The organism is Microbacterium sp. ZXX196 (assembly GCF_009709595.1).
GTDB classification, from domain to species: Bacteria; Actinomycetota; Actinomycetes; order Actinomycetales; family Microbacteriaceae; genus Microbacterium; species Microbacterium excoecariae.
Map to the genome: position 1 here is coordinate 57,672 of NZ_WMEE01000008.1, position 43,663 is coordinate 101,334.

Below are 43,663 nucleotides of genomic sequence, written 5' to 3' on the forward strand. Positions count from 1 at the left end.
CGTGGACATCATCGCGGCGGATCCCGCCAAGATCTCCGGCGTGAAGATGAGCCTGCTGGACGCCGACGCCGAGGTGGCCGTGCGCGAGCGCCTCCCCGAGGGCGTGCGGATGTACACGGGCGACGACTTCAACTACGTCGGCCTCATCGGCGGCGCCGACGTGCCGCAGGCGACGCAGCCGGAGCGCTCCGCCGGCACCGACCGCACCCACTCGGACGCGCTCCTCGGCGCGTTCGCGGCAATCACGCCGGTCGCGTCGGCGGCCATCCAGGCGCTCGACGCGGGCGACGCCGATCGGTACTACGCGCTCCTTTCGCCCACCGAGGCGCTCAGCCGCCAGGTCTTCGCGGCGCCGACGTTCTACTACAAGACGGGCGTGGCCTTCCTCGCCTGGCTGAACGGCCACCAGGCGGCGTTCCAGATGGTCGGCGGCTTGCACTCCGCGCGGAGCCTGCCCCACCTCAGCGAGATCGTGCGGCTCGCCAACGCGGCGCACGCGCTGGAGGATCCGCACCTCGCGGTAGAGCGCTGGCACGACATGCTCGCCCTGAACGGAGTCACGCGATGACCGCCCCGCACCCCCGCCTGTCGATCAACCAGGCGACGATCAAGAAGACGACGGTCGCCGAGGCCATCGCCGTCACGCGCGAGGCCGGCATCGAGGCGATCGGGCTCTGGCGCGAGCAGGTGCAGGAGGCGGGCCTCGACGAGTCGGTGCGCATGATCGCCGACTCGGGCCTGCGCTATTCGACGCACTGCCGCGGCGGCTGGTTCACGGCCGAGGAGGGACCCGCGCGCGTGGCCGCCCTCGACGACAACCGCCGAGCGATCGACGAGACCGCGGCCCTGGCCGCCGCGGGCGCGCCCGGATCGAAGGCGGCGCTCGTCATCGTCGTGGGCGGGCTACCGGAGGGATCCCGCGACCTCGTCGGCGCGCGCGAACGCGTGCGCGACGCGGTCGCCCGGCTCGCGCCGCACGCCGAGGCGTCGGGCGTGCAGCTCGCGCTCGAGCCCCTGCACCCCATGTACGCCTCGGACCGGTCCGTCCTCTCCACGCTCGATCAGGCCCTCGACATCGCGGGCGACTTCGCCCCCGGGGTTGTCGGCGTCACGGTCGACACGTTCCACCTCTGGTGGGATCCGCAGGTCCTCGACAAGGTCGCGCGCGCGGGCCGCGAGGGGCGCATCGCGTCGTACCAGGTGTGCGACTGGAAGACGCCGCTTGAGGCCGACAACCTCCTCTCGCGCCACTACCCCGGCGACGGCGTGATCGACTTCGGGCCCATGACCCGCGCCGTGGAGGCGACCGGCTACACGGGCGACATCGAGGTGGAGCTGCTGAACCAGGCGATCTGGGACACGGATCCGGCCACGGCCGTCGCCCGCACGATCGCGGGCTTCGAGCGGGCCGTTGCACCCTTCCTCGCGGGCGCCCCGGTATCCTCCAGGGCATGACCTCACCGCCCGCCTCCCGCGCGCCGCAGCGCGCGGCGACGCTCCACGACGTCGCCCGGGAGGCGGGCGTTTCCCTGGCCACCGCGTCGCGCGTGCTCAATGGATCCACCCGCCGCGTCGCGGACTCATACCGCGAGAAGGTCGAGGCGGCCGCCGCCGCGCTCGGGTACTCCGCGAACCTCTCCGCCCAGGCCACGGCCCGCGGCACCTCGGCGACGCTCGCGCTCCTCGTCGCGAACATCGCCGACTCGTACTTCTCCCAGATCGCGGCCGGCGTCGCCGAGGCCGCCGACGGCGAGAACCTCGTTGTGACGATCGGGATCACCGACCGCTCCCCCGAGCGCGAGGCGCAGCTCGTGCGCTCCCTGCGCGGCCAGCGGCCCCGCGGCATCGTGCTCGCCGCCTCCCGCGCCCATCAGGCGCAAAACCCGCAGCTCACGCAGGCGCTCCAGGCGCTCGAGGAATCCGGGGGCACGATCGTGACCCTCGGATCCGCCGCCGAGGGCGTCACGAGCCGCGTGGTCGGGATCGACAACCGCGGCGGGACCCGCGAGCTGGGATCCACCCTCGCCGCCCTCGGCTACCGTTCCGCCCTCGTCATCGCCGCCATGGACGGGCTCGTCACGAGCGACGACCGCGTCGGGGGCTTCGTCGAGGGCTTCACGGCGGGCGGCGGATCCGCCCCCGAGGTGCTCCGCGGATCCCTCACCCGCGACGCCGGCTACGCGATCATGGCGGGCGCCCTCAAGCGCGGCGTGCCGGAGGGGACCGTCGTGTTCGGCGTCTCCGACGTCGTGGCCTTCGGCGCCATGTCGGCCGTGCGCGACGCGGGCCGCGCCGTCGGCTCCGACATCGCGATCGCGGGCTTCGGCGACATCGACACGGGCCGCGACATCGTGCCGTCGCTGACGACCGCGCATGCCCCGCTCGAGGAGCTCGGGCGCCTTGCGGTCGAGGCGGCGACCGCGGAGACCTGGGTGAACCCGGATCCGCTGCCCGTCGAGGTGCTCGTGCGCGACAGCACGCCCCCGCGCGCCGCCTGACGCGCCGCTCGACGCGGGCGGGCGGCCTACGCCGCGTGGGCGCCGCGGCCGGGGATCTCGCGCGGGGCGGGGGCGGGCGTCGCGGGCTCCTCGGATCCGTGGACCTCGCGGTGCAGGCGCTCCATCTTCGCGTCCAGCTCGCTCGCGGTGAGCGCCGCCGCGCGCAGATCGTCGAGGAGGCCGGCGGGCACCTGCTTGTCGTACTTGTAATAGATCTTGTGCTCGAGGCTCGCCCAGAAGTCCATGGCGATCGTGCGGAACTGCACCTCGACCGGCACGTGCACCGTGCCGCGCGGCAGGAACACGGGCACCTCCACGACCGCGTGCAGGCTCTTGTAGCCGTTTTCCTTGGGGTGGGCGATGTAGTCCTTCACGGTCATGACCCGCACGTCGTCCTGGCCGCACAGCAGCTCGAACAGCCGGTACGCGTCGCTCACGAAGCTGCAGGTGACGCGCACGCCCGCGACGTCGAGGATCTCGGCGCGAATCGCGTCCAGCGTGGGCTCGACGCCCTTGCGCTGGACCTTCTCGATCATGGAGTCGACGCTCTTGACCCGGCTGGACAGGTGCTCGATGGGGTTGTGGGAGTGCTGATGCTCGAAGTCGTCGCGCAGGATCTCGAGCTTCGTCTCGATCTCCCGCATCCCGAACCGGTACTCGTTGAGGAAGCGCTGCATGTCGTCGCGCAGCTCGCGCGCGCGGGCGAGGACGCTCTCGTCCACCTGAACCTGGGCCATGACCGCAGGCTACGGGCCCCGGCTGACACTGCGTATGCGCCGGCTATGGATCCGCCGTGGCCCGCCGGTTCGCTACGCTCGGCCCATGACGCGCGACGTCCCGACCGAGATCCGCGGAATCCCCCTCATCGATGGGCGCACGTCGCCGCGCGCGGGCCGCTCGGATCCGCTCGTCGCGACCTCGGCCGGGCGCGTGCGCGGGTTCTGGCGCGGCGACTGCGCGACCTTCCTCGGCATCCCGTACGCGGCGGCGCCGGTGGGCCAGGCCGCATACGAGGCGCCCGTCCCGCACGCGGGGTGGAACGGGATCCGCGACGCCACGCGGCAGGGCGCGACGCCTCAGCGAGGCGACAACGGCGTCACGCTCATCCCGGAGCCGAGCGTGCCGGGGCGGGAGACGCTCAACGTCAACGTCTTCACGCCGGATCCGTCGCGCCGCGCCGGGCTGCCCGTCATCGTCTACATTCACGGCGGGGCGTATTCGTCCGGCTCCATCGCGAGCCCCTGGTACGACGGCGCCTCCTTCGCCCGCGACGGGGTCGTGACGGTCACCCTGTCGTACCGGATCGCGCACGCCGGGTTCGCGGGCGTGCGCGGCGCCCCGCACAACCGCGGCGTGCGCGACTGGCTGCTCGCGCTCGCCTGGGTCCAGGAAAACGCCCGGGCGTTCGGCGGCGACCCGGATCGCGTCACCCTCGCGGGGCAGTCGGCCGGCGGCGGCGCCGTGCTCACCCTCCTCGGCATGCCCGCCGCCCGCAGGCTCTTCCATGCCGCGTGGAGCATGTCGCCGACGCTCGCGCACCTGACCGCGGAGGACGCGCTGCGCCTCGGCGACCGGATCGCCGCCGAGGCCGGGTGCGCGAACGCCCCCGCGGCGCTCGCGGCGCTCCCCCGCGGCGTCCTCTCCGAGGCGCAGAAGCCGCATATCCGCGGCGGGTCCAGTCCCGCCGCGCTCCGCCGCACGCTCTCACGAGGCCTCCACGTCGGGCCCGTCGTCGACGGCGACCTGATCCCGCGCCCCACGCTCGAGGCGCTCGCCGGCGGCGAGGGCGCGTCCGTGCCGCTCGTGGTCGGCTCGACCGACGACGAGTTCTCGATGGTCCTCGACCGGCACCGGCGCGCGCTCCGCCTCCTGCCCGCCGCCCCGCTCCTCGCGCTCGTCGGGCTGCACGGCGCCCGGCGCCGCGCGTATCGGCGCGCGAACGGCGACGTGCGTGGCACCGCGAACGTCCTCGGGCGCTACGCCACCGACGCGCTCTTCCGGCGCCATGTCGCCGCCGTCGCTGCCGCCCGCGGGCCCGAGCGCACGTGGACCTACCGGTTCTCCTGGCCCTCGCCGGCCACGGGCTGGGCCACGCACTGCCTCGACCTGCCGTTCTTCTTCGACGTGCCCCACGCCCACGGCGTCGCGCGCATCGCGGGCGAGAATCCGCCCGCCTCCCTGGCCGACGCCGTGCACGGATCCGCCACCCGCTTCGCGCGGACCGGCGCGCCGGGGTGGGACGCCGCTCTGACGCGGGTGTTCGATGTCGAGACGCGCGACGTGGCGGACGGCTACGCGTCCGTCGCGCCGCTCGCCGCGCCGACCCCTACGACAGCGCCGGGATGACCTGGCGCTCGAAGAGCTCCACGCCCGACGTGTCGTACGCCAGCTCGGGGAAGTACCCGATCGCGTAGTGCACGCCCGCGTCCCGCAACGCCGCGAGGCGCTCTGTGACCTGCTCGACCGTACCGACGCCGGGCGCGCCCTGGGCGAAGTTCTGCACGTAATCGGCGTGCTCCACGCCGAGGTGCGGCGCCAGGCGATCCGCCACCGCCGCCACGCGATCGGCGACCTCCCGCTCCGTCTCCCCGATCACGACGTTGAGGTTCGTCGAGCGGGTGATCTCCGCGTGGTCGCGCCCGATCGCCTCGCAGTGGCCGCGGAGCACCTCGTCCTTGTGCCGGAACGTCTCGAGCTCGCCGGATCCGAAGTTCGTGTACTGCGCGTACTGCGCCGCGATCTTCAGCGTCACCTTCTCTCCCCCTCCCGAGATCCACAGCGGGATCCCGCCCTCCTGCACGGGCATCGGCCGCACGATCGCGCCGTCGACCTGGTAGTACCGGCCGTCGAGGCTCGCGGATCCCGTCGTCCACGCCTGCCGCATGATGTCGACGCCCTCCCTGAGCGCCCGCAGCCGGTCGCCGATCGCGGGGAAGCCGTACCCGTACGCGCGCCACTCGTGCTCGTACCAGCCGCCGCCGATGCCCATCTCGACCCGGCCCGCCGACACGTGATCCACCGTCGCCGCCACCTTCGCGAGGTAGGCCGGGTTGCGGTAGCCCATGCACGTGCACATCTGCCCCAGCCGGACCCGCGACGTCGACGCCGCGAACGCCGACATCAGGCTCCACGCCTCGTGCGTCGCCTCGTCGCTCGCCACCGGCGTCGTGTGAAAGTGGTCGTACACCCAGATCGACTCCCACGGGCCCTCGTCAGCCCGCTGAGCGAGGGCGCGCATCGTCTGCCACTGGTCGGACGGATCGATGCCGACGAGATCGAATCGCCAGCCTTGCGGGATGAATGTTCCGAAGCGCATGAGCGTCAGGTTAGTGGGTGGCGGGGTCGTGCGGGGGGCTGTGCGGGATGCTTGGCGCCGCTCCGCGATTGGTTTCCGCCGGCGCATCCCGCGCGCTCGTTCCTCGCGCGCCCGCCAGACCCGAGCGACCGCTCGAACGGCGGCCTACCGGATGACGACCGCGTGCGGCATGCGCGCCTGCATCACCTCGATGGCGCGAGGGCTGCCGTCGACGAGGACTGCCTGGCGGCCGAGGCGCGAGGCCACCGCGCCCGTGGTGCCGGATCCGGCGAAGAAGTCGAGCACGCGGTCGCCGGGGCGGGTGGACGCCTTGATCATGCGCGCGAGGATCCCCTCGGGCTTCTGCGTCGGGTAGCCGGTGCGCTCAGGTCCGCTCGTCGGCACGATCGTGTGCCACCAGACGTCCGTCGGGAGCTTGCCGCGCGCCGCCTTGTCGACGTCGACAAGCCCCGGCGCCATGTACGGCTCGCGGTCGATCGCGTCGGAGTCGAAGTGGTACCGGTCCGGATCCTTGACATAGACGAGGATCGTGTCGTGCTTCGTGGGCCAGCGCGACTTGCTCTTCGCCCCGTAGTCGTAGGCCCAGATGATCTCGTTGAGGAAGTGATCGCGCCCGAAGACCGCGTCGAGCATCACCTTCGCGTAGTGCGCCTCGCGGTAGTCGAGGTGCAGGTAGAGCGTGCCGTCGTCGGCCAGGAGGCGCCACGCCTCGCTCAGACGCGGCTCGAGGAACGCCCAGTAGTCGTCGAAACGGTCGTCGAAGGTCGTCAGGGTCTGGCGGATTCGCTCGTACTTGCGGCCGTGGAACCCGTTCCAGACCGGGTTCTCGGTCGCGTGCAGGAAATCCTCGCCGAATAGCGCGCCGTCCGGGTCGTCGGCGACGTTGCCGATGTGGACGGCATCGGGCGCGTGCGTGACGCGCTGCGTCGTGTGCTGCCGCTTGCGGCCCGTGTTGAAGGGGGGATCCAGGTAGATCATCGTGAAGGCGGCGTCCGGAAGCTTCTGGATGACCTCGAGGTTGTCGCCGTGGTGGATCGCGACGGGCGCGCCGAGGGACAGACCCCGTTGCGGGGCGGGGTCGACGGCGGTCACGGGACCCGGTGCAGCCAGGCGTCGGTGTCGAACTTCGTCCGCACGAGCTCCTCAGCCTCGGCGTATTCCTCGGGGGTAATGGATCCGCGCGTCGCGCCCGTCAGCCGCGCGAACACGTCCATGAAGGCGTCGATGATCGCCCGGCGCTCCATGCCGGTCTGGGAGCGCAGGGGGTCCACGCGCTTGGCGGCCGAGGTCGTGCCCTTGTCGCTGAGCTTCTCGCGGCCGATGCGGAGCACCTCGGTCATGACCTCGCCGTCGATGTCGTAGCTGAGGGTCGCGTGGTGCAGGATCCCGCCGTTCGCGAGGCGCTTCTGCGCGGCGCCGCCGATCTTGCCCTCGGGGCTCGCGATGTCGTTGAGGCCCTGGTACGTCGCGCGGATCCCCACCGACTCGAGCGCCTGCAGCACCCAGTCGTCGAGGTACGCGTACGAGTCGGCGAAGGTGAGGCCCGCGACGAGCGAGGCGGGCACGTAGAGCGAGTACGTGATGATCTGCTCGGCGCCCATGAGCATGGCGCCGCCACCCGAGATGCGGCGCACGACCTCGAAGCCGTGCTTCTCGGCGCCGGCCGGATCCACCTCGTTGCGGTACGACTGGAAGGATCCGATGACGACCGCCGAGCGGTCCCACTCCCAGATGCGCAGCGTCGGGGTGCGGCGCCCCGCGCCGACGCGGGAGGTGAGCACCTCGTCGAGGGCGAGGTTCATGAGCGGCGAGACGGCCGGGTCGTCGACGATCTCCCACGCGAAGTCGGACCACGTCGATGCGGTCACGAGCGCGCGGCGGGTGGCCGTCCCGACGGCCTCGGGGGTGAAGCCGATCAGCTGCGCGCCCTCCGGTAGCGCGCGCCGGATCGCCGAGGCGATCGCCGGAACCTCGGCGGTGTCGGGCATGCCGAGGACGGCGGCGTTGATGTCGCCGAGCGCGTCGTCCGGCTCGAGGAAGAAGTCCCCCGCGAGCGCGAACTCGCTGATCCGGCCGTCCGTCACCTCGAGATCGACGACGACGAGCTTGCCGCCGGGGACCTTATATTCGCCGTGCATGCCTTAAGCGTACGCGGCCGCCGCTCTCAGGAACGGGGGAAGCGGGCGTCAAGCCACCCGAGGATGTCGGCGCGCACGCGCTCCTGGACGAACCCGTTGAGGATCTCGTGCCGCCCCTCGTAGACGTGGGTCGTCACGTCGGTGAACCCCGAGCGCCGGCGATACGCCTCCGCGAGCCGGTGCACGGACCGCGGCCCGCCCACGGCGTCGTCGCGGCCGACGAGCAGCAGCGTCGGAGTGTCGGGGAGGCCTCGCCGGGGGCGCCCGACGAGGCGCAAGGTGTTCAGTGGACCGAAGGCCCTCGCGAGGGGCGTCTGGGTCATGAGCGGATCCGCGAGCGCCTCGTCCTGCACGGCCGGATCCTCCGAGATCCACTCGTTGCCCTTCGCGCCGGGCCCGGCCCAGCGCGCGTTGAGCGGCGCGGCGTTGAGGGATCCGGGCCAGCGGAGGGCGGATCCGACGAGCACGATCCCGTCGTATGCGCCGGGGTGGTCGTTCACGAGGATCTGCGCGAGGAACGACCCCCACGAGTGCCCGAGGATGACGAACGGGACGCCGGGGTTCTCGTCGCGCGCGATCTGCGACATGCGCCAGGCGGCGTCTTCGGCGGCGCGGTGGCCGCCGGCGCCGAGGTGCGCGAGGCGCTCGGCCCGGCCGTGCTGCTCCATGCCCGTGCGGCCGTGCCCGCGGTGGTCGTCGGCGTACGCCGCCCACCCCGCCGCGGCGAGCGCGTCGAGGAGCGCGCCGTAGCGCCCCGCGTGCTCGCCGACGCCGTGGAGCACGTGGACGACGCCGCGGGGCGGGCCGTCCGGGCGCCGCACGTCGTAGTGAATCCGGGTTCCGAGTCGGTCGACGAAGGAGGCCATGCGCCGATCATCCCACCCGCCGGGACGCGCGGGATCCGCCCCGCCGCGCGGGCGACCGGATCCTTAGCAGAACTAATGGCCTAAACTAACTATTCGTATGACAAACGACGACCCCCTCTCCCGCGAGGCCTCCGACCTGCGCGCCGCGACGCTGCGCCTGGCGCGGCGGATCCGCCAGCAGCGCTCCGTGTCCACGATGAGCGACGGGCAGTTCGCCGTGCTCGTGGCGCTGCACCTGCACGGCCCGCACACCCTCACGGCGCTCGCCGAGCGCGACGGCATCACGGCGCCCTCCATGAACCGCACCGTCAACGGCCTCGAGGAGCTCGGCTACGTCGCCCGCTCCGCGGACGCGGGCGACCGCCGCAAGGTGCAGATCGCCATCACGGAGGCCGGGACCGGCGTGGTCGAGGACACCGTGCGCCGCCGCGACACGTGGCTCGCGCGGATCCTCGTCGACCTCCCGCAAGGCGAGCGCGACACCCTGCACCGGGCGGCCGAGATCATCCTGCGCGAGGTGCACCGATGACGACGATGTTCCGCTCCCTCGGGGTGTTCAACTACCGCGTGTGGTTCCTCGGCGCCCTCATCTCGAACGTCGGCGCGTGGATGCAGTCGACGGCGCAGGACTGGGTCGTCCTGACCGAGCTCACCGACCACGACGCGACGGCGGTCGGCATCACGATGGCGTGCCAGTTCGGCCCGCCGCTCGTGCTCGTCGGCGTCACGGGGTGGGTGGCCGACCGATTCGATCGCCGCACGCTCCTGTTCCTCACGCAGGGTTCCCTGGGGATCCTGTCGGTCGCGATCGGCGTCCTGCTCCTCACGGACGTCCTCACGCTGCCGCTCATGCTCGTCCTCGCGACCCTGTTCGGCGTCGCGAACGCGTTCGACGCGCCCGCCCGGCAAGCGTTCGTCAGCGACATCGTCGGCCGCGCGCACACCTCGAACGCCGTGGCCCTGAACTCGGCCTCGTTCAACATGGCCCGCCTCATCGGCCCGGCGGTCGGGAGTGTGCTGCTGATCGTCGTCGGCAGCGGCTGGGTGTTTATCGTCAACGCGGCGACCTTCGCGGCGATGCTCGCGGCCCTCGCCGCCATGCGGACGGGCGAGCTCGAACCGCGGGTCCGGCCGCGGCGCGGATCCGGGCGCCTCGCCGACGGCGCGCGCTACGTGTGGGGACGCCCCGACCTCGTCGTGACCTTCACGATGGCATTCCTCATGGGCGCGTTTGGCATGAACTTCCCCATCTTCGCCTCCACGATGGCGGTCGAGTTCGGCCGCGACGCGGACGGCTACGGGCTCCTCAGCTCGGCGCTGGCGATCGGATCCCTCGCGGGTGCCCTGCTCGCGGCACGGCGGGACCGCGCGCGCCTGCGGGTCGTGATGCTCGCCTCGGGCGGCTTCGGCGTGGTCTCGATCGTCTCGGCCGCGATGCCCGCCTACCTCGGCTACGCCCTCGTGTGCGTGGCGATCGGGTTCTGCACCGTGACGATGCTCACGACCGCGAACGGGTTCGTCCAGACCACGACGGATCCGGCCCTGCGCGGCCGCGTGCTCGCCCTGTACCTCGCGGTCATCATGGGCTCCACCCCGATCGGCGCGCCGCTCGTCGGCGCGATCGCCGACGCCTGGGGGCCGCGCTCGGCGATCGTCGTGGGCGGGGCCGCGGGGCTTGTCGCCGCCGCGATCGGCGCGGTCTGGCTGATCTGGTCGGGACGCCTGCACCGGGCCGAGCGGGCCCGCTTCCGCCTGACGATCGACGAGACGCGCCCCATCACCGTCGCGATGCCGACGATCGATCCGGGCCCCGCGGATCCGGCCCCCGGCGCGCGCGCCTGACGGGCGGATCCGCTCAGGCCGAGAGGCCCCCGAGCGTCCGCGGGCGCACGATGAACCACAGCGCCGCAGCGCCGACGAGCGCGCAGGCGATCATGATCGACGCCATGGAGACCGGGGTGATGCCGCTGGCCGCCGAGACGAGGCCGACGAGCGGCGAGATGATCCCCGCGACGCCATTGTTCGCCGCGCCGAGGACCGACGCCGCCGTCCCGGCCGCGTCCGGGTGCCGGTCGAGCGCGAGCACCTGCGCGCAGGGGAACGTGAACCCGCACGAGGTCATGAACAGGAACAGCGGCACGATCACGCCCCAGGGGCCCGGCACGAGCGCGGAGGTGATCGGGATCGCGGCCGACGTGACCACGAGGGCCCCCGTCGAGAAAGCGAGCACCCACTGCGGGCCGAACCGGGCCGCCAGCCGGGCCGCGATCTGGTTGCCGAGGATGAGCCCCGCCGAGTTGGCCGCGAACACGAGCCCGTACTGCATGGTCGTCAGCCCGAACGTCTCCTGGAACAGGAACGACGAGGACGACAGGTAGGAGAACAGGCCCGAGAAGGTCATGGCGCCGATGACCAGCACGCCCACGTAGACGCGGTCGGAGAAGACGACGCGGTAGCGGTGGCGGATCGAGACGGTGTCGGCCGTCGCCCGGTCGCTCGCGGGCCGCGTCTCGGGCAGGGCGAACAGGGCGCACAGGAGGATCGCGAGCCCGTAGCCAAACAGCACGACGAAGATGCCGCGCCACGGCATGACCTCAAGCAGGGCGGATCCGATCAGCGGCGCGATCACGGGCGCCACGCCCGTGACGAGGGCGAGCCGAGAAAGCATGATGACGAGCCGGCGCCCGCCGAACAGGTCGCGCACCATCGCCATCGCGACGACGCCGCCGCCGGCCGCGCCGATGCCCATGAGGACGCGCGCGGCGCCGAGCAGCTCGAGCGACGGCGCGAGCGCCGCGCCGAGGCTCGCGACGAGGTGCAGGCTCGTCGCGATGAGGAGCGGCGTGCGCCGGCCCACCTTGTCGCTCAGGGGACCGACGATGAGCTGGCCGAGCGCGAAGCCGACCATCGTGCCCGTGAGGGTGAGCTGCACCGCGGCGCTCGTCGTCTGGAAGTCGTCCTCGAGGAGCGGGAACGCCGGCAGGTAGAGGTCGACCGTGAAGGGTCCGAGCGCCGTGAGCGCGCCGAGGAGCAGGACGTACGCGAAACGCCGCGCGCTCGAGAGCTGATCGCCCTTGTGGACGTGCGCCGTCTCGCCGCCCGCCGAGCGGACCCTGTCCGGCACGAGCATCGACCCCGTCGGGATCGGGATCATACCCGTCGCGGTCGGGATGATGCCGGTCGGCGGGTGCACGCTGGAGTCGCGGGCGTCGTTCGTCACGCGGAATCGCTTTCGCTCGGGGGTGTGCGGGGGATTTCTCGCGACGTTAGAGCATCGCGCGCGCGGCCCGCCAGCGACCCGCGCGGGGTGGGGAAACGACGAACCACCGGCGGGCATTCCCCCGTCCGGCGGTTCGTCGCTTTTGGACCTACGCCCGCGGGGCGTATCGCGTCGGGGGGAAGGCCTCGGCCACGACGGCGCGCAGAGCCTCGAGGTCGCCCGAGACGAACCCGGCCGTGCGGCCCTGGATGAGCAGGTTGCCGATCGCCGTCGCCTCCACGGGGCCCGCCTCGACCGGCACGCCGGCGCGATCCGCCGTGAGCTGGCAAAGGAGGGTGTTGAGGGATCCGCCCCCGACGATGTGGATCGTCTCGACGGGGATCCCCGACAGCTCCGAGGCGGTGCGCACGGCGCCCGCAAACGCCTCCGCGAGGCTCTCCACGATGGACCGGGCGAACTCCGCGCGCGTGGCCGGCACCGGCTGGTCGTGCTCGCGCAGCCAGGTCGCGATGCGGCCGGGCATGTCGCCCGGGGGCATGAAGACCGGGTCGTTGGCGTCGAAGATCCCGACGGGGGTGCGCACCTCGGCGGCCTGGGCGAGGAGGGCGGGCAGGTTGACCTTCTCGGCGCCCGGCTCGCGCTCCCACTCGCGAATCGTCTCGCTTAGCAGCCACAGGCCCATCACGTTGTGGAGGAAGCGCGTGCGGCCGTCGACGCCGCCCTCGTTCGTGAAGTTCGCCTCCCGCGCCGCGTCGGTGAGGACGGGCGTCTCGGTCTCGACGCCCACGAGGCCCCACGTGCCACACGAGATGTACGCCGCGCGATCCGCCCGCATGGGCACCGCGAGCACCGCGGAGGCGGTGTCGTGGGATCCGACCGCGACGACCGGGGCGGATCCGCCGAGCTCCCGCGCGACGTGCGGCAGGAGGTCGCCGACGCGCTCGCCCGGATCCACGAGGCGCGGGAGGATCCGTTCCGGGACCCCGAGCCGGGTCGCGAGGTCGGTGTCCCAGTTCTTCGTCCGGACGTCGAGCAGCCCGGTCGTCGACGCGTTGGTGCGCTCGGCGACGCGCTCGCCCGTGAGCATCCAGCCGAACAGGTCGGGCACGAGGAGCATCGCGTCGGCGAGGTCGAGCATGCCCTCCTCGCGCTCGCACGCGAGCTGGTACAGCGTGTTGAACGGGAGGAACTGGAGGCCGTTGCGGCGGTAGAGCTCGGCGAAGGGCACATCGGCGTGCACGGCCTCGACGCCGCGCGCGGTGCGCTCGTCGCGGTAGTGGAAGGGCGTGCCGAGCATGCGGTCGCCGCGCATGAGCGCGTAGTCCACGGCCCATGAGTCGACGCCGATCGAGGCGATGCCGGGCTCGTCGCGGAAGGCCGCGGCCAGCCCGTCGAGCGCCCCGCGGTACAGGGCGATGAGGTCCCAGTGCAGGCCGCTCGGCGTCGTGACGGGCGCGTTTGGGAAGCGCCCGACCGTGGTCATGTCGAGCGAGCCGTCGGCGAAGCGCCCGACGATCACGCGCCCGCTCGTGGCGCCGAGGTCAACGGCGGCGACGGCGTTCATCGCGCGACCTCCGGCTTCACCACAACGCAGTCAATCTGGAGGCGGGCGGCTCGATACGCGGCGTGTCGCGCGGATCCTGGAAAAATTGACTGCATTGTGTTGCCGCCTCCTGCGCCGGCGCCGGGCTCCGCGGGGCGGATCCGGGATACGTCACTCATGGGGTTCTCGTGGAGCACAATGCAGTCAATTTCCGTCCCGGGCGGCGACGTTCCGGGGAACGCGGCGCACCGGGCGAAAAATTGACTGCGTTGTGTCGGGCGGGGTCAGCGGACGAAGGCCTGCGCGACGCCCGAGTCGACGGGGATGTGGAGCCCGGTCGTGCGGGTGAGCTCGGGGCCCGTCAGCACGTACACGGCGTCGGCGACGTTCTCCGGGACGACCTCGCGCTTGAGGATCGTGCGGTTGGCGTAGAACTGGCCGAGGTCCTCCTCGTTCACGCCGTAGGTCGCCGCGCGCTGCGCGCCCCAGCCGCCCGCGAAGATCCCGGATCCGCGCACCACGCCGTCGGGGTTGATGCCGTTGACGCGCACGCCGTGCTCGCCGAGCTCGACCGCGAGGAGGCGCACCTGGTGCGCCTGGTCGGCCTTCGTCGCCGAGTACGCGATGTTGTTGGGGCCCGCGAACACCGAGTTCTTGGACGAGATGTAGATGATGTCGCCGCCCATGCCCTGCTGGATCAGCGGCGTCGCGGCCGCCTTCGACACGAGGAACGAGCCCTTCGCCATCACGTCGTGCTGGAGGTCCCAGTCCTTCTCGGTCGTCTCGAGCAGCGGCTTCGACAGCGACAGGCCCGCGTTGTTGACGACGAGGTCGATGCCGCCGAACGCGAGGAGCGCGGCGTCGATCGAGGCCTTCACGGCCTGCTCGTCGGCGACGTTCGCGGCGACGCCCACGGCGACGTCGGGGCCGCCGATCTCGGCGGCGGCCGCCTGCGCCTTGGCGAGGTCGAGGTCGGCGATCACGACGCACGCGCCCTCGGAGGCGAGGCGCTTCGCGATGGCCTTGCCGATGCCGCTGGCGGCACCCGTGACGAACGCGATGCGGCCCTGGTGCGTCTTCGGCGCGGGCATCCGCTGGAGCTTGGCCTCCTCGAGGGCCCAGTACTCGATGCGGAACTTCTCCGACTCGGCAATCGGCGCATAGGTCGACAGCGCCTCGGCGCCGCGCATGACGTTGATCGCGTTGACGTAGAACTCGCCGGCGACGCGGGCGGTCTGCTTGTTCTTGCCGTAGCTGAACATGCCGACGCCCGGCACGAGGACGATGAGCGGATCCGCTCCGCGCATCGCGGGGCTGTCCTCGTCCGCGTGGCGGTCGTAGTACGCCGCGTAGTCGGCGCGGTACGCCTCGTGCAGCTCCTTCAGGCGGGCGATCGAGTCCTCGACGGACGCGTCGGCCGGCAGGTCGAGGATGAGCGGCTTGACCTTGGTGCGGAGGAAGTGGTCCGGGCAGCTCGTGCCGAGCTCGGCGAGCGCGGGGGCCTTCTCGGAGGCGAGGAAGTCCGTGACGACCTCGGCGTCGGTGAAGTGGCCGACCATGGGCGCGTCGGTCGAGGCGAGGCCGCGGATCGTCGCGGCGAGCGCGGCCGCCTTGGCGCGGCGCTCGGCCTCGGGGAGGGCCTCGTAGCCGGCGCGAACGGATCCGAACGGCTCCGCCTTGCCGTGCTCGGCGATGTACGCCGCGGCGGTGGAAATGATCCAGAGCGAGTTCTGCTCGCTCTCCTCGCTCGTGTCGCCCCAGGCCGTGATGCCGTGCCCGCCGAGGATCGTGCCGATCGCCTGCGGGTTGGCCTTCTTGATCTCGGCGATGTCGAGGCCGAGCTGGAAGCCGGGGCGGCGCCACGGCACCCACACGACCTTGTCGCCGAAGATCTTCTGCGTCAGCTCCTCGCCGTCGACGGCGGTCGCGATCGCGATGCCGCTGTCGGGGTGGAGGTGGTCCACGTGCGCCGCGTCGACGAGCCCGTGCATGGCCGTGTCGATCGACGGCGCCGCGCCGCCCTTGCCGTGCAGGCAGTAGTCGAAGGCGGCGACCATCTCGTCTTCGCGGTCGATGCCGGGATAGACGTTCACGAGCGCGCGCATGCGGTCGAGGCGGAGGGTGGCGAGGCCCTTCTCCGTGAGCGTGCCGAGGTCGCCGCCGGATCCCTTGACCCACAGCAGCTCGACGGGCTCGCCCGTCACGGGGTCGATCTCGGTGCCCTTCGCCGACGTGTTGCCGCCGGCGTAGTTCGTGTTCTGGGGGTCGGAACCGAGGCGGTTCGACCGGGTGATCAGGTCTTCGACGGTGGGGTTCGTCATGAGTGTCTCTCTCGTAGCTTCGCGGGCGAAGAACAGGGGGTCAAAGTGTGGTCAGGCGCCGGACGAACGTGTCGATCGTCGGTGCGAATCCGGGCTCGTCGGGGCGGTTGAGGTGGCCGTGGCGGGTACCCGGCTCGACGCGGTAGGAGATGTCGGCGCCGGCCGCCTCGCTCGCGACGGGGTAGCGCACCCCCGCCCGGTCCTCGTCGCCCCACCGGGAACCGGCCACGACGGGGGCGAGCCGGTAGTCGACCGAGACGGTGGGGACGTCGCGCGCCGCGAACGCGCGCGCGACGGCGTCCCCCTCGGGCATGTCCACGGATCCGGCGGCGAACCCGCCGCCGTGCGCCCAGACGAGCGCGGATCCGGTCGGGTGCTCCGCCGGGTACACGCGCACACCGAGCGGGCCGTGCGGCCCCTCGATCGTCGTGTCCCGGGGATCCATCACGCGCCCCAGCCGGCCTGGGTGCCGCCGACGCGGTCGGCCTCGATCTTCTCCTGGTAGCCCGACGCGAGGTACGCCGCCATCGGATCCTCGGGAAGGCCGCGCCCGGCGCGCCACTCGGCGAGCGCAGGGCGCACGTCGGTGTAGAACGCGTCCATGAAGACCTGGTGCGCGGCGAGGGGGTCGCCGGCGACCTGCGCCGCGCGCAGCGCGTCGGTGTCGACGAGGAGCGCGCGGGCCGTCATCTCCTGAACGTTCAGGACGGAGCGCATCTGGCCGAGGATCTTGTTCTCGACGTTATGGCACTGGTCGAGCATGAACTGCACGTCGGGGTTGTTCAGCCCCCCGCCGCGCACGACCTCGAAGACGATGCGGAACAGCTGGAACGGATCCGCGGATCCGACGATGAGGTCGTCGTCCGCGTAGAAGCGGCTGTTGAAGTCAAACGAGCCGAGCTTGCCGAGGCGCAGCAGCTGCATGACGATGAACTCGATGTTCGTGCCGGGCGCGTGGTGGCCCGTGTCGAGGCACACCAGCGCCTTGTCGCCGAGGGCCGAGACCTGGGCGTAGGACGTGCCCCAGTCCGGAACGTCGGTGTGGTAGAACGCCGGCTCGAAGAACTTGTACTCGAGCACGAGGCGCTGGTCGTCGCCGAGGCGCGCGTAGATCTTCTCGAGCGAGTCGTGGAGGCGGTCCTGGCGGCCACGCATGTCGGCCTGGCCCGGGTAGTTCGACCCCTCGGCGAGCCAGATCTTCAGGTCGCGCGAGCCGGTCTTGTCCATCACGTCGATGCACGCGAGGTGGTGGTCGATCGCCTTGGTGCGGATCCGCGCGTCCTCGTGCGTGAGGGCGCCGAACTTGTAGTCGTCGTCCTGGAACGTGTTCGAGTTGATCGTGCCGAGCGCGACGCCCTCGTCCTCCGCGTGCTTGCGGAGGTCGTCGAAGTCGCTCATGTCCCACGGGATGTGGAGCGCGACGGTCGGCGCGAGGCCCGTGAGCTTGTGGACCTGGGCGGCGTCGGAGATCTTCTCGAACGGATCCCGCGGGGTGCCGGCGGTCTGGAACACCTTGAAGCGCGTGCCGGAGTTGCCGAACGCCCACGAGGGGAGCTCGATGGCCTGCTTCTCGAGCTGGTCGAGGATGTCCTGGGAGAGGGTCGTCATGTCGGCCCCGCCTTTCTCTGTGTGCGTGTGTCGGATGCGCGGGCGGCCATCGTCGGACGCCCCGCGTGGGTCGTTAGTCGCGGGCGCGCGCGGCGCGGAGCTGGGATTCGAGGTGGAACACCTCGGGGAAGGTCTGGGCGTTCTGGTCGGCGCGGCCCTCCTGCGCGATGAAGAAGGGGGCCATCTCTGCCTCCCAGCGCGCGGCGACCTCGCTCGCGGCGAGGTAGGCCTGGGACGCGGCGTCGTCGTCCGTCTCGTAGAAGCCGACGAGCTCGCCGCCGCCAGCGTGGAAGATCGAGTAGTTGCGGCGGCCCGACGCGGCGATCTCCTCGAGCATCTCGGGCCAGACGGGGTCGTGCCGGCGCATGTATTCGTCGAGCATGTCGGGCTTCACGCGCAGTCGGAACGCCACGCGCACGGGCGCGGCATCGGGTTCGCTCGCCATCGAGGCACCTCCGGGTTTATGAATCGTTTCATTATGGTCCGGATTTGCGGCGGCCGCAAGCCCGGCTCGCGGCACTCGCGTCGCCCCCGCCCGACCCGACCCACACAACGCAGTCAATTCGCGGGGTCGACACGAAGAACATGCGGATCCCGGGGCGCGAGGCCGAAAATTGACTGCGTCGTGTTCGGGGGCACGGGCGGGTGGGCCGCGGCGGGCAGGCGGCGGGCGGCTAGGATCCTGGAGATAGTCCAGGAGGTCGGATGGCGGTCAGCATTCGCGACGTCGCGAACCAGGCGGGCGTCTCGGTGGGCACCGTGTCGAACGTGCTCAACCGCCCCGAGTCGGTCGCGGCGCACACGGTCGACCGCGTGCGCGCGGCGATCGACGCGCTCGGCTACGTGCGCAACGACGCGGCGCGGCAGCTGCGCGCCGGCCGCTCCGACACCGTCGGCCTCGTCGTGCTCGACGCCGGCAACCCGTTCTTCAGCGACCTCGCGCGCGGCGCGGAGGACGCCGCCGCCGAGCGCGGGCTCTCCGTCCTCCTCGGCAACAGCGACGAGCGGCCCGACCGCGAGGACGCGTACCTCGGCCTGTTCGAGGAGCAGCGCGTCCGGGGCGTCCTCCTCTCGCCGAGCTCCGAGCGGCTCGAGACGGCCGAGCGCCTGCGCGCGCACGGGATCCCCGTCGTGCTCGTCGACCGCTCCGCCCCCGGATCCCCCTTCTCCTCCGTCGCCGTCGACGACGAGCACGGCGGCTACATCGCCGCCCGGCACCTTCTCGATCAGGGCCGCCGCCGCATCGCGTTCGTCGGTGGGCAGCGCTCGCTTCGGCAGGTCGCCGACCGCCTCGCGGGCGCCGAGCGCGCCGCGGCGGAGACCCCGGGGGGCCGGGTCGAGCACGTGCCGACCGAGCAGCTCACGGTGCTCGCGGGCCGCGAGGCCGGCGCGGCGCTTGGGGCGCGCGCGCCCCGCCCCGACGCCGTCTTCGCCGTGAACGACCTCGTCGCCCTCGGCGTCATGCAGGCGCTCGTGATGCTCGGATCCGTGCGGATCCCCGAGGACGTCGCCCTCATCGGGTACGACGACATCGCCTTCGCGCAGTCCGCCGTCGTGCCGCTGACCTCGATCCGGCAGCCCGCGCACCTCATCGGGTCCACCGCCCTCGCGCTGCTCGACGCCCTCGCGGCGGATCCGACCCACGCGACCGAGACGATCGAGTTCGACCCGGAGCTCGTCGTGCGCGCGTCGACGGGGGCGCGACCCGAATCGGGCACTGACCCGTCGTAGTCCCCCGCGCGGGACGCCGACGCGGCGCGCGCGGCTCAGCCGCGGCCGAACGGATCCGTCCGCGTGACGGCGAAGCGGCCCTCGGGGTCCAGGCGGTCGAGGATCGCGTAGGCGATCTCGCGCAGCTGCGCGCGTTGGTCGGCATCCAGCGCGTCGAGCACCGCGTCTCGCACGTTCTCGACGTGCGCGGGCGTCGCGGAGATCGCCTTGCGCCGCCCGTCGGGCGTGAGCACGACGTCGATCGCCCTGGCATCGTCCGCGGCGCGCTCGCGCCGCGCGTAGCCGCGCTTCTCGAGGCGCGTGACGACGTGCGAGAGCCGGGGCAGCGTCGCGTTCGTCGCCGACGCCAGCTCGCTCATGCGCACGGTGTGCCCGGGCGCCCGCGTGAGGACCGCCATGACGAGGTAGTCAAAGTGGGTGAGCGCGTCGTCCCGGGCGAGCTGCTGGTCTATCCGGGCCGGCAGCAGCTCCATGACCGCCGCGAGCGGCGCCCACGTCGCCTGCTCCTCGTCCGTGAACGACCTCGACCTCGACATGCCCTCACCCTACGGGAATAGTTGTCGCATCAACCGTGTTCCGGTAGATAGTTGTTCCCACAACCTCTCGAAAGGACCCCTCATGACCGTCACCATCTTCGGAACCGGATCCATGTCCCAGGCGATCGCGGGCGTGCTCTCGCGCGGGGGCGCGGAGATCCAGACGATCGCCCACGACGACCCGCGACAGGACGTCGCCGGCGACATCGTGGTGCTCGCCGTCCCATACCCGGCGCTCGCCGCCATCGCCGCGGAGTACCGCGCCGACCTGGCGGGCAAGACGGTCGTCGACATCACCAACCCGCTCGACTTCGCGACCTTCGACGCGCTCGTCGTCCCCGCCGACAGCTCGGCAGCGGCCGAGCTCCAGGCGCTCCTGCCCGATTCCCGCGTTCTCAAGGCGTTCAACACCACGTTCGCCGCGACGCTCGCGTCCGGCACCGTCGGCGGCGAGCCGACCACCGTGCTCGTCGCCGGGGACGACGCGGCCGCCAAGGAGGCGCTCGTCACCGCCATCGCGGCGGGGGGCGTGCGGGCGGTCGACGCCGGCGCGCTGTCGCGGGCGCGCGAGCTCGAGGCGATCGGCTTCCTGCAGCTCACCCTCGCGGCCGGGGAGAAGGTGGGCTGGGATGGCGGATTCGCGCTCGTCGGCTGAGCCCGCCGCGGCCGACCTGCTCGCCGCGGATACGACCATGGGCCCGGTCACGCTGCGCGTGGCCGACCTCGACGCCATGATCGGCTACTACACGCGGGCCGTGCCCCTCGAGCTGTTGCGGCACGAGGGCGCCGCCGCGGTGCTGGGGCGCGGATCCGTGCCGACCGTGATCCTCGAGCACGCGCCCGAGCTGCGGCACGCGTCCCCGCGCGAGGCCGGCCTGTTTCACACGGCGATCCTGTTCGACTCGGACGCCGCCCTGGCCGCCGCGGTGGCCTCGGTGGCGCGCGCGGCGCCGGGGACCTTCACGGGCAGCGCCGACCACCTCGTGAGCAAGGCGTTCTACTTCACGGACCCCGAGGGCAACGGCGTCGAGCTGTACCGGGACCGCGCGCGCACGGCGTGGAGCTGGGCGCACGGGCGCGTCGTCATGGGCACGGAGGGCCTCGACCCGAACGCCTTCCTGCGCGACCACCTCACGCCCGAGACGCTCGCGGATCCGCGGGTCGGGGACGCCCGCGTCGGGCACGTGCACCTCAGCGTCGGCAGCGTGGACGAAGCGCGCGAGTTCTACGTGCGCCGGCTCGGCTTCGCCACGACGGCCGAGGTGCCCGGCGCGCTCTTCGTCAGCGCCGGCGGATACCACCACCACATGGCCATGAACGTCTGGTCGAGCCGCGGCGCGGGCCGGCGCCAGCAGACGCTGGGGCTCGGATCCGTCGACATCGCCCTGCCGAGCTCGGACGACCTGGGCGCGGCCGTCGAGCGCATGCGGTACGCGGGCGTCGACCCGCGCGACGACGGCCGGACGGTGACGTTCTCGGATCCGTGGGGCAACGACGTGCGCCTCGCGATCGCCTGACCCGCATACGACGAAGCCCGCCACCCCTCGGGGCGGCGGGCTTCGTCGCGTGCGGGGACGCGCTCACACGCGCGCGGTCTCCTTCTCGGAGCCGTAGCGCTCCTCCTCGATCTCCTCGAGGGTCTTGCCCTGGGTCTTCGGCGCCCAGATCGTGCCGACGAGGAGGGACACGGAGAGGATCGCGATGAGGATCGCGCCGAGGCCGTGCAGGCCCATCGTCGTCAGCCACACGGGGAAGCCGTAGCTGAGGATGCCGACCATGATGCGGGCCGTGAAGAACAGGAAGCCCTGCGCGGACGCGCGGTATCCGGTCGAGAACAGCTCCGCGGTCCAGAGACCATAGAACGCCTGCGCGCCGATGCCCGAGGCGAGGCCCCAGAGGATCGCGAACGCGAACATCGTCCCCGTGGAGGCGGGCACGTACACGAGCACGACCCAGCCGGCGATGCCCATGACGGCGCCGATGAAGTACAGCAGACGGCGCGACATCCGGTCGGCGAGCGCCATGAACCCGAAGTACGTCCCGATGACCGTGCACAGCCACAGGAAGGACTGCAGGAAGAACTGCTGCTGCGAGTCCGTGAACCCGGCGGCGTCGTACACGCGCGGCATGAAGATGCCCGCCTGGCCGGCGACGGTGTTCCAGAACCCGTACACACCGACGAGGAAGATCAGCGCCGTGATGTTCTTCTTGCGGCTGAACAGGCCGCGGAAGCCGGATCCGCCGAGCACCTTCGCGCTCGGGTTCTGCGTGCGCACGTTGTTCGTCTCGGTCCAGCGCTTGGACTCCGAGAGCCCCTGGCGGACCCACCACGTGATGAACGCGACGACGAAGAGGTGCACGAAGATGATGCGCGAGCCGAACAGGCCGAGCGGCTCGAGCAGCGCCGCGAGGAAGAAGCCGATCGCCGGGCCCACCGACCAGGCCAGCTGCGCCGTGCCGACGTGGGCGGCGCGCTTCTCGCTCGGCGCCTCCTCGGCGATGTAGGTCCACGAGGCCGGAACGCCCGCGCCCACCGCAATACCCGTGATGACGAACGCCGCCATCAGCATGCCGCTGTTCACGGCGAACGCGGCGATCAAGACACCCACCATGTAGACCATGAGGTCGTAGGTGTAGATGAACTTGCGCCCGAGGCGGTCGCACAGCGGGCCGCCGATGATGGCGCCGATCGCGGCGCCGAAGGCGTTGGCGCTGAGCGCGGCGAGGAGACCGGCGAACCCGTCGGAGAATCCAAATTCGGCCTGCCAGAATCCGAGGCTCGTCGCGATCGCGATGATCGACCCGGCCTCGATGTAATTCGACATCGCGACGGCGATGGTCGCCTTCCATCCCGTCGTGTTCTTCGCACCAATGCGTGCCATGCGTCCGTCTCTTCCTTGAAAACTGCGTGCGGCGCCGGCGGCTTTGCCTCCGATCTCGCCTCACCACGTGTGAAACGATTCAGGCGCCAGCGGACGACTGTACGACAGTTTTCTGGGATTCGCCAAACGGATGCCCGGCGCCCCTCCCGGTCGGGAGGAGGGGCGCCGCGCTCAGGGTGCTACGCCACGACCTCGAACGTCGCCCCGGGCTCGAGCGCGATCGGGGCGTCCGCGCCGGGGAGGCGGATCTCCGCGTCGACGCCCGTCGGCACCGCGAGGCGATAGCGGATCCGCTCGCCCTCGCGGGCCCAGGATCCGCGGATCTCGCCGTACGGCGAGTCGAATCCGACCTCCGCGCTGTCGAGGCCGCCGCCGGGACGGGGCTGCCACACCACGCGGCGATACCCGGGCGCCGCCGGCGCGAGCCCGCCGATGGCGCGATGCATCCAGTCCGCGACGGACCCGAGCGCGTAGTGGTTGAAGCTCGTCATCTCGCCGGGGTTGATCGTGCCGTCCGCGAGCATGGAGTCCCAGCGCTCCCAGATCGTCGTCCCGCCCTGGCGCACGGTGTAAAGCCACGACGGGCACTCGGTCGCCAGGAGCAGCAGATACGCCTCGTCCAGGTGCCCCGTGTCCGTCAGGGCGTCCGTGATGACCGGCGTGCCGGCGAAGCCCGAGGCGATGCGGCCCCCGGCCTCGCGCACAAGCGCGGCGAGGCGGTCTCCCGCGCTGACGCGCTCGGCCGCCGACAGCAAGTCGAAGCGGATCGCGAGGGCGTAGGCCGTCTGGGCGTCGCTCGTGAGGAGCCCCGCCGGGGTGACATACGCGGCGCGGAATGCGTCGCGCGCCTCGCCCGCGATGCGCGCGTACCGCTCGGCGTCCGCCGTGCGACCGACGAGGCGGGCCATCTCCGCCATCCGCCGCGTCGTGAACGCAAAGTACGCTTGCGCGACGAGATAGCGGTCGGTGCGCGCGTCGGCCGGGTCCTCCGGCGGCGCGGCCGGATCCAGCCAGTCGCCCAGCTGGTGACCCGAGCGCCACAGGCGCTCCTCGCCAGCTTCGCGGATCATCCGCTCCACCCACGCGCGGCCGCTGTCGTACTGCGCGGCGACCACGCCCTCGTCACCGAAGCGCTCGTGCAGCGCGAGCGGCGTCAGCACGGCGACGTCGCCCCAGACGGCGCCCGTCCGGATCGGGTTCCAGGTCGGACCGCCCGGGATGGACGGCACGAACCACGGCACCGTGCCGTCGTCGAGCTGCTCGAGAGCGACGTCCTGCAGCCAGCTCTCGAGGAAGCCGGCGCAGTCGTACAGGAAAGAGGCGGTGGGGGCGAAGACCTGGATGTCCCCCGTCCATCCCAGGCGCTCGTCGCGCTGCGGGCAGTCGGTCGGGATGCTCACGAAGTTCCCGCGCATGCCCCACACGACGTTCTCGTGGAGCCGGTTCAGCTCCTCGTTCGACGAGCGGAAGGTCCCGGTCCGGCGCATGTCGGAGTGCAGCACGCGTGCGACCACGTCACCGGGGCGGATCTCGTCGACCCCGTGGATCGTCGCGTAGCGGAACCCGTGGAACGTAAATCGCGGCTCCCAGGACCGCGGGCCGCGGCCGTCAAGCGTCAGCACGTCGCGTGCGGCGGCGAGGCGCAAAGGGCGGATCCCGAGGGCGCCCTGCTCGAGGACCTCCGCGTGGCGCAGCACGACCTCGTGCCCCGCGGCGCCGTCCACGCGCACGCGCAGCCGTCCCACGAGGTTCTGCCCGAAGTCGAGCAGGAACCCGCCGTCGCCCGTCGCGTCGATGGCCACCGGCGCGAGCTCCTCGGTCGCGCGCACGGGCGGCAGGGTCGGCGCGACGAGCGTTGCCGGGTCGCGGCGATGCACCGCGACGGGGGACCACCCGTCGGCAGATCCGCCCGGCGACGACCAGCCCGCGCGCTCGGCGCGAGCGTCGTAGACCTCGCCGTCGTAGAGGCCGGACACCATGACGGGGCTCGGCGCCGCCTCCCAGTCCTCGTCGGTCGCGACCGTCACGACGGATCCGTTAGCCAGGGTCACCTCGAGCTGCGCGATAAGCGACTGGTCGGTGCCGTACAGGTCGCGGTGGCCGCCGTTGAAGCCGAGGCGCCCGCGGTACCAGCCGTCGCCGAGCCACGCGCCGATGCGGTTCTCGCCCGCGCGCAGGTGCTCCGTGACGTCGAAGGTCCAGTACACGAGGCGGTCGCGGTACGACGTCCACCCCGGCAGGAGCTCGTGATCGCCCACGCGGCCCCCGTTGATCTCGACCTCCGCGAGCCCGTGCGCCGTGACGTACAGACGCGCGGAGACGGGCGCTGAGGTCAGCGCGAACGCGCGCCGAACGAGGGCCGGGCGACGCTCGGTGTCCGGTGCCTCGTCCCATCCGGCGCCCACGGGGCGCGCCGCCCAGTCGCGCTCGGACAGCAGGCCGGCCTCGACCGGCGCCCACGCTCCCCACTGCGACCAGGCGCCGTCGTCGGCGCGCACGCGCAGGCGCACCTCGGCGCGCTCGCGCGAGGCCAGCGGGGCGAACGGCCAGGACACGAGCACCTGATCGGCGCCGGTTCCCTGCGCCTCCTCGGTCCCGGAGGCCCGGCGCGCCTCGGCCTGCCACGCGGCCTGCCGCCAGCCCGCGGGCGCCTGGGTGCGCCAGCTGAGGCGCGGCGCCGCGGAGCCAATCCCCAGCGCGTGATCCACCTGTTCGAACCGCGGGGCGGAGACGCCGACGGGCTCGCGCTCCTCGCGCGCGCTCATCCCTTGACCGCCCCGGCCGTGAGCCCCTTCTGGATGCTCTGGTTGAGCACGAGGTAGATGATGAGGAGCGCGAACACGTTGATGCTGACGGCGGCGAAGAGCGGGCCGTACTGCGTCGTGCCGAAGTTGCCGTTGAAGTTCAGCAGCGCGACCTGCAGCGTGCGCAGGGTGCCCGAGTTCGCGAAGGTCAACGCGATGAGCAAGTCGTTCCAGAAGAAGAAGAACTGCACCAGGCCGACGGTGAACAGGCCGTTCTTCATCATCGGCAACGCGATGGAGAAGAACTGCCGATAGATCGTCGCGCCGTCGAGCGTCGCCGCCTCGAAGACCTCGCGCGGAATCGCGCGGAAGTAGGTCGCCATGAGGAAGACGGTCAGGGGCATTCCCGTCGCGGTATACGTCAGGAACAGCGGCCACAGCGAGCCCGTGATGCCGATCTGGAAGTACGCGCTAAACAGGGGCAGGAGGATCATCTGGGCGGGCACCATGATCCCCGCGAGGAAGATCATGAGGACCGCGCCGCGGCCCTTCCACACGAGCACCTCGAGGGCGAACGCCGCCGCCGTGCCGAACAACAGCATGCAGAACAGGGCGGGCAGCACCGTGATCGCGCTGTTGAACAGGGCCGTGCCGAGGTCGGCCGTCTGCCACGCCGTCGTGTAGTTCTCGAAGCTCCACTGCTGCGGCAGCGCCCACGTCGGCTCCTCGAGGAACTCGCGCTGTGTCTTAAACGAGCCGAGAAACAGCCACACCAGCGGGTACCCGACGATGACGAGGAGCGCGGCGATCGCGATCCACAGCGGAAGCCGGCGCAGCTGCACGCGCGCGCGCCGCCGGCGGGGCATGCGGATCCGATCGGCTCGCGGTCCGCGCGTGGAGACCACGCGGGTGGAATCGGTCGTACTCATCGTGCGCTGTCCTTCGTCAGATCGCGGCGGGAGCTGCGGAAGATGAACACGGTCACGATGAGGCTGATGATCGTCAGCAGCATCGCGAGCGTGGATCCGTAGCCGTACTCGCCGTAGGTGAACGCGTGGTCGAAGACGGAGATCGTGAGGGGGCTCGTGGAGGTGCCCGGCCCGCCCGAGGTCAGCGCCATGATGCTGTCGAACACCTTCAACGTGCCATTGATGGAGAAGATGATGGAGGAGACGAGCACCGGGAGCGACAGCGGCAAGACGATATGCCGCACGAGCTTCCAGCCGCTCGCCCCGTCGATGCGGGCCGACTCGAGCACATCCTCGGGGATGTCAACGAGCCCCGCGTACAGAAGCACGCCGTAGAAGCCCATCGAGCGCCAGATGTCCATGATGGCGATCACGACGAACGCGCTCCCGCCGTCGCCGAACCAGTCGACGGGGACGCCACCGAGGCCCGAGAGCAACGAGTTCACGACGCCCTCCGTCGGCGCGATCGAGAACAGCTGCTGGAACAGCAGCGCGACCGCGACCGTCGGCATGACGATCGGGAAGAACACGAGCGTGCGCACGAGCCCGGAGGCGCGCTTGAGGCCGAACACGTAGAGCAGCGAGAGCAGGTAGCCGACGACGACCTGGCCGACCGTGACGACCACGGCGTACTTCAGCGTGAACCACAGCGCCTGGTGCGCCTCCGCGTCGCCGAACAGGCGGACGAAGTTGTCCAGCCCGACGAACGAGAAGCCGCTGATCGCGTTGCCCTCGAACAGCGTGTACCCGAGCGACCACACGACCGGGAGCAGCATGACGACGGAGTAGATGATGAGCGCGGGCGCGAGCAGCGTGAACGCGGCGCGCTTGTCTCCGAGAACGTTCTTCATAGGGGTGTCTCCTGAAGGTGGGCGGCGGCGCGCGGATCCGCGCCGCCGCCCGCGGCGAATCAGAGGTCGGCCTGGACCATCTCCATGAACTCCTCGGGCGTGATGCTGCCCGTCAGGAGCGGGGCCGCGTTGCGCTGGCTCGTGGTGGTCGCCTCGGCCGAGAAGAGCGCCTCGAACCACAGCACGGTGGTCTCCGTGTTCGCGACCTGCTCCTGCACCATGGCGGTCAGCTCGGGAACGTCGGCGACCTCCTCGTTGAGCGCGAAGCCCGACACGCGGTTCTCCTGCTCGAGCGCCGTGGCGCCGTAGTTCTCGACGATGCACTCGAGCCACGGCGTCGTGTCGTCGTTCACGAGATTCGCGTTCATCGTCAGCGGCAGGCCGACGTTCGCGGCGAGCTGCGAGCGGTCGCCCGCGCCGCCCTCCACGCCGGGGAACGGCATGAAGCCGACGTTCTCCACGCCGATCTGGTTCATCTCGGGGTCGTTGAGCCCGGAGAGGAACCAGCTGCCCATGTAGAACATGGCGGCGGACCCATTGAGGAACTGGTTCTCGCTCGTGGCCATGTCGATGGATCCGACGCCCTGGCCGAACCAGCCCTCGGCACCCAGGTCGGCGATCGCCTGCGCGGCCGCGACGTACTCCGGATCCGTCAGCGCGGCCTCGCCGTCGGCGACCTTCTGCAGCGCGTCGGGTCCGAGGTCGCGGAAGAGGTAGCTCGAGATGAGGCGCGTGATGGGCCAGCCCTGCTCGCCGCTCGCGGAGAAGGGCTGCACGCCCGCGGCCGACAGCGTCTCGGCCGCGGCAACGAGGTCGTCGAACGTCTGCGGCTCGTCGATACCGTTCTCGGCGAAGATCGCCGTGTTGTACCAGATGCCCTCGACGTTGTACTCGAAGGGCAGCGCGCGGAAGCCGCCGTAGAGGTTCTCGATCGTCGAGACGGCCGCGGGCTCGATCTGGTCCGCGATGCCGAGGTCGCCGAGGACCTCCTCGAAGTCGGCGACGTTGCCCGCGTCCGCGAGCTCGGCCGTCAGCGACGGGGCGTTTCCGGCGGAGAAGAGCACGGGCAGGGCGCCCTGGCCCGCGAGGAGCTGGAGCTGCTGGTCGAGGTTCGTCTGCGGCGTCGTGTCGACCTCGACGGGCATGGCCTCGGCCTCGGCCGAGCACGCGCCCGCCGCCAGCGTGTCGAGAACGGCGGGGACCTCGGTGTTCTCGACGTTGACGAGCACGGAGAGCGCGTCGGCGCTCGACTGCCCGCCGCCCCCGCCGCACGCGGTGAGCGCGAGCGCCGAGGCGCCCGCGACCGTGATCATTGCGCCCCGGGTGAGCATCTTTCGGGTGACCTTCATGAATCCTCCTCGATTCGCGGCAATCCACGTCCGCGTGGGTTTGAAGCGCTTCAAAGAGTAGGCTTGAAACGCTTCAAGCGCAAGGCCGCGACGATGCGGCGCAGAATGTGAGGATCATGAAGCGCATTCCCGGCACCCGCACCCGCCCGTCCATGAAGGACGTCGCGTCCTCCGCGGGCGTCTCGCTCGGCACCGTGTCGAACGTCCTGAACAACCCCGAGGTCGTCGCGGCGGGCACGCGCGAGCGCGTCGAGCGGGCCATCGCGTCGCTCGGTTTCGTCCGCAACGACGCGGCGCGGCGACTCGCGGCGGGGCGCTCCGACACCGTGGGGTTCGTCGTCGTCGACCTGGGCAACTCGTTCTTCCTCGACATCACGCGCGGCATCGAGTCGGGCCTCGACGAGCAGGGCAAGCGGCTCATCCTCGCCAACAGCGACGTCGATCACGCCAAGCAGAGCGCACATCTGGCGCTGTTCGAGGAGTCGCAGCTGGCCGGGATGATCCTCGCCCCCCTCGACGGACCGCTCGACGACGCGGCGGCGGTGCGCGAGCGCGGCACGCCCCTCGTCCTCGTCAACTGGCCGGGGGACGACAGCTCGTGCGGCGTCGTGAGCGACGACGAGCACGGCGGCTACATCGCCGCGCGCCACCTCATCGAGCGCGGCCGAACCCGCCTGATGTTCTCGGGCGGGCCGTTCTCGCTCCGCGCGATCGCGGACCGCCTGCGGGGCGCGCGCCGCGCCGCGGACGAGGCCGGACTCGAGCTCGAGGTCGTCGAGACCGAGCGCATCACGGTGCGCGGCGGGACCGCGCTCGGCGACGAGATCGCGGCGCGACCCCCGCGGCGCCGCCCCGACGGGCTCGTCGCGGCGTCCGACGCCCTCGCCGCGGGCGCCATCCACTCGCTCCTCGTCGCCGGGATCCGCGTGCCCGAGGACATCGCGGTGATCGGGCACGACAACAACCACTTCGCACACGACACCGCCGTGCCGATCACGTCGGTCGCCCAGCCGGGTCTCGACATGGGCCTGTCGGCCGCGGCGCTCCTCATCGAAGAGATCCTCGCCCCCGAGGAGCACGAGCACCGCACCGTCACGATGCAGCCCACGCTCGTGGTCCGCGCGAGCTCGGGGCGTAGCAGCTAGGACGTGTCTCCCAAAGCGCTGTTGGCGGTGTTGAGAGACTGTAGGGCGTGGCGGGGTTTCATCATGTCGAGGTGTGGATCGCGGATCTTGCGGAGGCTCGAGCTGAATGGGGCTGGCTGCTTCGCGAGCTCGGCTTCGAGCGCGAGGGCGAGTGGGCCGAGGGGGGAGTCGTGGGCCGCTGGCGGCGCTTATCTGACGCTCACAACCTCCCCGAACCTGTCCGCGGTGACGCACGATCGGAGGGCGCCAGGCGTGAACCATCTCGCATTCAGGGCGGGCACGCCCTCCCGTGTCGACGCGATCATGGCTCGGGCGGAGCATCACGGCTGGCAGCCGTTGTATCAGGAACGGTATCCACACGCAGGAGGCCTGGATCACTACGCCGGCTGGCTGGAGAACTCCGCCGGATTCAAAGCAGAGGTCGTCGCCGATGAGTCGTGATGATCGTCACGTGGTGGCCTTGAGCCAGAGCGTGATCGCGCGGAGGACGACACCGCCCCGATAGGTGAGCGCGAGCTTGTCGTATCGGGTGGCGAGTCCGCGCCACTGCTTAGTGTCGTTGAACCCGCGCTCGACGACGTTGCGTCCCTCGTCGTCGTGGTCGTAGCCGACGGGGCGGCCACCACGGGCACCACGACGTCTGCGATGACCCTGCTGATCGGCGGGCTCGGGGATGACCGCGACGATGCCTCGGGAGCGCAGGTGATGCCGTATCGCGCGAGATGAGTACGCTTTGTCGCCGCGCACCCGGTCGGGACGAGAGCGAGGCCGACCCGGACCCCGCCGCCCGACACGGAAATGGTTCATCAGGACGGGAAACATCGGGGAGTCGCCCGCTTGTCCAGGACCGACCATGATCACCAGCGGCAGCCCACGCCCGTCGACGAGCTGATGGATCTTCGTGCTCAACCCGCCCCGCGACCGACCTATGGCGTGATCAGCCGGCTCCTCGCGCAGATTCCTGGAATTCGACAGAGCCCCCTGTGTCCCGCGGAAGGTTCGTCGCATGCTGATGCGCGCGGTCGATCGTGGAGTCCACGCGCACCGCCCAATCCACACCGCCGATCGCGTCGGCGTCAGCGAGCAACTCCGCGTGGATCCGGTCCCACGTCTCGTCGCCGGAGTAGCGGCGGTGCCGCTTCCACAGTGTCTGCCAGGGACCGAACGAGCGCGGCACGTCACGCCACGGCGTTCCCACCCGATACCGCCAGATGATCCCCTCGACCACCCGACGATCGTCTCGGAACGGGCGTCCCCGCCGGCCCACCGACGAGGGCAGCAACGGACGGATCCGCTCCCACTGGGCATCCGACAGCACCGCATCCCGACTCACTCAAGAATCATCCCGCGAGGCGACCTCGCGAATTAGGAGACACGCCCTAGGGGTTGAGCGCACGGCGCACGCTGGTGGCACCAATCCCGAGCACGCGGGCGATACTCTCCCAGCTCTGGCGCTCAGCCCGCATCCGTTCAGCTGTCGCGATCCGCTCGGGAGTCATGACACTTGGCCGGCCACCGACGCGGCCTTGGCTACGGGCGTACTCAAGCCCGCGTGTCGTGTTCTCGCGGATCGTGTCAACGCGAAGCTGCGCGAACACGGCGACGATGCCGAAAAGGGCGCGACCCATCGGCGTCGTGGTGTCGATCATCGGCTCCGTCAGACTCACGATGTTCACCTGTCGCGCGTCGAGGTCCTGCAACGTCTCGATCAGGATGCGCTCGCTGCCCGCGAGCCGATCGAGGCGGCGCACTTTCAAGGTGTCCCCCGGCCGGCGGTAGTCGAGGCAGGCACGCCACTGCGGGCGGTCCGCGACCCGGCTGGACTCGCCGTGGTCGACGAACACTCGTTCGCAGCCTGCCGCGCGTAGCTCAGCCTCCTGCGCGTCGGGGTTCTGTTCGCGCTTGGAGACTCGGGCGTAGCCGACTTCATGTGCCATGCCGAAAACGGTACTGCCGACGTTCCGGCGCGATTCGGTTTCGGCAGGGGGTTTCGGCGGATCACCCCTCGGCGTGTCGTGTGCTCGGCCGTCGACGTCGACATGGCCGCCGAAAACGATCGTTTACGGCAGGGGGCAGTCAGCCTGTTTGACGGCGTTGCGCGGTCTCAGAGCCCGAATGCTCCTCCGCTGATCAGGATGAATACACCGAGCCCGATGAGGACGAAAGGGAACAGGACGTGTTCCCAACGTTCCAAGATCTCGGCGACCGGACGTCGCGTGGCGATGAACTTGGCCACGATGACGAGCACAGCAACGAGCGCGAGGAACACGACGCAGTATGCGACCACCGCCGCGGGTCCGACGTTGAGGAAAACGGGGACGTAGACGCCGATGTTGTCACCGCCGTTAGCGAAGGTGACCCCAGCTACGGCCCAGACAGCAACCTTCTTGCCTTCGATCTTCGCCTCATCGTCATCATCGTCGTGCCGGCGGCGCCATGCTTGCCAAGCTGCCCATAGTCCTAACGCCAGCGGGATGAGGCCGAAGTATGGAATGACCTCGGGCGGAAGGAAGGCTCCGGCGCCGAGGGAAACGAGTACGGCAGCGCCGAGAATGCCGACGAATCCCAGGTACTGACCCGCCAGGATTCGAGTTGTCGTGCCGCGTTGCCCCGCGCCGCGGGCGAAGAATAGGGACAACACGATGATGTCGTCGATGTTCGTGGCTAGGAACAGACCGATCGCTTGGAGGACAGAGAGAATCATGTGTTCGCTTTCCGGAGATAGAGCAACAAGCCAAGTCCCACGCCGACGCCGAGGATGACGTCGGCAAGGTTGCCGATGAAGAGGTTGCCGTAGGCCAGGAAGTCGGTGACGTGACCGCGACCGAATCCGGGCGGAGCGAGCAAGCGGTCCAGCAGGTTGCCAACCGCGCCTCCCCACAGGAGTCCGATCGCGATCGCCCACCCAGCCGTTCGGGCGCGCGTCGCGGCGATGAGCAGCGCGATGGATGCGGCAGCGGCCAAGACGGTCAGGAGCCAGGTCGCGTCGGCGCCGAGAGACATCACGGTGCCAGGGTTGAACGCGAGCTGCAGCCCGAGCCAGTCTCCGAGGATGGGGACTCGGTCGGCCTCGCTGAGCCGTGCAAGGGCGAGTGCCTTCGTGCCTTGGTCGACCCAGACGGCGACCGCTGCGACACCTACTGCGAGTAGGAACCGCAGCAATCGGCTTCGCGCGGACGCTCGGTCGGGCGAACTCGTCGCGTCCCCACGAGTGGCTCTGCCGAGAGTGATTCCGTCATCGGGCCGGGTCATGCCTTTCTCCGTCGCGCCGCTCGGAGCCCGTTGAGGATAACGACAACCTCTGCGACCTCGTGAACAAGGACGACGGCTGCCAGACCTAGGTATCCGGTAATCGCCAAGGGCAACAGCACCGCGATGATCGCGATGGACAGCACAACGTTCTGATTGATGATGTTGCGGCCACGGCGTGCGTGTTCCAGTGCCTGCGGGATAAGGCGCAGGTCATGTCCAGTGAACGCAACATCGGCCGACTCGATCGCGGCATCCGCGCCCTTCGCTCCCATCGCGATTCCCAAGTCCGCGGAAGCCAGCGCGGGGGCGTCGTTGATGCCGTCCCCGATCATGGCCGTGGGTTGCGACTTCGACAGTGCTGCGACAGCGGCAGCTTTATCCTCGGGGCGTAGCTCGGCGCGCACATCGCTGATCCCGGCCTGTGCGGCCAGAGCTGCGGCGGTGCGAGCGTTGTCGCCGGTGAGCATTGTCACCGCGATTCCACGTCGGGTGAGGGTTGCGATGACATCGGAAACTTCAGGGCGCAGCTCATCACGCACTCCTACCGCGCCAACAGGCTGGTCGTTGCGGTGCACGATAACCACAGTCATCCCCTCGGATTCCATTGCCTGCACCTCGCCGTCCAGCGAACCGGCGTCCAGCCAGCGCGGGCTACCCACCGCGATACGGGCACCGTCGAGCGTGCCAGAGATGCCGTGTCCGGCAGTCTCACTGACGGCCTCCGCGGTTCGGGCCTCGGAAACGGCGGTGGTGATCGCAGCAGCCAGGGGGTGCGTACTGTGACCCTCCAAGCTCGCCGCCCACGCGAGCACATCGTCCTCGGTCGTCCCCGCGACGGTGACGACGCGGGCCACGGTGGGCTCATTGCGGGTCAGGGTGCCGGTCTTGTCGACAGCGAGATGGCGGATCCCACCAAACCTCTCGAACGCGGCCCCGGACTTCACCACCACACCAAACTTCGATGCTGCACCGATCGCGGCTACGACGGTGAGCGGAACAGCGATCGCCAGGGCGCACGGGGACGCGGCGACCAGCACGACCAAGGCGCGGGTGATCCACAGCTCGGGATCGCCAGTCAGGAGCGAACCGAGCACACCGACCAGAACCGCGAGGATCATCACTCCGGGAACGAGAGGACGGGCGATCCGGTCAGCCAGTCGCGCCCGGTCGCCCTTCTCAGCTTGCGCCTGCTCGACCAGCTCGACGATCGTCGTCAGCGAGTTGTCGGTGCCAGCAGCGGTCGCCTCGATTTCGAGAACGCCTGTGGTGTTGATCGACCCGGCAGAGACTTCGTTGCCGGGATCGACGTCGACCGGGATCGACTCGCCCGTGATCGCTGAGGTATCCAGGCTGCTCCGCCCAGTCCGCACAATGCCGTCTGTGGCTACCCGTTCACCCGGGCGCACCACGAGCACGTCTCCCACGCGCAGATCCTTCGCCTCCACTTCGGACGTCGCGTCGCCTCTCTTGACGAGTGCGGTTTCGGGTACGAGCTTCAACAACGCCCGCAAGCCCGCGCGTGCACGGTCCATGGCCCTGTCCTCCAGCGCTTCCGCGATGGAGTACAGGAACGCCAACGCGGCGGCTTCCTCGACGTAGCCGAGGATGACTGCACCGGTAGCGCTGATCGTCATCAACAGTCCGATCCCGAGCTTTCGCTTCGCGAACAGCTTGCGCAGCGCACCCGGAACGAAAGTCGACGCACCCAACAACAGAGCCACCCAGAACAGCACCAGGCCCGCGGCCTCTGCGCCGGTCCACTCGCACACCAGGCCGGCGCCGAACACCACGCCGGAGAAAATCGGGATCAGAACGCCCGGGCTCCGGTACCACGGCCGGTCATCGTCATCATCGTCGTCGAGGTCGACATGCTCGACGTGCGAACCCGTGACCGAGCTCACGCCCGCAACTCCCCCGCCACGCATCCTTCGACCCCACAGTCCGGGTCCATGCACGGCACACTCTCATCGACCGCGAGCGTCACGTCAACCAGCGCCGTCAAGGCGCGGGCAAGGTGTGGGTCTGCGACCTCGTAGCGAGTCTGCCGCCCCTCGGGCTCAGCCACCACGATCCCGCACCCGCGCAAACACGTCAGGTGATTCGAGACGTTGGAACGAGACAGCCCCAGCTCCCGAGACAACACCGCCGGGTAGCTCGGTCCGTCAAGAAGGGTCAGCAGGATGCGCGAACGAGTAGGGTCAGCCATCGCCCGCCCGAGCCGGTTCATCACGTCAAGTCGATCTGAAATAGTCAGCATACGATGACTATACATTGTGCGATGTACAGTTTACCGCCGTCTTCATGCATCCTCAAACGGCTTCCACCGGTTCGAGACGCTCACCTGGGCGGGCATCACTTCCGGCATCGTCGACGCCTGGCCGGCGGCGCCAAAGACGACCCGGGCATCAAGGCTGCCTTTCGGGAATAGACCGGCACCCGTTGAGTTGGATACCCCTAGGGGGTATCTTGTGAGCATGAACGGTTACACCGACAACAAGGCGGATCTGCGTAAGCGATTGAGTCGGGTTGAGGGTCAGATGCGGGGTATCTCTCGGATGGTCGATGAGGACAAGTACTGCATCGACATCCTGACGCAGGTCGCTGCGGCCACGAAGGCGCTTGAAACTGTGGCGTTGTCGCTTCTCAGCGACCATCTGAGTCATTGCGTCGCCCAGGCAAGCGCTGAGGGTGGCGAGGTTGCCGCGGAGAAGGTCCGCGAAGCAAACGATGCCATCGCTCGCCTGGTCCGTTCATAACCACTCGTCGAACTACTTGGGAGGAACTCACCATGACTGACCGCATCGAACTCGGACTGAAGGACGCGAACGCTGGTTGCGCGTGCTGCGCCGCTCCATCGAACACCGAAGCATCCACTCCTGTCACGACCCCGGTCTCGGAGGATGTCCTGGTCACCGGGATGACGTGCTCACACTGTGTGTCGAGCGTCAGTGAGGAACTGAGCGCCCTGGACGGTGTCGCGTCCGTCACCGTCGACCTGAACACTGGCGGCCCGTCCCGAGTGACGATCCACAGCGCATCCCCTGTCGATCCCGCTGCCGTGAGGGCTGCGGTCGAAGAGGCCGGCTACAGCCTCGCGACCGGTCACGCCTGACCCACTATCCGTCCGCACCCGGGTCATCCCCGGGCGCATCCGAGCAAGGGTTACCGATGAGCCAGCACGACGAACACACCCATCACACTGGACACGAGAATCACGGCGGTGCGCCGACAGCGCAGCATGACCACGCGGCGATGAGCCACGATCACGGCGCTCCTCAAGAACACGCCGGTCACAGCGGTCACGAGGGCCACGCCCGCCACGCCGGCCACGGCGATCACGTGGGCCAGTTCCGGCGATTGTTCTGGATCATGCTGATCCTCGCGGTCCCTGTTGTCGGGTTCTCGATGATGTTCTCGATGCTGCTCGGGTACCCGCTGCCGGAGGCCGCGTGGATCGGGTGGGTATCCCCGGTTCTCGGGACGGTCATGTACGTGTGGGGTGGTGCCCCGTTCCTCACCGGCGCGGTGAGTGAGCTGCGTGCCCGTAAGCCCGGCATGATGCTGCTGATCGCCCTGGCGATCACTGTGGCGTTCCTCGCATCCTGGGGCGCGAGCCTCGGGCTGCTGCATCACGAGCTGGACTTCTGGTGGGAGCTGGCGCTGCTAATCGTGATCATGCTGCTCGGTCACTGGATAGAAATGCGTTCGCTCGCACAGACGACCTCGGCACTGGACTCGCTGGCTGCGTTGCTGCCCGACGAGGCGGAGAAGATCGAGGGAGATACGACCGTGACGGTCGCCCCGTCTGATCTGCAGGTGGGTGATGTCGTGGTGGTGCGCCCGGGTGGGCGGGTGCCCGCGGACGGGAGGATCGTGCAGGGCTCGGCCAGCATGGACGAGTCGATGATCACCGGCGAATCGCGCCCGGTACGTCGCAGCGACGGCGACCAAGTCATCGCCGGCACCGTCGCCACCGATTCCGGGGTCCGGGTCGAGATCACCGCAATCGGTGAAGACACTGCTCTCGCCGGGATCCAGAAACTGGTGACCGAGGCGCAGAACTCATCCTCACGAGCGCAGCGACTCGCAGACAAGGCGGCAGGGTGGCTGTTCTGGTTCGCACTCGGCGCTGCCGCCATCACCGCGATCGTCTGGACGGTCGTCGGCCTGCCCGACGCCGCAGTGATCCGCACGATCACCGTGCTGGTAATCGCCTGCCCGCACGCTCTGGGCCTGGCGATTCCGCTCGTCGTGTCGATCGCGACCGAGAGGGCCGCGCGTGGAGGCGTTCTGATCAAGGATCGTCTCGCGCTGGAGAGCATGCGCACCGTCGATACCGTCCTGTTCGACAAGACCGGCACGCTCACCAAGGGCACTCCCGCTGTGACCGCGATCGACCCCGTCTCCGGAACCGACCCTGATCAGTTGCTGGCGTGGGCGGCGGCCGCGGAAGCAGACTCCGAGCACCCGCTCGCTCGCGCGATCGTGAACGCGGCGAAGGAGAAGACTCTCACGGTCCCTTCCTCGTCCGACTTCGAATCTTCCCCGGCGGTTGGGGTGCGTGCACGTGTCGATGGACGCATCGTGCAGGTCGGTGGCCCGTACATGCTCGAGCAGGAGCATGCCTCCGAGCTGCCGGTCGCCGACGAATGGCGCGATGAGGGGGCGATCATCCTTCACGTGCTCGTCGACGGTCAGGTCGCCGGTGCGCTGCGCTTGGCGGATGAGATCCGCTCGGAGTCGCGTCACGCCGTCGACGCCCTCCATGAGCGCGGCGTGCAGGTGGTCATGATCACCGGTGACGCCGACGCGGTTGCCGCCTCGGTCGCGAGCGAACTCAGCATCGACCGCTACTTCGCCGGGGTCCGACCGGAGGACAAGGCCTCGAAGGTGAAAGAGCTTCAGGGCGAAGGCCGCAAGGTCGCGATGGTTGGAGACGGTGTCAACGATGCCCCCGCGCTCGCGCAGGCCGACGTCGGTATCGCCATCGGCGCGGGAACGGATGTCGCGATCGCGTCCGCGGGCGTCATCCTCGCCAGCGACGACCCCCGTTCGGTGCTGTCGGTGATCGAGCTGTCGCGGGCCAGCTACCGGAAGATGAAACAGAACCTCTGGTGGGCCGCCGGCTACAACCTGCTCTCCGTCCCCCTCGCGGCCGGCGTGCTCGCCCCGATCGGGTTCGTGTTGCCCATGTCAGTGGGTGCGCTGCTGATGTCTCTGTCGACCATCGTGGTCGCCCTCAATGCACAGCTGCTGCGCCGACTGGATCTGCGCCCGGACGCGGTGACGGGCACGTAGCCGGGAATCAGAGGCGCATAGTCTGCGGTGTTAGCCTCCTGAGCAGAGTGGAGGGTCCCCGCATGCATGTCGCGTTTCGCAGCGCACGCCCGCAGCTGTCGCTGCGCGCGCTGTTGATGCTCGGCGCGGCCACGCTCATGGTCATCGTCGGGCTGCTGGCCATGCACACCTTCACCGCCGAACCAGCCGGGCACGGATCGCCCGGGCTCACCCACTCAACATCCGCAGCCGGCGATGAGCACGCCCCTGACGTGATGGGCAGCCCCGACAGCGTGGGCACCGCCTGCGATGGGCCCTGTCACGTAAGCACCGGGCCCGACCAGGGCCACAACGACATGCTGACGGCCTGCGTGCTCGCGCTACTCGCCGGCCTCCTGCTGCTGCTTCCTCCGACGCTGATCCACGGTCGCGGCCTGCCCCTTCACCGAGCGATGAGCCTGGTGAGATGGGGTGCGACCGGTGTTTTTCCGCGGGCTCCCTCGCTCACGTTCCTTTCGATAAGTCGCACCTGAGTAGTCGCCGCCGACCCGAGCGGTCGGTTTCGTGGCGCCGCCTGGCGCCGTTATTTGCGAACCCTCATACGACTTATCGAAGGAACAATCATGAACAAGAAGATCGCCCTCGCTGTCAGCACCGGCATTCTGACACTCGCGCTGGCGCTCAGCGGCTGCGCGGACAGCGGCACCGCGCCGTCCAGCGAGACCACCTCCCCGTCGCAGTCGTCGTCGACCTCACAGGCGACTGAGGCGGATGAGATGTTCGTCACGATGATGATCCCGCATCACCAGCAGGCCATCGAGATGGCCGACATCCTGCTCGCCAAGGACGGGGCAGACCCACGCGTGGTCGAGCTCGCCGAACAGATCAAAGCAGCGCAGGGTCCCGAAATCGACAAGATGCTTGGATGGCTCGAAGACTGGGGCGTGGACTACGCCCCTGACTCCATGGGCGGTATGGACCATGGGTCAATGGGCGGTGACGACAGCATGATGTCGGAAGAAGACATAACCCTGCTGGAGAACGCAGATGCCGCCGAGGCCAGCCGTCTGTTCCTCGAACAGATGATCGTGCACCACGAAGGTGCCGTCGACATGGCGCAGACCGCCCTTGACGAGGCGCAGAACCCGGACGTCCTCGACCTCGCACAGCAGGTGATCGACGATCAGACCGCAGAGATCGCCGCAATGCAGGAACTGCTGGAACAGCTCTAGGACCCGGGCGGGCCGAGAAAACGTTCGGCCCGCCCTCACCTGCCACCCCTTTGCCACGCCCTCGACATCCATTACATGTCGGTGCGCTCCTGCCGCGCGCGCCGCGAAGTCAGGCCGTCCCGCGGCCGCCATCGGAAGCCTTCATGAAACGCTCACTCCTTCTCGCCACTGCCACGGTGACCGCCCTCGCCGTCATCGCCACCGGCTGCACCGCAACACCGCTCGAAGACCCCGACTCGGCACCCCGCATCGACCACATCCACGGCATCGCCGAAGACCCACGTGGCGATGACCTGTTCATCGCCACGCACAACGGCATCTTCACCCTCGACCCCGGCGGGAAGATCTCCGGCCCGATCGGCGGACACGATTTCGACGCCATGGGGTTCACCGCCTGGAAAGACACGCTGTTCGCGTCCGGACACCCCGGGGAAGACACCCCGCCTGAACTGGGAGTCCCGAACCTCGGCATCATCCGCAGCGACGACTACGGGAACTCCTGGTCCCCGATCGCCCTCAACGGGACCACCGACTTCCACGTCCTGACCGCAGGACCCGACGGCGTCCTGTACGGCGTCCCTTCCAGTCAAGTGAACCTGCTCACCAGCACCGACGAGGGAAGCACCTGGACAGAGCGGGCACCCCTCGGTGCCGCTGATCTCGCCGCCACCGAATCCGGCGTATACGCCGCAGCCGAACAAGGCCTCCTCCTCAGCACCGACGGCGGCAACACTTTCACCCCCGTCGACGCGGCCCCTGTCCTGTACGCCCTGGAGGCGCGCGCGGATGGCAGCCTTGTCGGCGTGGGTACGGACGGCGTCCTGTGGTCACAAGACGAGAACGGTGCCTGGCAGAAGTTGGAATCACTGCACGGCGCCGTCCAAGCCCTCACCGCCATCGACGAGCGCATCATCCTCGTCGATGACCGCGGCATCGTCGGGATCACCCCAGACGGCACGACCGTCCTCAGCCCCGCCCAATAGGAGGCGGATACTGACAAAGCCCCGCACTCAAAGACATCTCATGGACGAACCCAAGAACCCATTGCGGAACCCCACCTTCTTCATCATCGTCGCGACGATCGCCGTCGCCCTCCTCGCCACCGTCAGCTTCCTCACGATCGGAGCGATCTTCCAATGACCCGCGCCGGAACCCACCCGCTCGATCCTGTGCGAACGCATCGACGCCTCGTTCGCCTCGGGTACGTGCTCCTGGCCACGGGCCCGGTCCTCGCACTCGCGCACCTGCTGAGCGACACGCAATCGACCGATGCGGCCTGGTGGACCTACACAGTCGCCAGCTACGACATCGCACTGATCATCGTCATGGCTGCCATGGCATTGATCCTGCGAGATCCCCCGCCTGCGGGAACGGATCAACGAGACACTGCGCCCTGAGCGTTGAGGCCGCATCACGGTTGGGGCTACCATGCCCTCCCGGGGTATTCAACGGGGTGCCGCAGGCGACACCGCGATCGTAGTTTGAGAGCTCCAGGACGACGAGAGGATTCGATCATGACTGTCGCAGCAGAAATGCTCCGCACCTATCCGAAGGACCTCGGACAGGTCGACCAGAAGGCGCTCGTGGACTGTATCGAGGCCTGCATGGAATGCGGCCAATCGTGCACCGCATGCGCGGATGCGTGCCTGAGCGAGGAGATGGTCTCAGAGCTCACGAAGTGCATCCGCACGAACCTGGACTGCGCCGACCTCTGCGACACCACCGCGCGCATCCTATCCCGACACACCGGCTACGACTCCAACCTCACCCGGGCAGCCCTGGAAGCGTGCCGCACCGCGTGCGCGAGCTGCGCCGACGAGTGCGAGAAGCACACCATGCACGAACACTGCACCGTGTGTGCCGCGGCCTGCTGGCGATGCGAAGACGCGTGCGCCACACTCCTCGCAACCCTCTGAACCGGACGCTCGTCAACCGCGCGACGCGCAACCAATCCAGACGAACAGGTGAATCACATGTCACAGGACGCCCATGAAGGAAGCGAACGACAGGCAAAGGACAAGAAGCACGGCTCGCTGAAGATGTACCTGCGTTTCGCGGCGATGATCCTTACCGGCATGGTCGTGATGTACTGGACGATGTTCGCCGGAGTGTGGGAATGGGGACACATCCGCTTCAGCGAGAGCCGCGTATTCATGGCCCTCACCATGGGCGGCGCCATGGGCCTCGTCATGCTCGCCTGGATGCTGAACATGTACAAGAACACCAAAGCGAACATCGCCGTCGTCATCGTCAGCGTCCTCCTGCTCGGAGGCGGCGTCGCGCTCGACCGTAGCCAGATCACCGTCGACGACACCGCATACATGCGGGCCATGATTCCCCACCACTCCCTTGCGATCACCAGATCTGAACGAGCGCAGATTCAGGACATCCGGGTCTGCGAGCTCGCCGTCGGGATCAGCGAAGCTCAGCGGCGAGAGATCCTAGAAATGGACTGGCTGATCGACGATATTGAACGCAACGGACTCGCCACGACACCCGAGGACGCGCAGAACCGGCCCGTTCCCGACTTCGACCGGGCTGCCGACCGTGAATGCACCGACGACGAGTAGCGACGCCCGGGCGTGGCCCAGATGTCTGCGACGAGATAGTCACCGAGGTCCGCTGAAAGTCCCCACCACCGAATGAGTTTCGGAGAGCCACTGCGGCAGCTCGCCGTGAGACTCTAACCGAATCAGTCAGAAACGATCAGTTTCGGGCGGTTGTGGAAACCTCCAAAAAGGCGATCGGCAGTCTCGCTGCTACGGTGACCCCTTGTGCAACCACTCGAAGCTGAGCAGCAGGTCATCGACGTAGCCGAGGCGCTCGCCACGACTCTCGGTGAGAACCCGAATCACACGGTCGCCGCGGCCGTCATGGATATCGACGGTCGGGTGCACAAGGCGGTGAACGTCTACCACTTCAACGGCGGACCGTGTGCGGAGCTCGTAGCCCTCGGCGTGGCTGCTACAGCGGGAGCGACACAGCTCCTCACAATCGCTGCCGCCGGCGATCGGCGCCGCGGGCTGATACCGCCCTGCGGGCGCTGCCGGCAGGTGCTTCTCGATCAGCACCCCGACATTTTGGTGGCGGTTCCCGGTGAGGACGGCCCCGCGATGCGCCCTATACGCAAGCTCCTGCCCGATACCTACTTCTTCCCGGACGCGCCCACCGGACGCATGATGCGCTTCAATCGCCGCTACTACGAAGCGGTGTTTTCGGGCGAGAAGACGTCGACGATCCGGTGGGATGAGACCCACCAGGTAGGCGCCGCCACTTTCGTCTTCGAGGGGCATCCCGATTTCGCCCACCTCGACGGATCAATCACTGCGATCGAGGCGACGACGCTCAGCGAGCTCGATCCCGAAGATGCCGCAGGCCTGCGGAGCCACTATCCGGCAATGCCCGCAGACGCTGAACTGTCCCGAGTCCATTTTCAGGTCGAGCGAGCCGAGTAGGCGTCGAACGGACCTCTGAGGTACCCACCCAAAACCCCCGCCCGAAAAACCCTTTTGTCCCAAAACCGTGTTTCGAGACGGTCCTGGGTTTCGGCGGGCTCACACCGCGCATGAGGCCGCTGTTCCGCAAACGATCGATTTCGGCAGGAACGCTAGGGTGCAGGCATTCCCTCGGTTGCACGTACTCGACTCGACATCGTTATCGCTGACGTGGACGCACACATCGCACACGCCCGTTCATTTGCGGGTGGGACTCGCGGAGCTCCCGCCGCAGTGGCGGTGAGCCGCCCCCTTCATTCGGTCCGGACGTTCTGTGAGTCGTCGGTTTCCATTTGATGGTTGCACTGTCGAGCGTACTCGGCTGGGGGTAGGTAGCCGAGCGAGGAGTGCCGGCGGTGGTGGTTGTACTCGTCCTTCCAGTCGCCGATGATGACCTGCGCGTGTAGCAGCGAGTAGAAGCTGTTGATGCCCAGGCACTCGTCGCGGATCCGGCTGTTGAACGACTCGACGTACCCGTTGCGCCACGGCGAGCCCGGAGGGATGTAGGACAGGCCGGTGCGGGTGCCGGCCCAGTCGGCCATCGCCTCGCTGATGAACTCCGGCCCGTTGTCCGACCTGAGCACCGCCGGGGCGCCCCGCACGGCGACGAGGTCCTCGAGGTGGGCGGTGAGCCGGTCAGCGGTAATCGACCGTTCGGTGAGCCCGCCGATGCACTCCCGAGTGTGCTCGTC

The 43,663-nt window shown here is 69.6% G+C and carries 44 protein-coding genes and 1 pseudogene (1 of these 45 running past the window's edge); 21 read left to right on the forward strand and 24 right to left on the reverse strand.

Annotated elements, in window-relative coordinates:
* The 3 genes in view from GJQ66_RS08705 to GJQ66_RS08715 are tightly spaced (each overlapping or abutting the next) and all read left to right on the forward strand, a layout consistent with a single transcriptional unit that may run on beyond the window.
* Positions 1-568, forward strand: partial view of a DUF993 family protein gene (locus GJQ66_RS08705; RefSeq protein WP_155048947.1) — the end only. It extends 638 nt beyond the left edge of the window; only the last 568 of its 1,206 coding nucleotides appear in the window; its start codon lies off the left edge, out of view; its stop codon occupies positions 566-568.
* Complete coding sequence (locus GJQ66_RS08710; RefSeq protein ID WP_155048948.1) at positions 565-1,455, forward strand: sugar phosphate isomerase/epimerase; 891 nt, start codon at positions 565-567, stop codon at positions 1,453-1,455. Before GJQ66_RS08705 ends, GJQ66_RS08710 begins: the two co-directional genes overlap by 4 nt.
* Positions 1,452-2,498, forward strand: a complete 1,047-nt coding sequence (locus tag GJQ66_RS08715; protein ID WP_155048949.1) for a LacI family DNA-binding transcriptional regulator — start codon at positions 1,452-1,454, stop codon at positions 2,496-2,498. Before GJQ66_RS08710 ends, GJQ66_RS08715 begins: the two co-directional genes overlap by 4 nt.
* 26 nt (positions 2,499-2,524) lie before the next feature.
* Here GJQ66_RS08715 and GJQ66_RS08720 read toward each other — a convergent pair whose 3' ends face one another.
* Positions 2,525-3,235 (reverse strand): GTP pyrophosphokinase family protein, encoded by a 711-nt coding sequence (locus GJQ66_RS08720; RefSeq protein WP_155048950.1) that lies wholly within the window; start codon positions 3,233-3,235, stop codon positions 2,525-2,527.
* 85 nt (positions 3,236-3,320) lie between these two features.
* Here GJQ66_RS08720 and GJQ66_RS08725 point away from each other — a divergent pair, with 85 nt between their 5' ends.
* The gene (locus GJQ66_RS08725) at positions 3,321-4,844 is read left to right on the forward strand and encodes a carboxylesterase/lipase family protein (protein WP_155048951.1); all 1,524 of its coding nucleotides are present in this window, start codon (positions 3,321-3,323) and stop codon (positions 4,842-4,844) included.
* Here GJQ66_RS08725 and GJQ66_RS08730 read toward each other — a convergent pair.
* The 4 genes from GJQ66_RS08730 to GJQ66_RS08745 all read right to left on the reverse strand — a co-directional run bounded on the left by GJQ66_RS08730 (position 4,825) and on the right by GJQ66_RS08745 (position 8,818).
* Positions 4,825-5,814: an LLM class F420-dependent oxidoreductase gene (locus tag GJQ66_RS08730; RefSeq protein WP_155048952.1), complete on the reverse strand. Its 990-nt coding sequence runs from the start codon at positions 5,812-5,814 to the stop codon at positions 4,825-4,827. The genes GJQ66_RS08725 and GJQ66_RS08730 overlap by 20 nt on opposite strands.
* Before the next feature lie 144 nt (positions 5,815-5,958).
* Positions 5,959-6,873: a site-specific DNA-methyltransferase gene (locus GJQ66_RS08735; protein WP_230379489.1), complete on the reverse strand. Its 915-nt coding sequence runs from the start codon at positions 6,871-6,873 to the stop codon at positions 5,959-5,961.
* Positions 6,874-6,902: 29 nt separating this feature from the next.
* Positions 6,903-7,952 (reverse strand): biotin/lipoate A/B protein ligase family protein, encoded by a 1,050-nt coding sequence (locus GJQ66_RS08740; RefSeq protein ID WP_155048953.1) that lies wholly within the window; start codon positions 7,950-7,952, stop codon positions 6,903-6,905.
* Positions 7,953-7,978: 26 nt separating this feature from the next.
* Positions 7,979-8,818: an alpha/beta fold hydrolase gene (locus tag GJQ66_RS08745; protein ID WP_155048954.1), complete on the reverse strand. Its 840-nt coding sequence runs from the start codon at positions 8,816-8,818 to the stop codon at positions 7,979-7,981.
* Positions 8,819-8,915: 97 nt separating this feature from the next.
* Between GJQ66_RS08745 and GJQ66_RS08750 the strand changes: the two genes are divergently transcribed.
* Together GJQ66_RS08750 and GJQ66_RS08755 are read left to right on the forward strand one after the other, a co-directional pair.
* On the forward strand, positions 8,916-9,347 hold the full coding sequence (locus GJQ66_RS08750; protein WP_155048955.1) for a MarR family winged helix-turn-helix transcriptional regulator: 432 nt from the start codon (positions 8,916-8,918) through the stop codon (positions 9,345-9,347).
* Positions 9,348-9,352: 5 nt separating this feature from the next.
* The gene (locus GJQ66_RS08755; protein WP_155048986.1) at positions 9,353-10,660 is read left to right on the forward strand and encodes an MFS transporter; all 1,308 of its coding nucleotides are present in this window, start codon (positions 9,353-9,355) and stop codon (positions 10,658-10,660) included.
* A 13-nt stretch (positions 10,661-10,673) separates the two neighbouring features.
* On the opposite strand, the gene GJQ66_RS08760 is transcribed toward GJQ66_RS08755, so the two are convergent.
* The 6 genes from GJQ66_RS08760 to GJQ66_RS08785 all read right to left on the reverse strand — a co-directional run bounded on the left by GJQ66_RS08760 (position 10,674) and on the right by GJQ66_RS08785 (position 17,955).
* Positions 10,674-11,948 (reverse strand): multidrug effflux MFS transporter, encoded by a 1,275-nt coding sequence (locus GJQ66_RS08760; protein WP_230379492.1) that lies wholly within the window; start codon positions 11,946-11,948, stop codon positions 10,674-10,676.
* 238 nt (positions 11,949-12,186) lie between these two features.
* Positions 12,187-13,602, reverse strand: a complete 1,416-nt coding sequence (locus GJQ66_RS08765; RefSeq protein ID WP_155048957.1) for a rhamnulokinase family protein — start codon at positions 13,600-13,602, stop codon at positions 12,187-12,189.
* 263 nt (positions 13,603-13,865) lie between these two features.
* A complete protein-coding gene (locus GJQ66_RS08770) occupies positions 13,866-15,902 on the reverse strand; it encodes a bifunctional aldolase/short-chain dehydrogenase (protein WP_155048958.1) in 2,037 nt (678 codons plus the stop codon).
* 40 nt (positions 15,903-15,942) lie between these two features.
* A complete protein-coding gene (locus GJQ66_RS08775; protein ID WP_155048987.1) occupies positions 15,943-16,347 on the reverse strand; it encodes an alpha/beta hydrolase fold domain-containing protein in 405 nt (134 codons plus the stop codon).
* Positions 16,347-17,510: an L-rhamnose isomerase gene (rhaI, locus tag GJQ66_RS08780; RefSeq protein ID WP_155048959.1), complete on the reverse strand. Its 1,164-nt coding sequence runs from the start codon at positions 17,508-17,510 to the stop codon at positions 16,347-16,349. Before rhaI ends, GJQ66_RS08775 begins: the two co-directional genes overlap by 1 nt.
* 73 nt (positions 17,511-17,583) lie before the next feature.
* Complete coding sequence (locus tag GJQ66_RS08785) at positions 17,584-17,955, reverse strand: L-rhamnose mutarotase (RefSeq protein WP_155048960.1); 372 nt, start codon at positions 17,953-17,955, stop codon at positions 17,584-17,586.
* A 260-nt stretch (positions 17,956-18,215) separates the two neighbouring features.
* Between GJQ66_RS08785 and GJQ66_RS08790 the strand changes: the two genes are divergently transcribed.
* Positions 18,216-19,241 (forward strand): LacI family DNA-binding transcriptional regulator, encoded by a 1,026-nt coding sequence (locus GJQ66_RS08790; RefSeq protein WP_155048961.1) that lies wholly within the window; start codon positions 18,216-18,218, stop codon positions 19,239-19,241.
* A gap of 35 nt (positions 19,242-19,276) precedes the next feature.
* On the opposite strand, the gene GJQ66_RS08795 is transcribed toward GJQ66_RS08790, so the two are convergent.
* Positions 19,277-19,777: a MarR family winged helix-turn-helix transcriptional regulator gene (locus GJQ66_RS08795; protein ID WP_155048962.1), complete on the reverse strand. Its 501-nt coding sequence runs from the start codon at positions 19,775-19,777 to the stop codon at positions 19,277-19,279.
* 82 nt (positions 19,778-19,859) lie between these two features.
* Here GJQ66_RS08795 and GJQ66_RS08800 point away from each other — a divergent pair, with 82 nt between their 5' ends.
* Positions 19,860-20,432 (forward strand): NADPH-dependent F420 reductase, encoded by a 573-nt coding sequence (locus GJQ66_RS08800; protein WP_230379478.1) that lies wholly within the window; start codon positions 19,860-19,862, stop codon positions 20,430-20,432.
* Positions 20,407-21,294, forward strand: coding sequence for a VOC family protein (locus GJQ66_RS08805; protein WP_230379480.1), 888 nt, complete (start codon positions 20,407-20,409; stop codon positions 21,292-21,294). The genes GJQ66_RS08800 and GJQ66_RS08805 overlap by 26 nt, the downstream gene beginning before the upstream one ends.
* Before the next feature lie 63 nt (positions 21,295-21,357).
* On the opposite strand, the gene GJQ66_RS08810 is transcribed toward GJQ66_RS08805, so the two are convergent.
* The 5 genes from GJQ66_RS08810 to GJQ66_RS08830 form a co-directional block, all read right to left on the reverse strand.
* Positions 21,358-22,659: an MFS transporter gene (locus GJQ66_RS08810; protein WP_155048963.1), complete on the reverse strand. Its 1,302-nt coding sequence runs from the start codon at positions 22,657-22,659 to the stop codon at positions 21,358-21,360.
* 179 nt (positions 22,660-22,838) lie between these two features.
* Entirely contained in the window at positions 22,839-25,424 is a 2,586-nt protein-coding gene (locus GJQ66_RS08815; RefSeq protein WP_155048964.1) for an alpha-L-rhamnosidase, read from the reverse strand.
* On the reverse strand, positions 25,421-26,332 hold the full coding sequence (locus GJQ66_RS08820; RefSeq protein WP_230379482.1) for a carbohydrate ABC transporter permease: 912 nt from the start codon (positions 26,330-26,332) through the stop codon (positions 25,421-25,423). The genes GJQ66_RS08815 and GJQ66_RS08820 overlap by 4 nt, the downstream gene beginning before the upstream one ends.
* Positions 26,329-27,222 (reverse strand): carbohydrate ABC transporter permease, encoded by an 894-nt coding sequence (locus tag GJQ66_RS08825; protein WP_155048965.1) that lies wholly within the window; start codon positions 27,220-27,222, stop codon positions 26,329-26,331. Before GJQ66_RS08825 ends, GJQ66_RS08820 begins: the two co-directional genes overlap by 4 nt.
* Positions 27,223-27,281: 59 nt before the next feature.
* Entirely contained in the window at positions 27,282-28,571 is a 1,290-nt protein-coding gene (locus GJQ66_RS08830) for an ABC transporter substrate-binding protein (RefSeq protein ID WP_155048966.1), read from the reverse strand.
* Between the two features lie 116 nt (positions 28,572-28,687).
* On the opposite strand from GJQ66_RS08830, the gene GJQ66_RS08835 reads away from it, so the two are divergent.
* Entirely contained in the window at positions 28,688-29,716 is a 1,029-nt protein-coding gene (locus tag GJQ66_RS08835; RefSeq protein ID WP_155048967.1) for a LacI family DNA-binding transcriptional regulator, read from the forward strand.
* Between the two features lie 47 nt (positions 29,717-29,763).
* Positions 29,764-30,157: pseudogene (locus GJQ66_RS08840) on the forward strand (VOC family protein).
* Between the two features lie 6 nt (positions 30,158-30,163).
* On the opposite strand, the gene GJQ66_RS08845 reads toward GJQ66_RS08840, so the two are convergent.
* The 6 genes from GJQ66_RS08845 to GJQ66_RS08870 form a co-directional block, all read right to left on the reverse strand.
* A protein-coding gene (locus GJQ66_RS08845; protein WP_368732826.1) for an IS5 family transposase occupies positions 30,164-31,049 on the reverse strand; the annotation gives its coding sequence in 2 pieces (ribosomal slippage) (positions 30,164-30,697 and positions 30,699-31,049; 885 coding nt in all).
* A 46-nt stretch (positions 31,050-31,095) separates the two neighbouring features.
* On the reverse strand, positions 31,096-31,653 hold the full coding sequence (locus GJQ66_RS08850; RefSeq protein ID WP_155048968.1) for a recombinase family protein: 558 nt from the start codon (positions 31,651-31,653) through the stop codon (positions 31,096-31,098).
* 167 nt (positions 31,654-31,820) lie between these two features.
* Entirely contained in the window at positions 31,821-32,420 is a 600-nt protein-coding gene (locus GJQ66_RS08855) for a cadmium resistance transporter (RefSeq protein WP_155048969.1), read from the reverse strand.
* Positions 32,417-32,878: a signal peptidase II gene (locus GJQ66_RS08860; RefSeq protein WP_230379484.1), complete on the reverse strand. Its 462-nt coding sequence runs from the start codon at positions 32,876-32,878 to the stop codon at positions 32,417-32,419. The genes GJQ66_RS08855 and GJQ66_RS08860 overlap by 4 nt, the downstream gene beginning before the upstream one ends.
* 86 nt (positions 32,879-32,964) lie before the next feature.
* On the reverse strand, positions 32,965-34,869 hold the full coding sequence (locus GJQ66_RS08865; protein ID WP_363382966.1) for a cation-translocating P-type ATPase: 1,905 nt from the start codon (positions 34,867-34,869) through the stop codon (positions 32,965-32,967).
* Positions 34,866-35,225 (reverse strand): helix-turn-helix transcriptional regulator, encoded by a 360-nt coding sequence (locus tag GJQ66_RS08870; RefSeq protein ID WP_053548253.1) that lies wholly within the window; start codon positions 35,223-35,225, stop codon positions 34,866-34,868. Before GJQ66_RS08870 ends, GJQ66_RS08865 begins: the two co-directional genes overlap by 4 nt.
* Positions 35,226-35,442: 217 nt before the next feature.
* Here GJQ66_RS08870 and GJQ66_RS08875 point away from each other — a divergent pair, with 217 nt between their 5' ends.
* The 10 genes from GJQ66_RS08875 to GJQ66_RS08920 all read left to right on the forward strand — a co-directional run bounded on the left by GJQ66_RS08875 (position 35,443) and on the right by GJQ66_RS08920 (position 42,932).
* The gene (locus tag GJQ66_RS08875) at positions 35,443-35,724 is read left to right on the forward strand and encodes a metal-sensitive transcriptional regulator (protein WP_155048971.1); all 282 of its coding nucleotides are present in this window, start codon (positions 35,443-35,445) and stop codon (positions 35,722-35,724) included.
* A gap of 32 nt (positions 35,725-35,756) precedes the next feature.
* Positions 35,757-36,080 carry a heavy-metal-associated domain-containing protein gene (locus GJQ66_RS08880; protein WP_155048972.1) on the forward strand — a complete coding sequence of 108 codons (324 nt, stop codon included), beginning with the start codon at positions 35,757-35,759 and terminating at the stop codon, positions 36,078-36,080.
* 56 nt (positions 36,081-36,136) lie between these two features.
* Positions 36,137-38,266 carry a heavy metal translocating P-type ATPase gene (locus GJQ66_RS08885; protein ID WP_196215846.1) on the forward strand — a complete coding sequence of 710 codons (2,130 nt, stop codon included), beginning with the start codon at positions 36,137-36,139 and terminating at the stop codon, positions 38,264-38,266.
* Positions 38,267-38,328: 62 nt separating this feature from the next.
* Positions 38,329-38,778: a DUF6153 family protein gene (locus GJQ66_RS08890; protein ID WP_155048973.1), complete on the forward strand. Its 450-nt coding sequence runs from the start codon at positions 38,329-38,331 to the stop codon at positions 38,776-38,778.
* A 90-nt stretch (positions 38,779-38,868) separates the two neighbouring features.
* The gene (locus GJQ66_RS08895) at positions 38,869-39,477 is read left to right on the forward strand and encodes a DUF305 domain-containing protein (RefSeq protein WP_155048974.1); all 609 of its coding nucleotides are present in this window, start codon (positions 38,869-38,871) and stop codon (positions 39,475-39,477) included.
* Between the two features lie 143 nt (positions 39,478-39,620).
* Entirely contained in the window at positions 39,621-40,460 is an 840-nt protein-coding gene (locus tag GJQ66_RS08900; RefSeq protein WP_155048975.1) for a F510_1955 family glycosylhydrolase, read from the forward strand.
* A 222-nt stretch (positions 40,461-40,682) separates the two neighbouring features.
* Entirely contained in the window at positions 40,683-40,874 is a 192-nt protein-coding gene (locus GJQ66_RS08905; protein WP_155048976.1) for a hypothetical protein, read from the forward strand.
* Positions 40,875-40,991: 117 nt separating this feature from the next.
* Complete coding sequence (locus tag GJQ66_RS08910) at positions 40,992-41,393, forward strand: four-helix bundle copper-binding protein (protein ID WP_155048977.1); 402 nt, start codon at positions 40,992-40,994, stop codon at positions 41,391-41,393.
* Between the two features lie 57 nt (positions 41,394-41,450).
* Positions 41,451-42,047 carry a DUF305 domain-containing protein gene (locus GJQ66_RS08915; protein ID WP_196215847.1) on the forward strand — a complete coding sequence of 199 codons (597 nt, stop codon included), beginning with the start codon at positions 41,451-41,453 and terminating at the stop codon, positions 42,045-42,047.
* A gap of 204 nt (positions 42,048-42,251) precedes the next feature.
* Complete coding sequence (locus GJQ66_RS08920) at positions 42,252-42,932, forward strand: hypothetical protein (protein WP_306461811.1); 681 nt, start codon at positions 42,252-42,254, stop codon at positions 42,930-42,932.
* A gap of 293 nt (positions 42,933-43,225) precedes the next feature.
* On the opposite strand, the gene GJQ66_RS08925 is transcribed toward GJQ66_RS08920, so the two are convergent.
* A partial coding sequence (locus GJQ66_RS08925; protein ID WP_155048978.1) for an integrase core domain-containing protein occupies positions 43,226-43,663 on the reverse strand: 438 nt, incomplete at its 5' end.

Coding starts and splice junctions, on each gene's coding strand:
- GJQ66_RS08910 (WP_155048977.1), top strand. CDS start 40,992: ATGACTGTCGCAGCAGAAATGCTCCGCACCTATCCGAAGGACCTCGGA.
- GJQ66_RS08880 (WP_155048972.1), top strand. CDS start 35,757: ATGACTGACCGCATCGAACTCGGACTGAAGGACGCGAACGCTGGTTGC.
- rhaI (WP_155048959.1), bottom strand. CDS start 17,510: ATGACGACCCTCTCCCAGGACATCCTCGACCAGCTCGAGAAGCAGGCC.
- GJQ66_RS08810 (WP_155048963.1), bottom strand. CDS start 22,659: ATGGCACGCATTGGTGCGAAGAACACGACGGGATGGAAGGCGACCATC.
- GJQ66_RS08800 (WP_230379478.1), top strand. CDS start 19,860: ATGACCGTCACCATCTTCGGAACCGGATCCATGTCCCAGGCGATCGCG.
- GJQ66_RS08785 (WP_155048960.1), bottom strand. CDS start 17,955: ATGGCGAGCGAACCCGATGCCGCGCCCGTGCGCGTGGCGTTCCGACTG.
- GJQ66_RS08790 (WP_155048961.1), top strand. CDS start 18,216: ATGGCGGTCAGCATTCGCGACGTCGCGAACCAGGCGGGCGTCTCGGTG.
- GJQ66_RS08805 (WP_230379480.1), top strand. CDS start 20,407: ATGGCGGATTCGCGCTCGTCGGCTGAGCCCGCCGCGGCCGACCTGCTC.
- GJQ66_RS08715 (WP_155048949.1), top strand. CDS start 1,452: ATGACCTCACCGCCCGCCTCCCGCGCGCCGCAGCGCGCGGCGACGCTC.
- GJQ66_RS08890 (WP_155048973.1), top strand. CDS start 38,329: ATGCATGTCGCGTTTCGCAGCGCACGCCCGCAGCTGTCGCTGCGCGCG.
- GJQ66_RS08710 (WP_155048948.1), top strand. CDS start 565: ATGACCGCCCCGCACCCCCGCCTGTCGATCAACCAGGCGACGATCAAG.
- GJQ66_RS08825 (WP_155048965.1), bottom strand. CDS start 27,222: ATGAAGAACGTTCTCGGAGACAAGCGCGCCGCGTTCACGCTGCTCGCG.
- GJQ66_RS08830 (WP_155048966.1), bottom strand. CDS start 28,571: ATGAAGGTCACCCGAAAGATGCTCACCCGGGGCGCAATGATCACGGTC.
- GJQ66_RS08895 (WP_155048974.1), top strand. CDS start 38,869: ATGAACAAGAAGATCGCCCTCGCTGTCAGCACCGGCATTCTGACACTC.
- GJQ66_RS08850 (WP_155048968.1), bottom strand. CDS start 31,653: ATGGCACATGAAGTCGGCTACGCCCGAGTCTCCAAGCGCGAACAGAAC.
- GJQ66_RS08770 (WP_155048958.1), bottom strand. CDS start 15,902: ATGACGAACCCCACCGTCGAAGACCTGATCACCCGGTCGAACCGCCTC.
- GJQ66_RS08775 (WP_155048987.1), bottom strand. CDS start 16,347: ATGGATCCCCGGGACACGACGATCGAGGGGCCGCACGGCCCGCTCGGT.
- GJQ66_RS08835 (WP_155048967.1), top strand. CDS start 28,688: ATGAAGCGCATTCCCGGCACCCGCACCCGCCCGTCCATGAAGGACGTC.
- GJQ66_RS08795 (WP_155048962.1), bottom strand. CDS start 19,777: ATGTCGAGGTCGAGGTCGTTCACGGACGAGGAGCAGGCGACGTGGGCG.
- GJQ66_RS08875 (WP_155048971.1), top strand. CDS start 35,443: ATGAACGGTTACACCGACAACAAGGCGGATCTGCGTAAGCGATTGAGT.
- GJQ66_RS08720 (WP_155048950.1), bottom strand. CDS start 3,235: ATGGCCCAGGTTCAGGTGGACGAGAGCGTCCTCGCCCGCGCGCGCGAG.
- GJQ66_RS08760 (WP_230379492.1), bottom strand. CDS start 11,948: ATGCTCGTGCCGGACAGGGTCCGCTCGGCGGGCGGCGAGACGGCGCAC.
- GJQ66_RS08915 (WP_196215847.1), top strand. CDS start 41,451: ATGTCACAGGACGCCCATGAAGGAAGCGAACGACAGGCAAAGGACAAG.
- GJQ66_RS08815 (WP_155048964.1), bottom strand. CDS start 25,424: ATGAGCGCGCGCGAGGAGCGCGAGCCCGTCGGCGTCTCCGCCCCGCGG.
- GJQ66_RS08855 (WP_155048969.1), bottom strand. CDS start 32,420: ATGATTCTCTCTGTCCTCCAAGCGATCGGTCTGTTCCTAGCCACGAAC.
- GJQ66_RS08755 (WP_155048986.1), top strand. CDS start 9,353: ATGTTCCGCTCCCTCGGGGTGTTCAACTACCGCGTGTGGTTCCTCGGC.
- GJQ66_RS08820 (WP_230379482.1), bottom strand. CDS start 26,332: ATGAGTACGACCGATTCCACCCGCGTGGTCTCCACGCGCGGACCGCGA.
- GJQ66_RS08885 (WP_196215846.1), top strand. CDS start 36,137: ATGAGCCAGCACGACGAACACACCCATCACACTGGACACGAGAATCAC.
- GJQ66_RS08740 (WP_155048953.1), bottom strand. CDS start 7,952: ATGCACGGCGAATATAAGGTCCCCGGCGGCAAGCTCGTCGTCGTCGAT.
- GJQ66_RS08900 (WP_155048975.1), top strand. CDS start 39,621: ATGAAACGCTCACTCCTTCTCGCCACTGCCACGGTGACCGCCCTCGCC.
- GJQ66_RS08750 (WP_155048955.1), top strand. CDS start 8,916: ATGACAAACGACGACCCCCTCTCCCGCGAGGCCTCCGACCTGCGCGCC.
- GJQ66_RS08730 (WP_155048952.1), bottom strand. CDS start 5,814: ATGCGCTTCGGAACATTCATCCCGCAAGGCTGGCGATTCGATCTCGTC.
- GJQ66_RS08765 (WP_155048957.1), bottom strand. CDS start 13,602: ATGAACGCCGTCGCCGCCGTTGACCTCGGCGCCACGAGCGGGCGCGTG.
- GJQ66_RS08870 (WP_053548253.1), bottom strand. CDS start 35,225: ATGCTGACTATTTCAGATCGACTTGACGTGATGAACCGGCTCGGGCGG.
- GJQ66_RS08745 (WP_155048954.1), bottom strand. CDS start 8,818: ATGGCCTCCTTCGTCGACCGACTCGGAACCCGGATTCACTACGACGTG.
- GJQ66_RS08725 (WP_155048951.1), top strand. CDS start 3,321: ATGACGCGCGACGTCCCGACCGAGATCCGCGGAATCCCCCTCATCGAT.